Genomic DNA, 55,963 nt, shown 5'->3' with positions numbered 1-55,963 from the left:
GTACCTGCTGCCACCCGGGGTCGCGATCCTCATAGTCGTGCTCGGCTTCACGCTCACCGGGCGGGCCGTCGAGCACCTGCTCGACCCCAGAAGGGCCGCCCATGCTTGAGGTGCGCGATCTGAACGTCAGCTACGGACCCGCCCAGGCCGTCAGAGGGGTGAGCTTCGAGCTGGACCGCGGACAGACACTCGGCGTCGCGGGCGAGTCGGGGTGCGGCAAGTCGACGATGGCGCTCAGCCTGCTGCGGCTGCTGCCCGACACCGCCCACGTCACGGGGCGGGTGCTGTTCGAGGGGGAGGACCTGCTCACCGCGCGGTGGGCGAGGCTGCGCGCCGTCCGGTGGAACGCCGCCTCGGTGGTGTTCCAGGGCGCGATGAGCGCGCTCAACCCGGTCCGCACGGTCGGCGACCAGATCTGCGAGCCGATCCTGCTGCACGAAAGGGTGAGCGTGAAGGCCGCGCGCAGGCGGGCCGCCGAGCTGCTCGACGCGGTCGGCGTGCCCGCGCGAAGGGCGCGCGACTACCCGCACGAGTTCTCAGGCGGCCAGCGGCAGCGCATAATGATCGCGATGGCGCTCGCCTGCCGGCCCGACCTGATCGTCGCCGACGAGCCGACGACCGCGCTCGACGTGATGGTGCAGGCCCAGATCCTGCGGCTACTCGGCGACCTGGTCCGCGAGTCGGGCATCGGCGTCATCATGATCAGCCACGATCTCGCGGTGCTGGCCCAGATGTGCGAGCGGCTCGCGGTCATGTACGCAGGGCGGATCGTCGAGACGGGCCCGGCGCGGGAGCTGATCGCCGACCCCCGTCATCCCTACACCAGGGCGCTGGCCAGGGCCTTTCCCACCATCGGCGACCCCGCGTCCAGGCTGGCTCCCGAAGGGCTGCCCGGTGACCCCCCGAGGATCGCCGACCTGGGCGGCGGCTGCGCCTTCGCGCCCAGGTGCGCGTCGGCCGACGCCGCGTGCCGTACCCGATCGGTGGAGCTGTGGCCGAGCGGCCGGGACCGCGCGGCCGCCTGCCTGCGCGTGCTGGAAGGAGAGGCGTCATGACGCCGGTGCTGGAGGCGCGCGGGCTGGAGATCGCCTACGGAAACGCGCGCGCGGTCGACGGAGTCGATCTCGAGGTACGGCAGGGCGAGATCGTCGCGCTCGTCGGCGAGTCGGGCTGCGGCAAGTCCAGCCTGGCCAGAGCGCTCGTCGGCCTGGTCAGGCCCACCCGAGGCGAGATCCGCCACCTGGGCACACCGCTGGACTACCGGCGGCTGAAGGAGTACCGCCGCCACGTCCAGCTCATCCTGCAGGACCCCGGCGGGGCGCTGAATCCCCGCCAGACCGTGCACGCCGCCGTCGCCGAGGGGCCGCGCCTGCACGGGCTGAAGGGTGACAGGGTGACCTCCGCGCTGGCCAGAGCGGGGCTGCGGCCACCCGAGGACTACCTCAGGCGCTACCCGCACGAACTGTCGGGCGGGCAGCAACAGCGCGTCGTCATCGCGGGGGCGCTCGCCCTCGAACCGTCGGTGATCGTCGCCGACGAGCCCGTCGCCTCGCTCGACGCCTCGGTCAGAGGCGAGATACTCAAGCTCATCCTCGGGCTGAGGGACGAGCTCGGGATGTCGGCCCTGGTCGTCAGCCATGATCTGGGTCTGGCCTGGAACATCGCCGACAGGGTCGCGGTGATGTACCTCGGCAGGATCGTCGAGACGGGAACCGTGGAGGAGGTGCTCATCAGGCCGCGCCACCCCTACACCAGGGCCATGCTCGCCGCCGCGTCGGGCACGGCGACGCCCCTGCAGGGCGAGCCTCCCGACCCCGCCCGCATCCCGCCCGGCTGCAGGTTCCACCCCCGCTGTGCCAGCCGTACCGACGAGTGCGGTTCGATCGACCCGCCCGTGCGGGCGGGAGTCGCCTGTCATCTCGCGTCCCTGCATCTCACACCCTTGGAGGAGATTTCGTGATCCGTCCGCCTGCTCTGCGACCCGGCGACCGCGTGGCGGTGATCGCCGCGAGCGGCCCGCCCAACCAGGACAACCTCGACCGAGGGCTGCGCGCCATGGAAGCGGTCGGCCTCAAGCCCGAGGTCTTCAGCGCCGCGCGCATGGGCGGCACCGAGTACGACTACCTGGCCGGCGACGACGTCACCCGCGCCACCGAGCTGACCGGCGCCCTGGCCGACCCGTCCTTCGCCGCCGTCTTCTGCGCGTGCGGCGGGTACGGCATGCAGCGCACGCTCGAACTCGTCGACTGGTCGCGCGTCCCCGCCGACCGGCCGAAGGTCGTGGTGGGCTACTCCGACGTCACCGCGCTGCTGGAGGCGCTCGCCGTCAAGCTGGGCTGGGTGTCGCTGTTCGGCCCCATGGTCGCCTGCGACGGCTTCTACCAGGGTCCGGGACAGTACGACTTCGACCAGCTCATGAAGCTGCTGTTCACCCCCGAAGACGTGCGTGAACTGACTTTTCCGGACTTCAGGACCGTCGTGCCGGGCGTCGCCGAGGGGCACACGCTCGGCGGCACCGCGACCCTGCTGGCCGCCTCCCTCGGCACCGACACCAGCCTTCCCGCCCGCGACGCCATCCTCTTCCTCGAAGACGTCGACGAGGAGCTGTTCCGCCTCGACCGCTACATCACGCAGCTGCGCCGCGCCACCTACAGCGACGGCGTGGCGGGCATCCTGCTGGGCACCTTCACCGACTGCGGTGACCCGCGCGACGTGGAACGCATGCTGGTCGAGCGCCTCGGCGACCTCGGCGTCCCGGTCATGGCCGGCGCCGACATCGGACACGGCATCGCCATGCAGACCTACCCGATCGGCGTGCGGGCCCGCCTGGACACCGAGCGCGGCACCCTGACCTTCCTGGAGCCCGTGCTCGCCCCGCCCGCCGACCACGACGAGGCGGGCGGCGCCGCCCAGCCCTGAGAAACCCCGCCGAGACCCGCCCGGGACCCCCGCTCAAAGGCCCTGCCCGGGCCGCCGGCCGAGACCCACGCAGGGCGCCTCAGCCCCGAGGCGCCCTGCGGACCAGGGACGGCAGCAGCTCTCCCAGACCCTTGGCGGTCATCGGCTCGGCGGGCAGCAGCGCGAACCCGCTGGCGGCCGACAGGTCCTCCGCGAGCGCGGGGTCGGCCAGCACGCCGCCCGCGGGGGCCAGCGAGGTGAGCCTGCTGGCCAGGTTGACGGTCGTGCCGAACACGTCGCCCATCCGGCTGATCACCGGCCCCATGGCCAGGCCCACCCGCAGGTCGGGCATCGCCTTGTCGGGGGCGTGCACCTCGACCAGGCGCAGCGCGATCTCGGCCCCGACCCTGGCCAGGTCGGCGACGAACAGCACCGAGTCGCCGAGCGTCTTGACCACCCGGCCGCCCGAGGAGGTGACGACGTCGGCCGAGCGGCCCTCGAACCGCTCTACCAGCCCCGCCAGCTCCCTCTCCGCGATCTGGCGGCTGAGCCTGGTGAAGCCGACCATGTCGGCGAAGCCGACGGCCAGCCGTACCGTGCCGACCTCCTGGTCCACGATGCGGCCGGCGGCGGAGGCGAGCTGCCGCCGCCAGGTGTAGACCAGCAACTGCTCCAGCGAGGGGACCACCCGGTCGGCCCTGGCCCGCCACGCCGCCGGCCGCTGCGCCAGCGGCACGCCCGCCAGGTCGAGCGTCTCCGCTCCCAGTTCGGCCTGAGACTCGGCCAGGCTCGCCGTGGCCCTGCCCAGCGCCCTGGTCACCAGGAGCATGTGCTCCTCGTCGTAGGAGCCGTCGCCGACCAAGCTGACCAGCGTCTTCAGCGCGTCGACGTCGGCCTCCGTGAACACCACCGCGTCGTCGGCGACGTTCGCGAACCCCAGCGCGCGCCAGTAGCGCCGCGCGCGGTAGACCGGCACCCCGGCCATCGCGGCGACCTGATGGCTGGTGTACCGCCTGGGCTGGCGGAGGAAGGCCTCTGCCAGCAGGTCGATATGCGGATCCTCGACCGTCATGGGGACATTGCACCACACACCTGGCGTAGTTAGCGTTCAACACCATGAGGTCTTATGCCGTGCAGCTCTACACCCTCCGAGACCAGCTGGCCGCCGACCCCTCCGCCACCCTCACCAGACTCGCCTCCCTCGGCTACGAGGCGGTCGAGCCGTTCAACCTCATCCCCGTCGAAGGGTTCGAGATCCACTCCGCGCACGCCCCGCTGCTCGGCCCCGACAGGGAGGAGTACCTGAAGATCGCCGGCACGCTCATCGTGCCCATGGTCGACCCCGCGGAGTTCACCACGACGGAAGGCGTCCGGCGCACCGCGGACGCGCTGAACGCCGCGGCCGCGTGGGGCAAGGAGCACGGCGTGCGCGTGGGCTACCACAACCACCACTGGGAACTGGCCTCGCACGTCGGCGGGCGGCCCGCGCTCGAGGCCCTGGCCGACCTGCTCGACCCCGGCGTGCTGCTCGAAGTGGACGTCTACTGGGCCGCGGTCGGCGGAGCCGACGTGCCCGCGTTGCTCGGCAGACTGGGGGAGCGGGTGAGGTTCCTGCACGTCAAGGACGGCCCCGCCAACCTGACCGACCCGATGACCGCCGTGGGCTCGGGCACGCTGCCCATCCCCGACATCCTCGCCGCCGCGCCGCAGGCCATGCGCGTGGTCGAGCTCGACAGGTGCGCCACCGACATCTTCGACGCGCTCGCCGACTCCCTCGCCTACCTGCGCGAGGTGGACCGGTGACCGGAGTCGCGATCGTCGGTTGCGGCAACATCAGCCAGCAGTACCTCACCAACCTCACCGCCATGCCCGACCTGCGCGTGGTCGCCTGCGCGGACCTCGACGTGGACAGGGCCAGAGCCGTCGCCAAGGAGTACGGCGTGCCCGTCGCGGGCGACGTCTCCCACGTCGTCAACCACCCCGACGTCGAGATCGTCGTCAACCTGACGGTGCCCGTCGCGCACGCCTCCGTCGCGATGGAGGCGATCGGCGCCGGGCGGCACGTCTACAACGAGAAGCCGCTGACGCTGGACCCCGCCTCGGGCCGGGAGCTGCTGGCCGCCGCAGGGCGAGCCGGTGTCAGGGTGGGCTGCGCGCCCGACACCTTCCTCGGCGCGGGCCTGCAGACCGTCGCCCGCGCGCTCGCCGCGGGCGAGATCGGCCGGCCGCTGTCGGCGATCACGCTCCTGCAGGGCCCTGGACCCGAGCGATGGCACCCCAGCCCCGAGTTCTTCTTCAAGCCGGGCGCTGGGCCGCTGTTCGACATGGGCCCCTACTACCTGACGGCGCTCGCCGTCCTGTTCGGGCCCGTCACGAGGGTGGCGGCCAACGGCAGCAGGGCGCACGCCAGGCGGACGATCGGCGCGGGCCCGCTGGCCGGCACCGTCTTCGACGTCGAGGTGCTCACTCACGTCAGCGCGCTGCTGGAGTTCGCGGGAGGACAGCGGGCGACGAGCGTGTTCTCCTTCGACTCGCCACTGGCGCGCGGCGACTTCCTCGAGCTCACCGGCACCGAGGCCACCCTGGCCGCGCCCAACCCGAACAACTTCACAGGACCCGTGCGGCTGCGCCGTACGGGGGCTCCCGACTGGACGGACCTGCCGGTGACGGGCACCACCGCGGGGCGCGGCATCGGCGTGCTGGAGATGGCCCGCGCCATCGCGGCGGGGCGGCCGCACCGCGCGTCGGGCGAGCTGGCGCTGCACGTGGTGGAGGTGATGACGGCGATACTCCAGTCGGCCGACGAGGCGCGCTTCGTCGACGTCACCTCGACGTTCGCCCCTCCCGAGGTGTGGGAGGACCATCCGGCCGACTGAGCGCCGGCCTGCGGGACACCGGCGATCCCGGCCCGTCCCGCAGGCCGGACCATCCCCGCGATCCGCCCCGGCACACCGGTCGCCAGGCGCTTCTGTCGGTGGCGGGTGGCATCATCCCTTCGTGACCACCTCGCCGCTCGTCTCCGACCCGGCCGCCTTCTGGGATCGTGCCGCCGCCTCCTTCGACGAGGAGCCCGATCACGGCCTGCGCGAGCCGTCCGTGCGCGAGGCGTGGCGGGCCCGGCTGATGTCCTGGCTGCCCGACCCGCCCGCCCGCGTGCTCGACGTCGGCTGCGGCACGGGATCCCTGGCGCTGCTGCTGGCCGAGGAGGGCCACACGGTCACCGGCGTCGACCTGTCACCCCGCATGGCCGAGCTGGCCAGAAGGAAGCTGGCGGGCCGGTCCGCCGAGGTGATCGTCGGCGACGCGGCCGACCCGCCCGTGGGCGAGAGCCGGTTCGACGTGCTGCTCTGCCGCCACGTGGTGTGGAACCTGGCCGATCCGCACGCCGCGCTGCGCCGCTGGCGCGACCTGGTACGGCCAGGCGGCAGGCTCGTGCTGGTCGAGGGCCGCTGGGGGACGGGCACCGCCGAGGGGATCCCGTGGGCGGGCGGCGTCAGGGCGCTCACGCTGTCGCAGGCGGTGCGCGACCTGGTCACCGAGCTGCGCGTGGAGCCATTGACCGATCCGCTGCTGTGGGGCAAGGAGATCGACGACGAGCGCTACGCCCTGATCGCGACCGTGTGAGCCGCTGAACGACGCAATGGCGTGGTTGCGGCGCGGTGGGACGGGTGAGGTCGGCTCACGGCGGGCCCTGGTAGCCGGGCGGTGGCTGGTCACCGGTGTAGTCCCGCAGCGGGCGGTCGGCGAGGAAGGCGCGGACGGCCGCCAGGTAGGCCGCCGGCTGGTCACGGTAGGCGTCGTGTCCCGCCCCTGGGAGGTAGACGAGCCTGGCGCGGGCCAGGGCGTGCAGGTAGCCGGTCGCCGACGACCAGCTCTGGTGGTCGCACGCGCCCTTGATGACCAGGACGGGGACGGCCTTGCCGGTGATGCCCTGCCGTACCCACGCGGGGGTGGGCCGGTCGGCGAGGGTGGCGTAGGCGCCGACGGAGGCATCCCTGGCGGCCGTTCGCCCGGCGGAGGCGCAGCGCCGGGGCGGGGCCAAGAGGCGGGGGTAGCCGGCGAAGCGGGTGTCGAGCTCGCGGTCGCCGACGACGGCGTGGGCGGTGGCCGGGTTCACCCGGGCGAGCGTGTACGCGGCCAGGACACGAGGGTGCAGCAGGGTCAGGGCCAGGTCGCGGTCGCGCGCGAGGTCCAGGCGGGCGAGCGTCACACCGGCGGGGGCGGGCGCGAGGTCGGCGGGCGAGGACAGCACGAGCTTGGCGACGCGCTCGGGGTGGCGGGCCAGGTAGCCGGCGGCCAGGCGCGCCCCGGAGGAGTGGCCTACCAGGACGAGCCGCTCGGCCTTCAGGTGTGCGCGGATCGCCTCCAGATCCTCGACATCCCTGTTCAGGCCGTATCCGCGGGGATCGGGCAGCCGTGCGGAGCGGCCCGCGCCGAGCTGGTCGTAGACGTAGACGGCATGCCCTTCGGCGGCCAGCGCGCCGAAGAACCGGGCGTCGCCGCCCAGGTCGGACAGGCCCGGGCCGCCGTGGAGGAACACCACCGGAGGTACGGCGCGCGGCCGCTTCGGGACCGCGGCCACGTAGGCGAGCGTGGAGCCGGTCGGAAGGGTCCAGGTCCGCTGACCCGCGACCGGCGCGGGCGCGGCGGCGGGGTCGAGTGGATGCAGGGTGGCGGTGGCGACCTGCCAGACGACCACGCTCTCGACGCCGAGGATCGCCAGCGCGCGCGACCACCGGGGGAGTCTGGCGGCTGGACGGGGGAGCAGCAGGAGCAGGCCGAGGAACAGGATCGCGGCGAAGGCGGCCAGCGCGGCGCCGAGCAGGACGGTGGGAGAGGCGGCCACGGTGGACAGGCCCGCCAGCGTGGCCAGGGCGAGCACGGGGGCGAGCACGATGACGCCGGCACCGGCCAGCGCGCGGCCCAGCACGCGCAGGCCGCGCCTGACGGGACGACGCCACCCGGGCAACGGCACAGGCCCGAAGCTACTGGAAGATCGTCGAAGGTGGCCAGGCCTCTCGCCTCACCCCCGTGCGGGCGGCGGTGTCAGAGAAGGGTGCCGCCGACGACGTCGAACGAGGCCAGCGCGCGCTCCAGCCGCGCCAGCGTGTCCGGGTGGAGCGTGATGTCGGCGGCCTCCAGGTTCTCGGTGATGTGCGCGGGCGTCCTGCTGCCGGGGATGGGGACGACATGCGCGTCCTGGTGCAGCAGCCACGCCAGCGCGAGCTGGGCGGGGGTGATGCCGAGCTCGGTGGCCAGCAGCCTGATCGGCGCGTACCTGTCGTTGTTCTTCGCGAGGTTCTCGGCGTCGAACCGTGGCGCGTTGTGCCGGAAGTCGCCCTCCTCCAGCTTCGAGACGTCACCGGTGAGGAAGCCGGAGCCCAGCGGGCTCCACGCCACCACGCCGACGCCGAGCTCCCGTGCCGTCGCCAGCAGATCGGGCTCGATCGGGCGCCACATCGACCACTCCACCTGCACCGCCGCGATCGGCAGCACGCCGTGTGCCCCGCGCAACTGCTCGGCCGTCACGTTGGACAGGCCCGCGTGCCGTACCAGACCGGCCTCCACCAGGTCGGCGACCGCGCCCATGGTGTCCTCGACGGGCACCCCTGGGTCCGGGTAGTGCAGGTAGTACAGGTCGATCACGTCGGTGTCCAGGTTGCGCAGGCTGCGCTCGGCGTAGCCGCGCACCAGGGAGGGGTCGGCGTTGCCGCGCAGCTCGCCGAACGCGTAGCCGACGGGGATGGCGCGGGAGCCCACCCCCGAGGGCACGGCCAGACCGAACTTGGTCGCCACCACGACCTCCTCCCGCCCCTTGATCGCCCTGCCGACGAGGCGCTCGTTGTGCCCGTCGGGCCCGTAGGCGTCGCTGGTGTCGATGTGGGTGCCCCCGTGGTCGAGCACGTGGCGCAGCGCGTCCAGCGCCCGGTCGTCGTCGACGGAACCGTAGATGCCGGGTGAGAGGACCATCGCCCCGAAGCCGATCGGGGGGACGGCGAGCTTGCCAAGAGTTCTCATGCCCCGAGCATCGTCCCCCGGGGCCGCCGAGGTCCAAGACATGCCGGTATAACCCATGGTTATGGACGTCCATCTGCGCGAGCTGCAGTATTTCGTCGCCGCCGCCGAGGAACTGCACGTGACGCGGGCGGCCGAGCGGCTCTTCGTGTCCCAGCCCGCGCTGTCCAAGCAGCTCAGGGCGCTCGAACGGCAGGTCGGCTGCCGGCTGTTCGACCGCGTGCCGAGCGGCTTGGCGCTCACCCGGCAGGGCGAGGCGCTCCTGCCGGTCGCCCGTGACCTGCTCGCCCGCTGGGACGAAGGCCTCGACCTGGTACGGCAGGCGGCCCCCGCCGGCACGCTGGTCGTCGGACTGCAGACCGCCGTGGGGCGGGGGATCCAGGCCGAGGCGCTACGCCTCTTCAGACAGCGGATGCCCGGCTGGGCGGTGTCCTTGCGGGTGGTCGGATGGGACGACCCGAGCGTGGGCCTGGCCGACGGCACCTCGGACGTGGCGTTCCTGTGGCTTCCCGCGCCCGAGGGGCTCGCGACGTTCGTGCTGTCGACCGAGCGGCGTTTCGTCTGCATGCCCGAGAGCCATCCGCTGGCGGGGCGGCAGGAGATCGGCTTCGACGAGCTCGGGGACCAGCCCTTCGTGGCGCTGCCCGTGGCGGCGGGACCGTTGAGGGAGTTCTGGCTCGGCAGGCCCGACGCGATCGTCGGCGCCGAGGCGAGCTCGGCCGACGAGGTGTTCGAGGCGGTGCTGGCCGGTCTCGGGCTCGTGTTGCTGGCGGAGGGCAACGCCGAGCTGTACAAACGTCCAGGGCTGGTCAGTCGTCCCGTCACGGGCCTGTCACCCGCCTGCCTGGCCATCGCCTGGCGGGCCGCCGACCGCCGCCCCGCCGTGGTCTCCTTCCTGAAGTCGCTGGTCCCCGGCGACCTCGAAGATCACCTGGGCGGCGGCGGGGCCTGACGCTCTGGCACAATCCAGTCTGTGAAACGTGCGGTCCAGCAGACGACCCGTGACCTGCGTCGCCACAATCGCTCCACCCTCCTGTCGCGGCTCTACCTGCAGGGGGCCGCCAGCAGGCAGGACCTCACCAGGGCGTCTGGGCTGAGTTCGGCGACGGTCAGCAACGTGGTCGGCGACCTGCTCGCAGACGGCGTGGTCGCCGAGGGCGGGCTGGTCGAGTCCGACGGCGGGCGGCCGAGCGTCCTCATCGAGGTACGCGGTGCGTTCGGGCACGTCGTCGGTGTCGACATCGGCGAGACACACGTCCAGATCGGGCTGTTCGACTTCACGCTGCGCACGATCGCGACCGCGACCTGCCCGGTGGCGGGCACGAGCGTGGACCCCGAGGCGGTGGCCGAACTCGTCATCGCGGGAGTGGACGAGGTGAGCGCCAAGGTGGGCCTGGACCCGCGCGACCTGCTGGGAGTCGGCGTGGGCGTGCCGGGCGCCGTCGTCGCGGACGGGCGCGAGCTGGTCTACGCCCCCACGCTCGGCTGGACGGCGGTGCCGCTGGCGGACATGCTGCGCAGGGGGATCGAGGCCCCGCTGTTCATCGACAACTGCGCACGCACGCTCGGCAAGGCCGAGATGTGGCGGGGAGGGGGGCGCGGCGCGAAGCGGGCGGTCGTCGCGCTGCTCGGCGTCGGAGTGGGCGCGGCGGTCACCACGGCGGCCGGGTCCTTCGCGGACGCGACCAGCACGACCAGCGAGTGGGGCCACACCGTCATCGAGGTGGGCGGCAGGCCGTGCAGGTGCGGGTCGAGGGGCTGCCTGGAGGCCTACGTCGGCGCCGAGGCGATCCTGGAGGAGTACCTGGCCCTGCCCGAGTCCACGCCGTTCGAGGCGGGCGACACCGAGTCGCGCCTGGCCGAGCTGGTGGCCCGCGCGGACCAGCCCACCGCCGCCGAGGTGCTCGGCAGAAGCGCCGAGTACCTCGGCATCGGCATCACCAACCTGGTCAACATGCTCGCCCCCGACCTGGTGGTGCTGTCGGGCTGGGCGGGCGCGATCCTGGGGCCCGCCGTCCTGCCGAGGGTCCGTGACACCGTCAGGCGCCACGCGCTGGCCTACCTCTACGGGCACGCGCGCATCGAGCTCGGCAGGCTCGGCCCCGAGGCGGTCGCCATGGGCGCGGCGACGCTCCCGGTCGTCCAGGTGCTCGCGAACGGGGGTTCCGGCCGGGCTCATGATTGACCGCCAGGCCGCTTGGACTTAACTTAAGTCGTGTACTAAGTCGCCGATCCGATCGGAGTGGGAATGAGCTTGCTCTACATCGACGGGACGTGGCGCGCGCCGGCCTCCGGCAGGACCGGCATGGTGCGGGAGAAGGCGACGGGCGCGCCGCTCGGCCGCTACGCCATGGGCGACGCCGGCGACGTCGACGCCGCGGTACACGCCGCCCGCGCCGCACAGCCCGGCTGGGCGGCGCTCGCCGCGCCCGAGCGGGCCGCCTACCTACGGCGGATGGCCGACCACCTTCAAGGCCGCTTCGAGGAACTCGTCACGCTGAGCATGCGCGAGACGGGCGGCGTGCGCGCCAAAGGAGAGGACGAGGTCGGCACCGGCATCCGCCAGCTGCACATCTCGGCCGTGCAGGCGACGGAGAACGCGGGGGACATCCTGCCGCCCTACAAGGCGGGCAAGCTGTCGCTGTCGCGGGCCGTGCCGCTGGGCGTGCTGGGCGTCATCACCCCCTGGAACTACCCCCTGAACCTGGCCATGCGCGTCGTGGCGCCAGGGCTCGCCTTCGGCAACACGATCGTGCTCAAGCCCGCCGAGCTGACGCCCGTCATCGGCGGCCAGGTCCTGGCGGAGGCGGCCGAGCACGTGGGGCTGCCGCCGGGGGTTCTCAACGTGGTCACCGGCGAAGGGGTCGACGCCGGCCGGCCGCTGGCCGCCCACCCCGGCGTCGACCTGGTCGACTTCACCGGATCGCGCCAGGTGGGCCTGGAGATCGCCGCCGCGGCCGCCGCAGGCCTTCGGCCCGTCAGGCTCGAACTCGGCGGCGACAACGCCTTCCTCGTCCTGGACGACGCCGACGTCGAGCTGGCCGCCTCGTGCGCGATGATCGCCTCCCTGGAGTTCCAGGGCCAGACGTGCATCAGCTCCAGCAGGCACATCGTCACCCGCGCGGTGGCCAGGCCGTACATCGCGGCGATCACGCGCAGGGCCGAGGCGCTCCGCGTGGGCGATCCGCTGAGCGGCGAGGCCGATCTCGGGCCGCTGATCAGCGAGGCGCAGCGCGACAGGGTGCACAGGACGATCGTCGAGCCGTCCGTCGCGATGGGCGCGAGGATCGCCACAGGCGGCACCTTCGACGGGCTGTTCTACCGGCCGACCGTGCTCACCGAGGTCACGCCGGACATGCCGGCCTTCACCGAGGAGATCTTCGGCCCTGTCCTGCCGGTGACCGTCGTGGAGAGCGAGGAGGAGGCGATCGCCCTGACCAACGGGTACCCGATGCTCATGAACTCCGTCTTCACCCAGGACCTCATGCGCGGCATGCGGGTCGCCGAACGGCTGCAGGCCGGCGAAGTGCACGTCAACGACGCGCACGCCAGGCACGGCGCGGAGGACCAGATGGCGGGCTTCACCAAACGCCAGTGGATCGGCCTCCAGCGCACGCCGCTGACGCTTCCGGCATGGGCCGCCGCCCCCTCGGACGCCCGGTGAGCGGCCCCGAACGCCGGGGGATGAGCGGCCCCGAACGCCGGGGGATGAGGGGCCCCGAGCGCCGGGGGATGAGCGGCTCCGAGCGGTGGGGGATGAGGGGCTCCGAGCGGCGGACGACGGGCGGCTCCGCGCGTCGGACGATGAGCGGCACCGCGCGTCGGGCGTTGGTCGTGCGCGGAGGATGGGAGGGCCACGCGCCCGTGGAGGCGACCGACCTGTTCCTGCCCGACCTGAAGGAAGCAGGATTCGACGTCACCGTCGCCGCCGACCTCGACGTCTACGCCGACGAGGAGCTGCTGGCGGGCACCGACCTGATCGTGCAGTGCTGGTCGATGGGGCGGCTCACCGCCGAGCAGTGCTCGGGGCTGGTGTCCGCCGTCCACGCTGGCACCGGGTTCGCCGGCCGGCACGGGGGCGTGGTGGCCACGTTCACCGACAGCCCGGACTACCTGCGCATGGTCGGCGGCCTGTTCCTCTTCCACCCCGCGGACTTCCTCGACTACCGGGTCGTCATCAGGCCCGAGCACGCCGAGCACCCGATCATGGCGGGCCTGGCCGACTTCGACGTGCACAGCGAGCAGTACTGGATGCTGTCCGACGGCCTGAACACCGTGCTGGCGAGCACCACCGTCGACCCGGCGGACGGCGGGCAGGGCGGCGGGCAGGGCGGCGGGCAGGGCGGCGGGCCCCTCGACATGCCCGTGGTGTGGACCAGGCGGTGGGGCGAGGGCAAGATCTTCTTCTCCGCGATCGGCCACCGGACGGCCGACCTGCGCGCTCCCACGGTGCGCACGCTCACCTCGCGCGGACTCGTCTGGGCCGCCCGGTGAGCGCCGCAGGTCAGGAGGTCGTCACGGCGATGGCGCCGGGACTGCCCGAGCGGCTCTTCCGAGGGGAGCGCGCCGACCGGCTGCGGGCGCTGGCGGGGGACGCCTGGCGCACGCCGCTCACCCACCTCACCGGCGAGATCGCCGGTGAACGGCTGGCGTCCGCGCGCGTGCTCCTGACCGGCTGGGGCGCCCCCGTGATCGACGAGGCGGCGCTCGCGCTCGCTCCGCGGCTGGTGGCCGTCGTCCACGCGGCGGGGTCGGTGAAGGGCCACGTGGCGCGGGCCGTCTTCGACAGGGGGGTCGCGGTCAGTTCGGCGGCCGACGCCAACGCGGTCCCGGTGGCCGAGTACACGCTCGCGGCGATCCTGCTGGCCAACAAGGGTGTGCCGGCCATGGCCGCGGAGTACCGCCGACGCAGGGCCTATGTGGACGTGCTCGGCGACTACCGGGACGTCGGCAACTACGGCAGGACCGTGGGTCTGGTCGGCGCGTCGCGGACCGGCCGCAGGGTGGCCGAGCTGCTGCGGCCGTTCGACGTGGAGGTGCTGATCAGCGACCCGTATCTCGACGAGGCGGGAGCCGGCGCGCTGGGCGCGAGGAAGGTCGCCCTGGACGAGCTGTTCCCCTCCAGCGACGTCGTCTCGCTGCACGCCCCCGCGACGGCCGAGACCAGGCATCTGGTGACCGCCGCCCGGCTGGCGGCGATGCCGGAGGGCGCCACCCTGATCAACACCGCGCGGGGATCGCTGGTCGACCACGACGCCCTGGTGGCCGAGCTGAGCACGGGCCGCCTCTCGGCCGTCCTGGACGTCACCGAACCCGAGATCCCGCCCCGCGACTCGCCGCTGTGGGAGCTGCCGAACGTGGTACTGACTCCACACGTCGCCGGATCCCTCGGCACCGAGCTCGAACGGCTTGGCGCGCACGCGCTGGCCGAGGTGTTCAGGGCCCTCGACGGCGGCCCGCTGCGGCACCCCGTGGACCCGGCCCTCCTCGGCGTCACAGCCTGACCCCGGAGCGGCGTCACGGCCTGGCCCAAAGTCGTGGCACGGCCTGGCCCCGAAGTGGTGGCACAGCCTTACCCCGGAGCGGTGGCACGTGGCGGTCCCGCTTTCTGGAGCCTGAACGAGACCGGCGATGACCGGCAGGCACGGCGTTACCGCCGGCCGCGCCCATCTGTTGCGGTTTCCGCCCCTCTTGGGGCGTGAGCCTGCGGGCCTTGTCCGGTTGCGTCACCTGAGGTGCGGGGTCAAGATCCGGGGCTGTGTACGCGGGGTCAAGGTGCGGGGCGTGTCATGGGGGCGGGTCAAGGAGGGCGGGGCGTCTGGAGGCGGATGTCAAGGAGTGGGTGGATAGCGCTTTCACCGCTCGATGAGATGAAATGTGAGGACCCGATCGCTGACGTTGGGAGACCCCTGTGCCCCTGTTCGACCTTCCCCTCGACCGGCTGCGTGAATACCGCCCCGACCGTGACGAGCCCGCCGACTTCGACGCGTTCTGGAGCGAAACCCTCGCCGAGGCCGCCGAGCACGACCTGGCTCCCTCGTTCACACCCTACGATCTGCCGTTGACCGCCGTGGACGTCTACGACACCTCCTTCGCCGGCTGGGCAGGCCACCGGATCAACGCCTGGCTGATCGTGCCGCGCGGCGCCGAGGGGCCCGTGCCGTGCGTGATGCAGTACATCGGCTACTCGGGCGGAAGGGGGTTCGCCCACGATCACCTCACCTGGCCGGCCGCGGGCCTCGCGGTGCTGGTCGTCGACACCCGCGGCCAGGGCGCGCACAACCTGACCAGCCCCGGCGCCACCGCCGACCCGCACGGCGGGCTGTCGCCGCAGGCTCCCGGCATGATGACCAGGGGCATCCTCGACCCGGCCGACTACTACTACCGCCGCGTGTTCACCGACGCCGTCAGGGCCGTGGAGGTGGCCGAGAGCCACCCCGCCGTCGACGCCGACAGGATCGTGGTGTCGGGCGGCAGCCAGGGCGGCGGCATCGCCCAGGCGGTCGCCGCTTTGCGGCCCTCGGTGAAGGGGGCCTTGGTCGACGTCCCGTTCCTCACCCACTTCCGCAGGGCGGTGGAGATCACCGGTCGCGACCCCTACCAGGAGATCGTCCGCTTCCTGGCCACCCAGCGGGCCAGCGCCGACACCGTGTTCCGCACCCTGTCCTACTTCGACGGCCTGAACTTCGCCGCGCGCGGCCGGGTTCCCGCGCTCTACTCGGTGGCGATGATGGACGACGTGTGCCCGCCCTCGACGGTGTTCGCCGCCTACAACCATTGGCAGGGTGACAAGGAGATCACCGTCTGGCCGTGGAACAACCACGAGGGCGGCGGCGGCTTCCAGCGCGAGGAACAGCTCAGGTATGTGGCCAAGCTGCTGGCCTGAGCGTCAACGCAACGACTCGAGCAGCGCACGGACGCGGGGGGTGACCTCCTCCGGCTCGCCCCGGGTGAGCTCGCCGCCCATGCCGACGGCCACTGCCCCTGCGGCGACCCACTCGGGCGCGGTGGCGGCGCTCACCCCGCCCGTGGGCACGATCGGGGCCTGCGGGAGCGCCTGCAGGAGGTCGCGCAGCGCCTTCGGCGAGGTCTGCGAGGCGGGGAAGAGCTTGACGAGATCGGCGCCCGCCTCCAGCGCGGCGACGATCTCCGTCGGCGTCGACGCGCCCGCGACCACCGGCACGCCGTGGCGGTGGCCGGCGCGGATCACCCCGTCACTGAGCGCGGGGCAGACCAGGAAGCGGGCGCCCGCCTCGATCGCCATCACCGCCTGGGCGGCGTCGAGCACGGTGCCCGCGCCGACGAACGCGCCGGTCGCCAGCGTGCGGACGGCGTTCAGGGCGCCTGGAGTGGACAGCGAGACCTCGATGGCGGCCAGGCCGGCGAAGGCGAGGCGCCTGCCGTACGCGATGGCGGTCTCCTCGGACGGTGCCCGGATGATGCCGATCACCCGGTCGGCCACCACGCGCTCGGTCAGCCGCCACCTGAAGTCCCGCACGGGCGCTCCTACCGGAGTGATGGGATGATTCTCCGCATTGTAGAAGCAAGCCGCGAGCGAGGGAGATGTGGTGACTCGTCCTGACGTGGTCGGGGTCGGAGAGGCGATGGTGCTGCTCCAGCCCGCTGAGGGGGAGAACCTGGCGACCGCCGAGCGGATGGACGTGCACGTCGGCGGGGCCGAGTTGAACGTGTGCGCGGCCGTCGCGAGGCTCGGCGGCTCGGCGTGGTTCGCCTCGCGGGTCGGCGCGGATCCGTTCGGCGAGCGCGTCAAGGCCGCCGCCCGCTCCCTCGGCGTCGGCACCACCCTGGTCGGCCGCGACGACACCAGGCCGACAGGGGTCTTCTTCAAGGACGTGCTGCCGGACGGCGCCAGGCGCGTCCACTACTACCGGGCGGGCTCCGCGGCCGCGGGCATGGACGAGGGCGACGCCGCCGCGATCCTCGACGCCAAGCCGAGGACGATCGTCGTCAGCGGGATCACGATCGCGCTGGGAGAGGGCCCGGAGCGGCTCGTCAGGGCCCTGGCCGAGGGCGCGCGTTCGGCAGGGGCGCAACTGGTCGTCGACCCGAACCTCCGCCCCACGCTCGGCAGGCAGGACCGGGTGCTCGCCACCGTCCTCGACCTCCTGCCGCGCACCGACCTGCTGGTGCTCGGCCAGGACGAGGCAGGGCCGCTGTTCGGCGTCACGGAGCCCGCCGACGTCTTCTCCGCGGCAGGCTCCGGCCGCTCCGACGGGATCGAGGTGGTGCTGAAGGCGGGTGCGGACGGCGTGTTCTTCCACGGCGAGGACGACGAGCCCCGCCACCTGCCGAGCGCCGCGCGCGCGGTGCGCGACCCCGTCGGCGCGGGTGACGCGCTGCTCGGCGGCTACCTGGCCGCCCGGCTCGCCGGCGCCACGCGCGAGCGCGCGGCCCGTGTGGGCAGCGCACTCGCCGGCCGCATCGTGGAGGTGCACGGCGACGTCGAGGGCCTCCCCTCGGCCGCCGAGGCCGCCGCGCTCCTCGCGGGATGATCGGATGTGACCGGGAGCCCCCCGAGAGGCCTCCGGTCAACCGGTGACGTGGAAGGCGACCCCGCCCTCCCCGTCGGTGTCGGCGTCCAGCGACTTGTCGTCGAGGACGCTGGCCGCCACGGGGTCGAGATAGACCCTGGCTCCTTCGGCCTCCACCACCTCATCGGTGGGTTCGGGCGCGGTGGCCATGCTGAGCACCAGGGAACCCTGGCCGTCCCCCTGTGACGAGATGCGGATACCGCTGGCCTCCGCGTCCTGCTGGGCGGTCAGATCCTTGATGACCTGGGCTGCGTTGGGTGTGAGAGTGAGCACTACGGCTCCTCCTCGTTTCTCGGTTGCAGGGATCCGGGGTCCTTGCCCCATCTGCTTCGCCCTACACACCCGCCGAGCCGCCACGTTCCCGAAGTTCAGGAGAACGCGGGCATGACACGGTCATGAATCAGTCTGAGCTGCTCCTCCACCGAGGCGACATCAGGGAGATCGCGGCCCATGAACTGCTTGACCAGCGTCGCGTCCGTCACCGCGAGGATCATGTGGTTGACCCCCGAAGGCTCGATCTCGCGCCTGATCTTCTCCACGCACTCCTCGGGGGTGCCCGCGATCGACAGCCTGTCGCCCAGCTCGGGGCTGGTCAGCTCGATGGCCCTGGCCAGGTCGCCCGCTCCCAGCGCGTCGACGATGGGCTTCATGGCGTTCGGGTCCACCCCGTTGCGCTCCAGCTGCTCGGCGGGCATCGACGAGGCGTACAGGCCGACCATGCTGCGTGCGGCCTCCTTGGCCACGGCGGAGTCGTGGCCGGTGGCGAAGACGACCCATGCGCCGATGTCCATCGACGACCAGTCCTTGCCCGCCTTCTCGGCGCCCGTCCTGAACTCCGAGACCAGGAAGTCGTAGGCCTCGCGGGTGTAGCTGAGCGCGTGGTGCACGCCGTCCGACAGCTCGCCGGCCGCGCGGAAGGATCGCGGCCCGCGCATCGCGCCGAGCTTCACCGGCACGTGCTCCTGCACGGGCCTGGCGAAGGTGAACAGTCCGTTGTAGCGGAAGAACTCGCCCTCGAACGTGATCGCGCCGTCGTCCAGGAGCGTGCGGACGACGTGCGCGGCCTCCTTCACGCGCGACAGCGGCCTGGAGACGGTCCAGTCGATGCCGTACTGCGCCAGCAGCCCGAAGTTGCCGCTGGACAGCACCACCTCGGCGCGGCCGCCGCTGAGCTCGTCGAGCGTGGCGGCGGCCTGGGCGATGAGCGAGGGCTCGCGCAGCACCACGGAGGAGACGCTCGGGCCGAACCTGATCCTCTCGGTCTGCTGCGAGGCCGCGGCGAACAGCAGCCACAGGTCCTTGTGCCAGGTCTCGTCCGCCGCGTAGCAGGCGTGGAAGCCCAGCTCGTCGGCCAGTCTGATGGCCGCCAGCGACTCCTGGAGCGGGTAGTCGGGCAGCATCACATAACTGAACTTCATCGCTCCTCCTGGGGAATGGCGTCGCCCGCCGGGGCCACGCCGAGTTCCTGCGGTCTGGCCACGACCAGGTACAGCGCGCCCAGACCCACGACGACCAGGCCGGAGAGCGCCACGAGCCAGTTGTCGTACCAGGCGGCGTCAGGCGTTCTCGGCCAGATCATGTTCACGATCGCCAGCACGCCGTACACCAGCGCGCCGACGTTGACCGCCAGGCCTGCCGCGCCCAGCGTGAACGGACCCGAAGGGCGCCACCCGAGCAGCCGCGCCCTCAGCGCCGCCAGCACCACCATCTGGAAGCCCAGGTAGATGCCGAGCGTCGCGAATGAGATGATCTTGACGAGGGCGTCCTCCGAGATGATCGAACCGGCCACCACGAGCGCGGGCACGACCGCGGCGACCAGCAGCGCGTACGGCGGGACGTGCCGCGCGGCCGAGAACCTGCGGAACAGCCCGCTCCCGACGATCATGCCGTCGCGCGCGTAGGAGTACAGCAGCCTGCTCGCCGCCGCCTGCAGGCTCAGCGCGCACGACAGGAACGACACCAGCACGATCCCGAGCACCACCCGCAGCCCCACGGGGCCGAACGCCGTGGTCAGCACGTCCGAGACGGGGTCGGGGCTCGCGCCCGAGATCACCGCCGCGAAGTCCGGTACGGCCAGCAGCAACGCCAGGCAGACGAAGATCGCCGCCGCCCCTCCCACGTAGATCGTCATGCGCATGGCCTTAGGGATGCGCCGCGTCGGGTCGGGGACCTCCTCGGCCACGTCGCCGCACGCCTCGAACCCGTAGTACTGGAAGATGCCGATCAGCCCTGCGGCCAGGAAGGCGGCGAGATAGCCGGTCTCCGATCCCGCGCCGAACGAGTCGAACAGCACGCCGAGCCCGTGATGCCGCTGCGTCAGCAGCAGCCAGCCGCCCACCGCCAGCGCCCCCACCAGCTCGGCCGAGAAGCCGATGATCGCCGCGAGGGCCAGGGCCCTGGTCCCCGCCAGGTTGATCGTCACCGCGACCGCCAGGATGAGCAGCGCGCACATGATCGTGTTCGTCGTGCTCACGCCGATGCCGAGGAACGCCGACAGGTAGGGGCCCGCGCCGTAGGCGACGCTGGCGATGGTGACCAGCAGCGCGATCAGGTAGACCCAGCCGGTCATCCACGCCCACGTGCGCCCCCACAGGCGCCGCGCCCACGGATAGATGCCGCCCGTCAGCGGGTACTGCGAGACGATCTCGCCGAACACCAGGGCCACCAGGAACTGCCCCACGCCGACGATCACCAGGCTCCAGATCATCGGCGGCCCGCCGGTGGCCAGCGAGACCGCGAACAGCGTGTAGATCCCGACGACGGGAGACAGGTAGGTGAAGCCGAGCGAGAAGTTGGCCCAGAGGCTCATCTCCCTGCGGAACTCGGAGGTGTAGCCGAGGTCGGCCAGCCTGCCGTCATCGGTCGAGGTCATCGAGCAGCTCCTCGCCCGAGATCACCTTGTGCGCGAAGTGCCTGTGCATCCAGGCCAGGTGGTCGGCGCGGGAGCGGGCCAGGCGGAGCGTGTCCCAGTTGGGGAAGGTCTGCTGGGTCACGTGCTCGGTCATGAGGGCCGGATCCACCTCGTAGACGTGCTCGAACCTGGTGACCGCCACCTCCGAGGCGCGTTCGGGCGGGGGCGGGGTCATCTCGTCGTGGTAGCGGTAGCTCACGGCTCCTCCTCACCCGGCGTTCCGGCGTAGGCGCGGTCGAGCAGGTACTTGCCCGGATTCATGATGTTGTGCGGGTCGATGGCACGTTTGATGGCGAGCATCACGTCGAAGCCGCCGCCGAGCTCCTCGGGCACGAGGTCCACCTCGCCCTCGCGGCACGAGCCGTGGCAGGCGCTGATCGAGCCGCCGTTGCTCAACGCCACCGCCGCCAGGTCGCGCTTGGCGGCCACCCACGCGGCCCACGCCGCGTCGTCGAGGCGCTGCTCCCAGATGCCGATGTCGATCTCGGTCAGGTAGTCGGCGCCCGTGGAGCCGTTGGTGTAGGCGAACATGCCCCAGTCGTCGAACACGTCCGACTCCCGCCGCAGCCGGTCGGCGATCTCGTGCCACGCCAGCCGTACGGCGGGCAGCCTGGTGTAGTTGATCGAGGCGTCCTCGCAGTGCCAGCTCATCGGCACCACCTGCCCAGAGCGGGTCCGCCCGTGCAGGGGGGTGGCGTAGCGGTCGTGGCGGGCGGCCCAGTCCCCTTCGGAGATCTCGTCGCCCAGGTAGCGCGCGCCCATCGAGCGGGCGATCCGCAGCAACCGACTGCCGCCGGCGCGTACCTCGTCCTCGTAGCCGTACAGGGCGGCGCAGACCAGCGCCTTCACCGAGGACGGCTGCGGGATGTAGGCCTCGTCGTCGCGTCGCAGGTAGGCGACCTTCCACTCGTCGAACAGCACCGCGCCCGCGAACGTGGCCACGCCCGCCCTCGCCAACCGGCCGACCACCGCGTAGGCGGTGTCGTAGTCCTCGAACGCCCAGAACGGTGAGAACTCGGCCTCCGGCTTGGGAAACAGCTTCAGCGTGGCCTCGGTGGCGATGCCCAGCGTGCCCTGGTGGCCCATGAACAGGTGTTTCAGCTGGTAGCCGCTCGACGATTTGGTGATCTTCCTGCCGATGCCGTCGCCGACGTGGATGACCTGCCCCGTCGGCAGCACGTGGTCGAAGCTGAGCACTAGGTCGCGGCTGTGGCCGTACCGCGAGCCGATGAGCGACCAGCCGCTGGTGCCGATCCTGCCACCGACCAGCGAGCAGGGATAGGAGGCGGGGTCGTCCGGGTAGATCAGGTCGTGTCGTGAAAGCACCTCGTTGAGCTTCAGCGCGTTGATACCTGTGCCGACCGTGCACGTCCTGTTCTCGAGGTCGATCTCCTTGATCTGGTTGATCCGCTTCACATCGACCACGATGCCGCCCCGCAGCGGCACCGCGCCGTCGGTCAGCCCGGTGCCGCCGTCGCGCGGCACCACGGGGATCCGATGGGTGTGCGCGAGCCTCAGCACCTCGGCCACCTCTTCGGTGGAGCCCGGCATGACCACCAGGTCGGGCATCCGCTCCGCCCACCTGTGCACGGGGAAGGGCGCGGGCACGCGCGTCCTGTTGAGCCGGTCGGCCCTGCCCGTCAGCACGTGCTCGCGGCCGAGGACCCGCCGCAGTTCCTCCAGGACCGGGTCGTCCATGGTGATGGTCATCAGGCCACCCCCAGCGACTCGGCGAGCAGCTCGTGCAGGTCCACCACGCCGATGGCGCGCGCGGCGCCCGCCTCCGTCAGGGGCCTCTCGGCCCACGGGCAGGCGGTGACGAGGGTGTCGACGCCCAGCTCGGCCGCCTTGCCCATGCGTGTCTCGCTGATCCTGGCCGTCAGTTCGGGTTTCTCGACGGCCAGGCCGCCGCCCGCGCCCGAGCAGTAGGACCACTGGGTGACCCTGTCCACGTCGTGGAAGGTCAGACCAGGGATCGCCCGCAGGATCTCGCGCGGCTCCTGCCAGATCCCCTTGCGCTTGTTGAGCCTGCACGGGTCGTGGTAGGTCACCGTCCGTTCCACGGGCACGTGCGGGACCAGCCGCCCCTCCCTCAGCAGTGCGGCGAGCAGCTCGATGACCAGCACCACCTCGATGTCGAACGCCTCCCCGAAGTACTTCGGATAGTCCTCGGTGAAGGTGATGTAGTCGTGCGGGTCGAGGACCAGGACGCGGCGCACGCCCCCGGCCCTCCAGTCCTCCAGGTTGTGCCGGGCGAAGCGGAGGGCCTGCTCCTCGTAGCCCATCTCGGCCGCGGGCCCGCCACAGCACCACTGCTCGTTCATCAGGCCGAACTTGTAGCCCGCCAGGTTGAGCAGCCGGGCCACCGCCCTCGGAGCCGTGGTCCGGTGGAAGGCGGCCTCGCAGTCCACGAACAGGATCGTCTCCCCGCCCACCGGCAGGTCGAGCCCCTGTGCCCAGTCGCGTACCCGAGCCTGTGACACCCCTGAGGTCACAGGCTCGTGCGTCTTCTCGTCGGTGAGCAGGTTCCATCGCTGCCAGCCCGGCTGGTGCACCCCCTCCCGTACGGCGAGCGCGCGCACGGCCTTGACCAGGTCGACGGTTCTGGTGCGGAAGCGGTAGAAGTCGCCGGTGAACAGCGAGTTGGGGCAGCGCAGCTCGCACGCGCCGCACCCGGTGCAGTTGACGTAGTCGGCCGCGACGTCGGCGACCTCGAGCGAGCCCTGCTCCATCGCCACCACGTTGGCGTGGAAGGCGGTGGGGCTCCACGACTCGTTGCGCGTGACCTGCATGACGGGGCAGACCTCGCGGCAGAACTTGTGGCCTGAGGAGAAACAGTTGTAGGCGGCGTTCCGCCACTCCTCGGCGAACCTCTTCTCGGGATCAGGCAACGGACGCCTCCCTCAGATCGGGTTGCGATTAAAACTATGAGTTCATATTTCAAAAGGCAATATGCTGTCTGCTGTGCATCAGCTCCCCGGCGCCGCTGTCTTCGCCCCCGTCGACGACGGCTCGGGCAGGGTCGAGGTCGTGGTCAGGCGCCTGGCCGAGGCGATCGCGCTCGGCCTCATCGCCGACGGCGACCAGCTCCCGGCCGAGCTGGAGCTGGCAGCCTCGCTCAACGTCTCCACCGTCACCCTGCGCGCCGCCCTCGCGGCCCTGCGCGAACGCGGCCTCGTCGAGACCAGGCGCGGCAGGGGCGGCGGCACGTTCGTGCGCGGACCCGCCGATCCCTCCACCACCAGGCTCAGGAACAGGCTGCGCGAGCTCAGCAGCTCCGAGCTGCGCGAGATCGGCGACTACCGCGCCGCCATCGCGGGCGCCGCCGCCCGCCTCGCGGCCACGCGCGCCTCGGCCGACCAGGTCGCCAGACTCCACCACGTCGTCGACCGCCTCGAAGCGGCCACCACCGTCGGCGAGCGCCGCCGCGCCGACGGACGCTTCCACATCGAGGTCGCCGCCGCGGCCCAGTCCGTCAGGCTCACCCGAGCGGAGATCGACATCCAGTCCGAGGTCGGTGAGCTCCTCTGGCTCCCGTACGGCGAAGCCGTCGACCCGCAGGAGGTCGTGCGCAGCCACCGCCAGGTCATCGACGCCATCACCGCACGGCAGGCCGACCGCGCCCGAACGTTGACCGAGGAGCACCTCGACAGGGGGACCGAGCGTCTGATGGAGTTCCATTGGCGACTTGTCACCCAGGACCAACGGGAGTGGCGATGAGCGATCCACACGTGGCTCTCGTGGCCGAGCGGGTCCACGCGATCGTCGAGGACGTCTTCCGCGCGCTGGAGGACATCAGGGCGGGCATGGAGGCCTGCTACCGATCCCATCCCACCTTCACCTCCGCCGATCTGGCCGGCGTGCGCCCCCAGATCTTCGGGTGCCTGCGCCGCCTGCACGGCATCGCCGCGGGCAGCGGCGTGATCGTCGCCCCCGGCGTGCTGGCCGACCGGCCGCGCTGGCTCGACTGGTGGCAGGCCCCGCCCGACGACGACCCCATCTTCCTCGACGTCGACCTCAACCCCGAGAGTCTCGACTTCTACGACTACACCGCCGCCGAATGGTTCGCCGTCCCGCGGCGCACGGGCTGCCGCCACGTCGTCGGCCCCTACGTCGACTACGGCGGCACCGACACCTACATGCTCACCTTCACCACGCCCGCCCGGGTCGACGGCCGCTTCCTCGGCGTGGTCGGCGCCGACGTGCGGGCCGCCAGGTTCGAGGCGCTCCTGCTCGGCGTGCTGGCCGCCTGCCCGACCCAGGTGACGCTGGTCAACGCCGAGGGCAGGGTCGTGGCGGCCAACTCGCCCAGACTCCCCGCCGGCTCGCTGCTCCTGCGCGAGGGAGCCGAGACCGAACGCCTTCCCGATCCGCCGTGGAGCGTCGTTTCCGACGCGAGAGAGAGGGCGGTTAAGCTGGCCTGACGATCTTGCATGGAGGGCTGGCTTTGATACCGCGGCACGAGTTCACCTTCGACCCCACCTACGGCTACGACCTCGACGCGCTGCTGGCCGTACCGGCGCCTGCCGCGCCCGTCGACTTCGAGGAGTTCTGGCGCGGCCGGCACGAGCAGGCGATGGCGGTCAGCGTCGCGCCCAAGCTCGGCCCCGTGGAGTGGGAGGCCGACGGCCTGCGCTTCCACGGCGTGACCTACACCTCCACCGGCGGGTTCAGGGTCGGCGGCTGGCTCAGCGTCCCCGCCGACGGCCGCGTCACCAGGGCGCGCGTCGTCGCCCACGGCTACGGCGGCAGGGACCAGCCCGAGGTCAGGGTCAACATCCCGGGCACGGCGACCATCTGGCCGTGCGCCCGCGGCCTGCCCACCCGCAGCCTCCACCCCGACCTGCCCTCCGACGCGCAGGAGCACGTGCTGCACGGCATCGGCTCCCGTGAGACCTACATCCACGGCGGCTGCGTCGCCGACATGTGGTGCGCCGCCACCGCGCTGGCCGAGCTGCTGCCCGAGACGGCCGCCGTACGGCTCGACTACATCGGCTCCAGCTTCGGCGGCGGCATCGGCCCCTTCGTCCTCGCCTTCGACGACAGGTTCGCCGGCGGCGCGCTGGTCATCCCGAGTTTCGGCAACCACCCGCTGCGGGTGACGCTGCCCTGCACGGGAAGCGGCGCGGCCGTACGCGCCTACCACGCCGAACATCCCGAGGTCCTCGACGTGCTCGCCTACTTCGACTCCGCCACCGCCGCCACCTTCGTGCGCACGCCCGTGCACGTGGGCGCGGCCCTGTTCGACCCCGCGGTCCCCCCTCCGGGGCAGTACGCCATCTACAACGCTCTCGCCGGCCCCAAGGAGCTGTTCGTCCTGGAAACCGGACACTTCGACCACCCGGAAGAAGCAGCGCAGGAAGAGGCGTTGACGCAGTCGCAATATCGGTTCATGACCGCTTGATAACCTCCCCGCGGTGCGATGGATCGGCCATCGCGGGTACGTCGTCAGGTTGAGAGTGCGAGGAGGAGACGTGGACATCAGTCGAAGCGCCGAATGGGCGGCGCTGAAGGCCAACCACGAGGCCGTGGCGGGTAAGCACCTGCGGGAGCTGTTCGCCGAGGACCCCGGCAGGGCCGAGCGGATGAGCCTGACGGCGGGTGAGCTCTACCTCGACTACTCCAAGCACCGCGCCACCGCCGAGACGATGGAGCTGCTGCTGGCGCTGGCCGAGAAGGCGGGTCTGCGCGAACGGATCGACGCCATGTTCGCCGGCGAGCACATCAACGTGAGCGAGGACAGGGCCGTCCTGCACACGGCGCTGCGCATGCCCGTCGACGCCAAGCTCGTCGTCGACGGGCAGGACGTGGTCGGCGACGTGCACGCCGTCCTCGACAAGATGAGCGACTTCAGCGCCAGGGTCCGCTCAGGGGAGTGGAAGGGCCAGACGGGCCAGGCCATCAAGACCGTGGTGAACATCGGCATCGGCGGCTCCGACCTCGGGCCCGCCATGGCCTACGAGGCGCTGCGCGACTACGCCGACGCGGGCATCACCGGCAGGTTCGTCTCCAACATCGACCCCGCCGACATCCACGGCGCGCTCAAGGACCTCGACCCCGCCACCACGCTGGTCATCGTCAGCTCCAAGACCTTCACCACGCTCGAGACGCTGACCAACGCCAAGGTGGCCCGCGCCTGGCTGGTCGGCGCCCTCGGCGAGGACGCCGTCGCCAAGCACTTCGTCGCCGTCTCCACCAACGCCGAGAAGGTCGCCGAGTTCGGCATCGACACCGCCAACATGTTCGGCTTCTGGGACTGGGTCGGCGGGCGCTACTCCTTCGACGGCGCCATCGGCCTGTCACTGATGATCGCCATCGGGCCCGAGCGCTTCCGCGAGATGCTCGACGGCTTCCACTCCATCGACGAGCACTTCCGTAACGCGCCGTTCGAGGCCAACATGCCGGTCCTCATGGGCCTGCTCAACGTCTGGTACACCGACTTCTTCGACGCCGAGACGCACGCGGTCCTGCCGTACAGCCAGCGGCTGCACCGCTTCCCGGCCTACCTGCAGCAGCTGACCATGGAGTCGAACGGCAAGTCGGTCCAGGCCGACGGCACGCCGGTGACCGTACCGACCGGAGAGATCTTCTGGGGCGAGCCGGGCACCAACGGCCAGCACGCCTTCTACCAGCTCCTGCACCAGGGCACGCGGCTGGTGCCCGCCGACTTCATCGGCTTCGGCCGGCCCAACGTGGACGCCGAAGGCATGCACGACCTGCTGACGGCCAACCTGTTCGCGCAGACCTCGGCGCTGGCGTTCGGCAAGACCGCCGAGGAGATCGCCGCCGAGGGCACGTCCGCCACGATCGTGCCGCACAAGGTGATGCCGGGCAACCGGCCCACCTCCACCATCCTCGCCCCCCGGCTGACGCCCTCCACTCTCGGCCAGCTCGTCGCCCTCTACGAGCACATCGTGTTCGTCGAAGGCACGATCTGGGGCATCGACTCCTTCGACCAGTGGGGCGTCGAGCTGGGCAAGAAGATGGCGATGGACCTGGCTCCCGCGCTCACCTCGGAGGAGCCCCCCGCGCAGGCACCCGACGCCTCCACCGCCGCACTGGTGCGCAAGTACAGGGAGATGCGGGGAAGAAGGGCCTGAACCATGGCGCTGGTCCTGTTCGGTGTAACGGGCGACCTGGCGAAGAAGATGCTGCTGCCGGCGCTCGACAAGCTCGCGGACACGGGCCGGCTGGACGTGCCGGTCGTCGGGGTGGCCAGGACCGACTTCGACCTCGACGGCCTGCGCGCCTTCGCGCGCGAGGCGGTGGGCAAGGACCTGTCACCCCGTCTTGACCTGCGCCTGGTCGCCGGCGACTTCGCCGACCATGGCACCTTCGAACGGCTGCGTGAGGCGGTCGAGGGGCTCGGGTTCCTCACCCACTACCTCGCCGTGCCGCCCTCGCTGTTCGCCACCGTCGCCAGGGGCCTGGCCGCCGTCGGCCTCAACGCCGACGCGCGGCTGGTCGTGGAGAAACCCTTCGGCCACGACCTGGAATCGGCCAGGCGGCTGAACGCCGAGCTCCTGACCTGCTTCGACGAGGACCACCTCTTCCGCGTCGACCACTTCCTCGGCATGGAACCCGTCGAGGACCTGATCGTCTTCCGCTTCGCCAACACGACGCTGGAGCCCATCTGGAACCGCACCTACGTGCGCAACGTCCAGATCACCCTGGCCGAGGACTTCGGCGTCGCCGACCGGGGATCGTTCTACGACGAGGTCGGCGCGCTGCGCGACGTCCTGCAGAACCACCTGCTCCAGCTGCTGGCTTACACCGCCATGGACGCCCCGCCGTCCGACGACGTCCGCGCCGTCCTCGACGAGAAGTGGCGGGTGCTGCGCTCGGTCCGCGCCGTCCAGGAATCCGACGTGCTGCGCGGGCAGTACGAGGGGTACAGGGACACCGACGGCGTGGCCCCCGGCTCGCGCACCGAGACGTTCGTCGCGCTGCGCGCCACGATCGACAACTGGCGGTGGGCAGGCGTGCCGTTCTTCATCCGCACCGGCAAGTGCCTGCCCGTCCACACCCTGGAGATCGTCGCCGAACTGCGCGAACCGCCCGTCTCCTTCTTCAGGTCGGCTCCCGCGCCGAACCTCATCAGGTTCACGCTGCACCCCGACCCCGGCGTGACCTTCGACCTGCTGGCCAAGGAACCCGACGTGCAGGACAGGACGCGCCCCGTGCCGGTCTCGGTCGACTTCACCAAGGTGCTCGGGCCCATGGAACAGGCCTACGAGCAGGTCCTGAAGGACGCGCTCGCGGGGGACCCCCGTCACTTCGTGCGGTTCGACCTGGTGGAGGAGTCCTGGCGGATCGTCCAGGACGTCCTGACGTTCGACAGCACGCCCGAGCCCTACGCCAGAGGCACCTGGCCTGAGGGCGAGGACCGCCTCGTGCCCGGCGGCTGGCACCCGGTCGGCTGACCTCGCCCTGACCGCCGGCGGCACACCGGTGACACCCCGACGCGAGCCGTTCCCGGTTCCGCGCGGCGACCACCGTGAGGGTGCCGGTCGGTCACGGGCAGGCCGCGGCGTAGAGGATGTCGCGTAGGCCTGGCAGGGCTTCCCGGCCCTCTCGCCACACCAGTCTGAGGCTGAGGTCGGGAACCGGAAGGTCCAGCCGGACCAGGCTTCCGGCGTCCAGGCTGTCGGCCACGGCGAACCGGGGCAGCAGGGAGATGCCGAGTCCGTGCTCGGCCCACGCGCGCATGACCGGAACCCCGCCCGCCTTGATCCGTTTGGGCGCGGGGCCCAGCGTCTTGTACCCCGCCATCCAGAACGAGCACTCCGGCACGTTGACCAGCAGGCGCTCGTGTTCGAGGTCCGGCGGCGTCAGGCCGGGCCGGGCGGCGAGGGGGTGGGTGGGGGCGGCCACCAGGACAAGTGGCACGGGATCGAGGTCGACGAATGCCAGCGGTTCCGCGGGAGCGGGGAACCCGAGGCCTCCCAGATCGTCGTCGGAGTCCAGCAGGAGAGCGGCGTCGAGGCGACCGTCGATCACGTCGGCGAGCAGCCCGTCGCGAGCGCGTTCGGAACTGATCTCGACCTCCAGGTCGGGCCGGCGTTCGGCGAAGCGCGCGAGGACCTGTGGCACGTACGAGCCGGCGAGCGTCTCCAGCGCACCCAGGCGCAGCACCTGCCGCTCGCCGCGCACGTCGCGACGGGCCTGCTCGGCCTGATGGAGCAGCCGCCGTGCCCATCCCATGAGGCGTTCGCCGGCAGGGGTGAGCTCCATCCCCCTGGGGCCGCGGTGGAAGAGCGTCACCTCGAGCGAGGACTCCAACGTCCGGATCTGTTGGGAGACCGACGAGGGTGCGAGTTCGAGCGCGATGGCGGCGTCGGTCACCGTGCGGTGACGGACGACCGCCTCGAAGGTCCTCAGTTGGCGCAGTTCCACGCTCAGGCAACCGTGCCGGGCGTTCGGACATTCCGAATGCGGTATGCGGCCGGGCCGGTGGAGCCGCGGGTTCGTCGCCATGCACAGTGATCGCGCCGAATCCCTCTCCTCCTGGGAGCTGTCTCGATCATGACTCTTCCCCAGTCGCCCACCGTGCCCGCGACGAGTACCCCGCGCGGCCGGGCGCCCGCCCTCGCGGGCATCTCACTGGGCTATTTCATGGTGCTGCTGGACATGACCGTCCTGTCGGTCGCCGAACCGGACCTGGCGTCCTCCCTGCGCACCTCGATCGGGGGCCTCCAGTGGGCCACCACCAGCTACACCGTGGCGTTCGCCGCGCTCCTGCTCTCCGCTGGGGCGCTGGCCGATCGCCGGGGAGCCGAGCGTGTCTTCAGAGCCGGGATCGCGGCCTTCGGCCTCGCCTCCCTGCTCAGCGCGTTCGCCCCGAGCCTGTGGATCCTCATCGTGTTGAGGGCGCTGCTCGGCGTGGCCGCGGCCGCCTGCGTTCCGGCGTCCATGGCGATGATCGGCCGGCTCTATCCCGAACCGGCCGCGCGTGCCCGCGCCATCGCTACGTGGGCGGCCGTCAGCGGTGCGGCCGTCGCGGCGGGCCCGATCGCGGGTGGAGCTCTGGTCGGCTGGGCAGGATGGCGTTCGGTCTTCCTGATCAACGTACCCATCGGCCTGATCGTGCTGCTGCTGACGATGGGCCCTGCCGTACGCTGCCCGCGCGGTGAGCGTCGCATCGACTGGCTCGCCCAGCTCGCCGCCGCCCTGGTGCTGGCCCTGCTCACCGACGGCGTGATCGCCGCAGGCTCCGGCGCGTGGTCCCACGCCCTCTGGTCGTCGACCGCCTGTGCGGTGGCGACGGCGGGTTTCCTGACGCTCGAACGACGGAGCCCGGCACCGGTCCTGAACCGGAACCTGTTGCGCGACGGGCGAGTCAGGGCCGGGCTGCTGGCCGGCGCGGCGGTGACCTTCGCGCTCACCGGAGCCCTGTTCGTGCTGCCGCTCCTGCTTCAACAGCAGTGGCACCTGAGCGCCCTGGCGACCGGGCTGGCGTTCCTGCCGCTGACGGTGCCGTTCGCGGTCAATCCGCCTGTCACCGGCAGGATCGTGGCCCGCGTCGGACCTCGCCTGCCGATCCTGGCGGGCCTGACGCTTCTGTCGACCGGCGGAGCGGTGCTGGCCGCCACGATCTTCACCTCCGGCGGATACCCGGTGCTCGCTCTGGGCCTGCTCATCAGCGGCTTCGGCGTCTCGTGTGCGCTTCCCGCGCTGGTCACCGCCATCGTCAACGCCGCCCCTGCGGGAACGGCAGGATCCGTCGGCGGTCTGCTCAACGCCGTGCGCCAGGTCGGGGCCACCCTCGGGGTCGCGGTGATGGGAGCCGTCCTCAGCGCGGGCACCGGATGGGCTCTGCTGACCTCGGCCGCGGTCTGCGCCGTCGCCCTTGCCGTGTTCGCCTTCACCGGCGAGCCGAATGCCGCCTCCTGATCATCGATCCTGCGCGCGGGCGTCCACGCGACGTCATGGAGACGCCGGCGCTCGAACGCGATGTCCGCAAGCTCAAGGACCGGGTCTGACCGAAAGCCTCGAGACCGGCTACCGGCTCTCGCCGCGCGGCGAGGCGGTGACACGGATGCTCGCGCGTCACCTGTGATGACGGTTTAATGCCCGTGCGATTCCAGGGTTCACAGGGGCGTAACACTCCGCGGTGAGACTGGCCGGCATGAGCGATGCACCGAAGGCGATTCATCCGCGTTCCGGGCACGACCGCCGGCACCACGCGCGCTCCTGGTGGCGAGAGATCCTGGAGGTGGCCGTCCTTTTCGTGGCGGTGGGCGTGGCCCACCTGCTCGCCACCCTCCTCGGGCACACCGATCCCGGACCGGTGGTGCTGGTGGGGCTCGGCGCCGCCCTGATCGTCGGCTCGGCCGTCCACAAGCGCCTGAAGACCGTACGGCCGGCGACCGCGCGACGGCGGCCCGGGCGCGCACCCTCGCCGCCTACCGGCGGAGAAAGGAGCGGCGCCATGACGCTGTGGCGGATCCGGATGCGCGTGGTCGAACGCCCGGGCCGCCTGGCCGAGGTGGCGGGCGCGTTCGGTCGGCTGGGCTGCAACATACTGGCACTGCACATCGCCCCCACCGGCAGCAGCGCCATCACGCCGGCAGGCTGCGACGCGCTGGACGAGTTCGTCGTGGAGGCGCCTACCCACCTCACTCCCCGCGTCCTGCACGACGCGCTGTCCGAGGCGGGCGGCCTCGACGTGCTGGTCGTGCCCGCGCAGGTCAAGGACCTGATCGACCCCGGCATCCAGGGACTGCTGCTGGCGCAGCGGGTGCACGGCGATCCCGAGCAGCTCCCGCAGGCGATGGCGGAACTGCTCCGGGTCTCGCAGGTCGAATGGCGCAGGCCGGGCGAGACCGTCGACGAGAACGCCGCGTTCAACAGCACGATGGTGATCTCCGTGCACCCCGAGCGGGCCCTGCTGCTCAGGCGGCCCGGCCTGCCCTTCACCCCGGCCGAGGCCGCCAGAGCCGCCGCGCTGGCCTCCGCCGCCAGGGGCGCCCGCTACAGCGGTACCTCCTGAGATCAGGGGCGGCGCTTCGCGTCAGACCGCCTGACATCCCCCACCGGGGGACGCCGTCACCGTCACAGGCGGCCACAGAACCTTTCCCCGGCACGCCTTTCCGGGGTCGCGCGTGCGTGGGAGCAGGCGCGGCCGGGACGGTGCCGTCTCCTGGAACCGGCACACGAGGGCGGTCGCGGACCGAAAGTGATCTACTTTGTAAAGGCGTCGGCCGGCGACAGGGCGCGGCTTACGGGACAGGCTCGGCCGTCAGCCGCAGCAGGAGCAGGGCGACGTCGTCGTTGCGGCGGCGGGCGCCCTGCGCGCTTCTGATCAGGTTCTCCGCCAGCTCGTCCAGGTGCTGGTCACCGTCGCGTACGAGCCTGGCGCCGAGAGCCGTCAGGCCGTCATCGATGTCGGTCCCCGGCACCTCGATCAGGCCGTCGGTATACAGCACCAGGAGGCTGCCGACCTCCAGCGCGACCTCCGTGCACGGGTAGTCCGTCTCGCGTTCGATCCCGAGCAGGAGGCCCCCGGCCACGTGTATCACCTCGACGCGCCCGTCGGGATGCCAGACGAGAGGTGAGGGGTGGCCGGCCCTGGCTAGGCGCGCCACGCGGCGCCGGAGGTCGAGGTGGACGTAGACGCAACTGGCGAACAGGCCGGGATCGAGGTCGGTGAGCATCTGGTTCGTCCGGAAGAGGACCTCGCCGGGACCGGCGCCGGACGCGGCGAAGGCGCGCACCGCGGTGCGAAGCTGACCCATGAGGGCGGCGGCGGTGACGTTGTGCCCCTGGACGTCGCCGATGATGGCCGCGGCCGTGCCGTCGGGCAGGCGGATCAGGTCGTAGAAGTCGCCCCCGATGTCCATGCCCTCGGTGCCGGGCAGGTAGCGGGCAGCCGCGGCGAGTCCCGGTATGCGGGGAAGGGCGTGGGGGAGCAGACCCTCCTGCAGGCCGCGAGCGAGTTCGACCTTGGCGTCGTACAGCCGGGCGCGTTCCATCGCCTGGGCGATCAGACCGCCCAGCGAGGTGAGCACGGCTCGTTCCTCGACCGTGAAGCGGTGAGGCTCGCGGAAGGCGAGCACACACGTGCCGACGGGGCGGCCGGAGGCGATCAGGGGCAGAAGGGCCCAGGCGGCCATGCCGTCGTCCGGCGCGACGGCCGACGGGTAGATCTTGTACAGCTCTTCCTGCGATTCGAAGAAGTTGGGCACTCCGGTGACCATCGCGCGGATGCTGGGCGTGGGTGAGGTGAGGGAGAGCCGGCCGTACTGCTGGATGATGTGGGGCGGGAAGCCCCGATGGCCGGCGACGCGCAGCCTTCCCTCCTCGGCCGCCAGCAGGGCCACGGCCTGGGCGCCGAACGCGGGCATGATCTGGTCGGCGACGAGATCCACCACATCCTGGACGCCGGCGGCCTGCGTCAGCGTGCTCGCCAGATGGAGGATGTGGTAGATGGCCCCTGTGCGGGTGGGGAGCGCCACGTCGATCGGAACGGTGGCGGCCGTCAGGGCCTGTGACTCCATGGGGGCCGGGTTGATGCGGACGGTGATGCCGGAGATCGAGGGGTACAGGTCGAAGGCCAGCCACTGGTCGGGTGGGCACAGCGCGACGAACGAGGTCGGCCGCTGGCTGATCATCGCTCTTCGGTAGTGGTCCTCGTACACGGGATCGTCCAGCCATGGCAGCACGGTCCAGGGCTGGGCGCCGACCAGTCGCAGGGGTGACTCGCCGAGCAGGGCGGCCCCCTTGGGGCTGATGTAGGTGAGGCGGCCGTTGACGTCCATCGTGCACAGGCCTTCGGGCAGGCGCGCCACCATCGCCCCGAGCACGTCCGCGGGATCGGTGAGCGGCGCCGGGGCGCGCGAGCCGGTGTCCTTCCGCCCTGATGGGGTGCTCTGGGCGAAGTCCTGCAGCTTGTGTGCCAGTACGGCCGCGGCGGCGGTGAGGTGGTCGCGAGTGTGGGCGGGCGGCGGGGGATAGGCGCCCGACCAGACGATGAACATCGCTCCGTGGTCGCCCGCCGCGGTATACAGCGGGAGCGCGGCCAGGGAGTAGTCGTACGGCAGGGCGACGGCGAGCGCCGGGTAGCGACGCACCATGTCCTCTTCGTCGCTCACCCACACCAGTCGCTTGTCCCGCAGCGCGTCGGCCACAGGAATCGGCGCGGTCACGCTCACCCGCTCCCACGGCTGGACGAACTCCCGCGGCAGCCCCTCCATCACCACCAGTTCCAGCACCTGGCCGTCGGGTGACAGGCGGTAGACCCCGCCCGTATGGGCGCCGATCTCCTCCAGCATCTCCGTCAGGCCCTTGGCCAGCGCGTCTCTGTCGTCTCCCCCGCCCGCGGCATCGACCGCATCATCAGGTGGGAACTGCCGCCCCAAAGCCACCACCTCATTCCAGGGTCTTACATATGGGACGTTACCCCGACTGACCTGGACCTTTGGTCATGAGTCCTGACAGGCCCATCTGAACCGGCACCGGCTGAGAGCCTGACGTGGTGAGCGAAAGGTGGCCGGCGAGGGAGTCGCGTCGCCGGCGGCCCGCCGTATTGGCCGGCTGTACGGGGTTGTCCGCAGGCCACTTACCATACGCGCATGACCTCGCACGGATTCACGCTCACGGCCGAGGGCCCGTTCGACTTCGGCGCCTCGTTGCGCTTCGTCGAGGACTGGCCGGCCACCAGCGGGCTGCCCTCCGACGGGCGGGCGCTGCGCTTCGCCTACTGCGCGGAGTCCGACTGGCTGCCGATCGGCGTGACCGTGACGGCCGCGCCTGACGGGGTCGCCGTCGCCACGACGAGGGCCGCGGGACCGGGGATCAGGGGCGAGGTGGCGCGCATCCTGTCCCTCGACGTGGACGGCGCCGGGTTCGCCAAGCTCGGCGAGGCCGACCCGGTGCTCGGTGACCTGCAGCGCAGCCGCCCCGGCCTGCGCCCGGTGTGCTTCTGGAGCCCGTGGGAGGCGGCGTGCTGGGCGGTGATCGTGCAGCGCTCGTCCATGCTCGTCGCCTCCAGGATCAAGCAGCGCATCGCCGAGCGGTACGGCGCGAAGGTCACCGTGGACGGTCGCCCGTACGCGGCCTTCCCTCCGCCCATGACGCTGCTGGAGGCCGGCGGTCTCGGCCTGCCCGCGCAGAAGGAGGAGTGGGTGCGCGGGCTGGCCCGCGCGGCGCTCGACGGGGTGCTCACCGCCGAGCACCTGCGCTCGCTCGGTCCTGAGGAGGCCCTGGCCGAGCTGCGCGCCCTGCCCGGCGTGGGGCCGTTCTCGGCGGGTCTGATCCTGATCCGCGGCGCAGGCGCGCCGGACGCGTTCCCCGGTGACGAGCCGCGCCTGTTCGCGATTCTGCGCGAGATGTACGGCCTGCCGGGAGACGCGCCGGCGGCGGCCTACCGGAGGCTGGCCGAGGGGTGGCGGCCCTACCGCTCCTGGGCCTCCTTCCTGTTCAGGGCGTCCGCCTACGGCGTCATGGACGATCGGGATCAGGGATCGGCGCGAGCGCGGTGAACGCCTGCCGCAAGGGCGATGGGGAGGGCGCTCGCCGGGTGAAGGCCTAGAGCGCGAAATCGAGGGCAGTTCGAGGGTTTTCACGACTCTCGGGAGAATCCATGAGCGAGGCTGAGGTGGTGGCACGCCGGGCGGCGGATAGTCCGGCCATAAACAAGCTGGCGCGGGTGGGGCTGGTTTGTCGTGGTGTGCTGTACGGGTTGATCGGGGTGCTGGCGCTGCAGATCGCCTTCGGCGGCGGGGAAGCGGAAGCCGACAAGGGTGGGGCGATGGCCACGGTCGCGGCGCTGCCGTTCGGGGCGGTGATCTTGTGGATCATGGTCGTGGGGTTCGCCGCGCTGACCGTGTGGCAGGCGTGTGAAGCGATCTTCGGCACGCACGAGCCCAAGGACAGGATCGAGGCGGCAGGCAGGGCCGTGGTCTACGCGTTCATCTGCACCGCGTTGCTGACCATGCTGCTGGCGGGTAAGGGCTCGTCCGACGACCAGAAGTCCCAGGACCTGACGGGCAAGCTGCTCGCGCTCCCGGCCGGGCAGATCATCGTCGGCGCGATCGGGCTCGGCATCGTCGCGCTCGGCGTCTACTGGGTGTGGTGCGGAATCAAGAAGAAGTTCCGCGAAGAGCTCAGGCCCATGCCGCCGCGGGCCCGCACGGTGATGGATCGGCTCGGGCTCGCCGGGTACATCGCGCGCGGGGTCATCGCCGTCGCGGCCGGGATCTTCGTGATCCAGGCGGCCGTCACCTTCGACCCGGACAAGACCAGGGGCATCGACGCGACGCTCAGGTCGTTCGCCGACACCCCTGTGGGGCCCTGGCTGCTGGTGCTGGTGGCGCTCGGACTGCTGCTGTTCGCCGGATACTGCTTCGGAGAGGCCCGCTGGCGGCGGACATGAGGCTCGACGACTGGTTCCTCACCCGCGAGGAGCGCGGCAACGACGCGACCAGGCTGGCGGCCTGGTCCGAGGGGAACCTGGTGCGCCCGCTCGTGCACGGCGCGACCTACTTCGCCGAGCTCCACGCGGGCCTGGCCGGCCTCGGCAAGGACGACCTGCTGCTGTTCACCGACTGGCGCGGCGACCCCGACGAGCGGCTCACGCGGGACGGCCCCACGGTGGCGGCGGCCATGGCAGCGGCGGCCCGCAGGGGGGCGCTGGTCAGAGGGCTGATCTGGCGCTCGCACCTGGACTTCCTCCGCTTCAGTTCGGCCGAGAACCGGCACCTCGGCCAGGACATCGAGGCGGCCGGCGGGCAGGCGCTGCTCGACACCCGGGTACGGCACGGCGGTTCGCACCACCAGAAGTTCGTCGTCCTGCGCCATGACCGCGACCCGGGCGAGGACGTGGCCTTCGTCGGCGGCATCGACCTGTGCCACAGCCGCCGTGACGGCCGCGAGCACCTGGGCGACCCGCAGGCGGCGCCGATGCCGCGCGCGTACGGCCCGCGCCCGCCGTGGCACGACGCTCAGGTGGCGATCAACGGCCCGGCCGTGGCCGAGGTGGAGAAGGTCTTCCGCGAGCGCTGGGGAGACCCGGCGCCCGAGACCCGCCAGCCGGTCAGGCGCCTGCGCGACCGCCTGACCGGGATGGCCGATGTGCCGCCGCTGCCCGAGCCGGGGCCCGCGCCGCCGCGGGTCGGGACGCATGCCGTACAGCTGCTGCGGACCTATCCGCACCTGCGCCGCGCCTACCCGTTCGCGCCGGAGGGGGAGCGCAGCGTGGCCAGGGCCTACCACAAGGTGCTCGGCCGGGCGAGCTCCCTGGTCTACCTGGAGGACCAGTACCTCTGGTCCACGGAGGTGATCGAGCCGTTCGCCGAGGCGCTGGAGCGGGAGCCGGGGCTACGCATGATCATCGTGGTGCCGCGCCATCCCGACCAGGACGGATGGCTGGCGGGTCCGGCCAGCCTGATCGGCAGGGCGGAGGCGCTGACCAGGCTCCAGCGTGCCGGCGAGAGCCGGATCGCGATCTATGATCTGGAGAACCACCTGGACACGCCCGTGTACGTGCACGCGAAGGTGTGCGTGGTCGACGACGTGTGGGCGAGTGTCGGCTCCGACAACGTGAACCTGCGCTCATGGACGTTCGACTCCGAACTGAGCTGCGCCGTGATCGACGAGGAGCCCGACCCGCGCCCGCCCGCCGGGGCGCGCAGGTTCGCCAGGGACCTGCGGCTGACGCTCGCCGCCGAGCATCTGGACCGTGACCCCGGCGACCTGGCCGATCTGTGTGACCCGAAGGAGGCGTTCGAGGCGTTCGCCGAATCGGCCGCGAGGCTCGACGCCTGGCATCGGGGCGGTCGACGGGGCCCCCGCCCGCCCGGCAGGCTGCGCAGGCACCCGCGGCCTGGCCTCGGCCGCCTCCGCAGGACGATGGCCATGCCGCTGTACCGGATGGTCGTGGACCCGGACGGGCGGCCGCCGCGGCTACGTCGGTCGAGCACGTTCTGAGGCCTGCCGCTGCCGTTGTCGCTCGCGCCGGTACAGGACGGCGCGGGCGGCCATCACGACGCAGCCGGCGCCGAGCAGCAGGCCCCAGACGACGTCGGTGAGAAAGTGCATGCCGCGGTACAGGCGGGAGAAGGCGACGGCGAGCGGGGCGGCGACCGCGAGCACCCAGATCGCCACCTGGAGCGCCCGGTTGCGGACGCGCGTGGTCAGGATGAGCGCGACCCCGCAGTAGAACGCGACGGCCGCGCTGACATGTCCCGACGGGAAGCTGGAGGTGGGCGGGGCCGGGTCGAGGTGCTGTACCGGCGGCCTGTGCCGTCCGACGGGCGCGGTGGTGGCCAGGAAGATGAGCGACTGGCTCCAGACAGCCGCGACAAGGAAGACGGATTCGCGCCAGCGCCGGTACACGAGCCGGCAGATGATCGCGACCGCCGCGGTGGCCGCCACGATGTAGGGGGTGTCCGACAGGCTGCTGCCGAAGTCGGTGAGCATGTTCCACAGTGAGGTGCGGTCGGCGGCCAGTGCCCGGCTCATGCCCGCCTCACCGGTAGGCCAGGCAAGGATCAGCTCGCCCACGCCGTAGGTCACTCCGGCCATCAGGAGCATGGGCAATAAGATCGTCGACGCGTAGTACTTCACGTGCTCACTTCCGGTCATGGGTCACCTTCACCGACTCGGGCTCCACTCCCTCGGTCAGCGGCGAGGCGGGCCTGCGGCCCCGCTCGCGCCGCCACGTCTCGAATCCCGCCGTGGTGGCGGCCAGGACGGCCGCTCCCAGCACGATGCCCGCGAGCACGTCGCTGACCCAGTGCACGCCGAGCGCGATCCTGGTGTAGCCGATCGACAACACCAGGAAGCAGGCGACGGCCCAGGCCACGCGCCGCCCCTTCCGGGACAGCATGGGCAGCAGAAGGAGGACGATCACACCCGCGCCGAGCGTCACGTTGACGGTGTGGCCCGACGGGAAGGAGTCGCCCGGCGCGAGCGCGACGGGGTCCGGCAGATGCGGCCTGGCCCGGGCGATGACGATCTTGAGTACCAGGGCGAGCAGCCCGCCCACGGTCACGGTGGTGACCGCCCAGAGGGCCAGCCGTGGCGCGCCCTTGTACAGCAGCCACACGGCGAACGCGATGACGGCGATACGCCACGACCACGGCCCGAACAGGTCCGTCCACACGATGAGCAGCCTGGTCATGGCGGGGTGGTCGAGTGCGTAGTCGTGCAGCTCATGCGCCACCTGCGCGTCCAACCCGTTGACGGGCATCTTGGCCACGAGGAGCAGCAGGGTGAACGGGATCGCGACGAGTGCCACCGCGAGGCTGGCGATCGTCAGCCGCAGCCCCAGTCCGTGGTCACGGTCGACGCGAGCCCTGAGCCATGGGCTCCTCACAGCTGCGGCCCTTCCTCGATGCGCATCTGCGTCGGCTACCCCGGCAGGGGGCGTTGATTCCTGCCTGAAAGCCGGCGCCGGGGGTAGTCGGAGGGCATGTCCCCCACCGTGGCGGTTGTCGCGCACCGCAAGAAGACTCTCGGCGCAGGCCTGGACAGGCTGCGCGTGCTCATCACCGAACAGGACGTCGGCGACCTTCTCTGGTTCGAGGTGCCCAAGAGCAGGAAGGCGCCCAAGAAGGTCCGCCAGGCGCTCGAACAGGGCGCCGACCTGGTGTTCGTCTGGGGCGGCGACGGCATGGTGCAGCGCTGCGCCGACGCGATGGCCGGCTCCGGCGTGCCGATGGCCATCCTGCCCGCGGGGACCGCGAACCTGTTCGCCGCCAACCTCGGCATCCCCGCCGACCTCGAGGAGGCGGTGCGGATCGGCTTCCACGGGCGGCGGGAGAAGCTGGACCTGGGAGCGCTGAACGGCGAGCACTTCGCGGTGATGGCGGGAGCGGGGTTCGAAGCCGAGATGATCGCCGACACCGACGGGAAGGCCAAGAAGAGGCTCGGCAAGCTGAGCTACGTCAGGGCGGCCGTCAGGCACGTCGGCGGTCCGCTGGTGCCGATGAAGGTCAAGGTAGACGGGACGACCTGGTTCGAGGGGCAGGCCAGCTGCCTGCTGCTGGGCAACGTGAGCACGATCGCCGGCGGCATCGAGGCGTTCGACGACGCCCGGCCGGACGACGGCTGGCTGGAGGTCGGCGTCTCCACCGCCCAGGGGCCCGTCCAGTGGGCACGGGTGATCGGCAGGATGACCGCGGGCCGCTCCGACGACTCTCCGTTCGTTCGGATCACCCGCGCGAAGAAGGTGTCGGCCCGGTTCGGCGCCCCGCTGACGTACGAGCTGGACGGCGGGGAACGCGAGTCCACCACCCGGCTCAAGGCCAGGGCCGTCCCCGGCGCGCTCACGGTCTGCCTCCCGCCCTGACCACCCGGCGGCCGCTGCACCACGCCCACTGCCCCGTCGCCGTCGTCCCGGCCGCCTGACGTTCGGGACCTTGGGCCTGACCAGGCGGGACGTTCGCCGGTGCCGTCACGGACAGCGGGCGAGCACGCTGGGAAACGAACCCGAGGAGGCGGCAATGTCCATCCAAGTCAAGGACGTCATGGGTGCGGTGGCCATCGCGGTGGTGGAGAACGCGTCGTTCGCCGACATCGTGACCGCGATGAGGCGCTACGCGGTGGGAGCGGTCACCGTCATCGACGCCGACCGCCGGCCGGTCGGCGTGATCTCGGAGGACGACCTGATCCTCAAGGAGATCGACACCGTACGGCACACCGTCACCATCTTCGAGAGCGGCAGGACCCGTGCCGAGCACAAGAAGGCCGCTGCGACGCTGGCCGCCGAGCTGATGACCTCGCCCGCCATCACCGTCACCCCTGACACGCCGCTCAAGGACGCCGCCAGGACGATGCACGACAGCCGGATCAAGCAGCTGCCCGTGATCGACCTGCTCACCGGGCGCATGATCGGCACGCTCCACGAGGCGGACGTCTTGCGGGTCTTCACCCGCCCCGCCGAGGAACTGGAGGCCGACATCAGGCAACTGGCCGGCGACGGCTTCTCGATCACCGTCGACAGGGGCATCGTCACGATCGGCGGCCGGGTCGAACGCGCGTCGCAGGCCATCGCGCTCGTGGAGAGGATCAGGCGGCTGGAGGGCGTCGTGGACGTGGTCTCCGAGCTGGCCTGCCCAGGGGACGACCTGGCCGAGGCGGGACGTCCCGATCCGCGCTCGGCGCCGACGCGACGGTCGAGTTCCGTGATCCGCGGGAGGTGAGCGATCCGATCCGGGAGGCGGGCAGACGCACCCGGCTGCCCAGGAGCCGGGTCGGGTCGGCGGCGCGGATGAGCGCGGTGAGACCGCAGGCGTCCGTGAAGGGAACGTGCCGGAGGCTGCCCTGGTGCTGTCAGCTGCCCGCGACTCCAGGGAGTGTCGTGTACATCCCCTTGGCGGGGTAGCGGGCCAGCGGCCGGGACTGCCCGGTGTTGACGTCGACCGCGTAGGTGCCCGCGAATTCCCTGGTCAGGTAGACGATCGTGACCTCGGACTGGCTGTGCCAGAGGCTGGTGTTCGAGACGCCGCCGTCCTTCGGCAGGCCGCGGACGGCGACCTTCCGCAGGGTCCGCCCGGTCGTGGCGTCGAGAAGGCTGAGCCGTGGCTTCTTGATGTCCTGGAACTCGAAGGCGGCCACCGTGCGTCCGTCCGGGGCGAGTTCGCTGAAGAAGATGAACGCGCCGTCGAAGCGGACCGGCCTGCCCCCGCCGGTGACGGGCATCAGCCACAGGTCGGTCTTGACGTAGCGGACGAGCGCGGCGACGCCGTCCTTGACGCTGACCGTCTCGTACGTGCCCTGCACCGGCACCGTCCTGCCGGTCCGCATGTCGATCAGCATCCCGGGCTCCTTGCTGCCCTCCCTCGGGTCGAAGACCACGTGGCGGCCGTCGTCGGAGACCACGAGCATCGAGCCGGGGCCGATCCGCTCCTCCTTCACCGTGACGGAGGAGGTCTGCTCGGTGCCGGTCATCAGGTCGCGGACCACGTGCGCCTGGGCCTGACGGCTGTAGTAGGCGAGCAGGCGCCCGTCCCTGCTGATCGCGACGGGTACGTGCGACTCCCTGGTGGTCCTGACGAGCGCCTGGGGTACCCGGTAGGTCGTGCCGGTGCGGGTGACCACCCGCCACTCGACGGCACTGCAGTCGGCTCGCCGCCGTTTCGTGTCGATCACGCAGGGCGTGCGGTAGGCGTGGCTGAGCGGCCCGACCTTGCCGTCGGGCAGGTCGGGTACGGTGGCCACGTCCTGCGGCGTGGCCGTGTCATCGCCGCGCGGACCCGGCGGCTCCCGCAGCGCCACGGCCGCCGTCGTCACACCCAGCACCGCGACCGCCGCGATCGCGGCCAGCGCCAGGGTGGTCCGCCGCCTGCGCCGGTGGCCGGCGATCGCCAGGTCGGCCAGACTCACCAGGGGAGCCTCGTCGGCGATGTCGTTCAGCGCCTCACGCAGCCGCGTCATCGGGCCACCTCTCTGAGCTCGGAATCGGACAGCAGGTACGCGAGCTCGGGCGCGAGCGCGCGCAGGCGGGCCAGCGCGTGGTGGGCCTGGCTCTTGACGGTGCCCACCGAGCAGCCGAGCGCCTCGGCCGTCTGCGCCTCGGTGAGGTCCTCCCAGAAGCGCAGCACGATCACGGCACGCTGCTTGGGCGTCAGCTTGGCCAGCGCCTGGCGCAGCACGATCCGGTCGAGTGCGGCCTCGTCGTAGGAGGCGCCGCGGTCCGGAGGGTCGGCGCTCGGTAACTCGGGGCGCGGCCTGCGCCACCAGGAGATGTACTGGTTGACCAGCGCCTTGCGCGTGTACGCCTCCGGATTGCCGCCTCTGGACAGCCTGGGCCAGTGCCCCACGACCTTGATCAGGACGCTCTGCAGCAGGTCCTCGGCGAGGTGGGCGTCTCCCGTGAGCAGGTACGCGGTCCGCATCAGCGCCTGCTGGCGGGCGAGCACGAACTCGCGGAAGCCGTCGTGACGATTCAATGTGATCTCCTCTCGCCTGTTCCCAACGCGACTCGTCGGGAGAAAGGTTGCAGACGTTTTCCTCGTGACGGCGATCGGTGTCCCCGCCGAGGTCCGGCACGGCGCGGTTTCGGGGGAAGGGCGAGAACGGCCGGTGGAGTCGCGGCGCGCCTGACAGCCGCGCACGCCACGCAGGCCGGAGAGTGCTCCGGCTCGCTCATCGAGCACATCCCGATCAGCACCTACGGCCACCTGGACGTTTACTACGACTCCGGGACCAAGCGCAACTGCGCGCGAATGGTCTCGTCCGGTTCCACCTGGGGCGTGTCGAAGTACATGAGGGTCATCCTGGTCGTGTGCGAGCAGACCAGCCCGGCCGATCCTGCAGGCAGCGCGCCATGGACTACGACGAAGGCCAGTACAAGTACTACGCGGGACCTCGCTCGCTGCCCGCCGGGGGCCGATGCATCCTCGCGATGGGCAAGATCTACTCGACTGAGGTGCGCACGTCGCCCATGGCCTCTCACTGCGGGTAGCCGCCGGAGGTCTTCCGTCACCACGGCCGCCCGGGCTCGCGCCGCCATGGTGACCGTGCGTCCGGGAGGCGGGCGCCGCTCTGCCGGGTCCGTCGCGCGAACCGGCCGACATCTCCCGGATGAGCTACACCATCGCCTCGTTCCGGGTGGAGACTGCTGGTATGACCCACAGCCACGATGAGGACCCGGCGTGCGAGGTCGCTCACAGCGATCCGCCCAAGACGGAGACGGGCAGGACGCTGGTGGCCGTCTTCGCCTCGCCGATGGCCGGACACCTGCTGCGGTTCGGTGCGGAGCTGGGGTTCAGGCCGGTCCTGCTGGAGCCTGACCCGGGCCGAGCGCTCGACGGCTTCCCCGCGGTGTCCGAACCCGGCGACTTCCTGGACGGCACCGCCGACGTCGTGCTCACCGACCACCACCGCGAGGAGATCGGACCAGTGCTCCGCGACCTCCTCAAGAGTCCGGCCCGATGGATCGGTATCATGGGCAGCCCGCGCCATACGGGGCCTCACGTGCAGGCGCTGACCGAGCTCGGGGTCCCGCCGGAGGAGATCGCCCGCGTGCACCGCCCTGTCGGGCTCAACATCGGCTCCCGTACGCCCGCGGAGATCGCCCTCGCCACCCTGGCGGGCCTGATCGCCGACAGGAACGGCCGGCCAGGCGGCTTCCACTTCTGAGCCTTGCCGGCCCGGCCGGCCACGGGGTCTACCGGCGCGTGAGCAGGTCGCGCAGGTTCGCGATGCCGCTCGCGGCGGCGGCCGCGAGCGCGAGGACATCCAGTGCGAGACGCACCTGGGTGACCACCAGCCAGGTCAGCAGGCCGGCGCTGGCGGTGATCGCCACCACGAGCAGGAACCAGGTGCTCCTGCTCGGCCACCCGCGTGGTCGCGCTGTCGTCGCCCCACCTGTCGGAGGTCACCGTGGACGGCAGCACGTCGATACCGCTGATCGCCTGCCGAAGCTGCCGCTGACCGGCACCGATCTTCGCGTCGAGGTCGCCGATGAGCGTGTCGAGCTCGGCGACACGGGCCGCGTCCGCGGCGGCCCGCGCCGCACGGTTCGGCGGGACCTTGTCCAGGCCCGCCCATCCGACGGGACCATCCGCGCATCACCTGCCCAGCAGGCCGACGGCCGCCAGGCGCGACACCCCGGTGAACGTCGGCCGATCCGGCCTCTTTCGCCATGCGCGCACCTCGTGGCGCTGAAGGGCCTTCGGCGCGTACCTCAGGAAGAGGCCGGCGTTCGGATGCTCCAGCGCCGCCGCCAGCAGGAGGGCGTCGAGTCGCCCGTGATCGAGCACCTTCACGGCGGTGTCGCCGTCCTGGGGAGAGGCCCACAGCGACGCCCGCGCCACGTAGTCCTCGACGGGCATGGGGAAGAACATCTCCCCGGCCGTGAACCGCAGCACCGGCTCATGCCTGCGCACGAGCCTCAGGACGTCAAGGCCCGCGGGCAGGTCGCGCACGTCCGCCACGTCTCCCCCCGATTTCCCGCTTCACCCCCGGCCTCGCCCCTCCTCGTGGCCGGTGGCGGTGAACCTGTCCCCGTCCTGTTGGGGAGCCCGGCGCCGTGACGACCACGACGGCCTCTCCTCACGTGCACGTCAGGCGCGGTTCGGGGTCGTAGACGGTGTGGAAGCGCTGCTTCCTGACGACCTTGCCGTCCTTTTCGAAGGTCCGCCAGACGTCGATGGCGAATCCCTCGACGCCGGTCATCGGGATGCAGTCGGGCCCGCTGTCCGTGGTCGTGGGAAAGCTCTTCACGTTGTAGCGGGGGGAGCTTTCCGCGTCGATGTCGAACCGCTTGGCGCTCCAGAACTCGACGGTGATCGAGGTGCCGGTGTAGGAGGTCGTGATCAGCACGCCGTACGGAGAGTCGTTGCGCCAGCGGAAGTCGGGCTCGGGGTAGGAGACCGTCGACTCCCTGCCGGCGGGATAACGGGAGATGTAGAACTGGTGCGGCGTGTGCTGGACGTCCTCGAACCCGCCGAAGAAGACGGCGTTGAACATCGTGGTCGCGAACTGGGAGACGCCCCCGCCGACGTCGTCGACGAATCGGCCGTTGAGGATCATCGGCGCCTCGACGAAGCCGCGGGCCCTGTCGCGCCTGCCCACCACGCCGTTCAGCGAGAACGTCTCTCCGGGCTCGACCAGATGGCCGTCGACGATGTCGGCGATGCGGTGGATGTTGGTCACGCGGGGCGCGCAGCAGGGGTGGCGGGTGGTGAACGAGCCGACCCTCTCCCTGACCCCCAGCGTCCCGGCCGCCTGCGTGGTCAGCCGCGGCTGCGTCCGCGTGACGGGGACCTCCGCCGTACGGCTGCCGCCGGCGAGGGCGGCGGAGACCGCCTCGCCGAGCGCGCCCGGGTCGATGCCCGCGCCCGGCCGCCCGGCGATCACCTGCGGCCTGCCTTTCACGATGGCGAACGACGCGTCCTTCGGCCGCCGTCCCGCCGCGATGAGCTGGTTCTGCAGGTCGGCGGCCAGGTCCGCGGAGTCGAAGACGGGCCGCAGGCCGCCCTTGCCGTCGGGGAGCCACCGAAGGTGCGCGGCGAGCCGCGATCGGGACAGGACGGCCCGCTTCGGCCCGGCCGTCAAGGTCAGCGGCGCGGCGACCGCCGTACGCGCCACGGTGGCGGCGGTCCTGCGGACCTGGTCGGCGGACACCGCCGGTGCGACCGGCCTGAGCGGGACCACGATCGGCTCGCTCCCGGACAGGTAGGCCGCGCGGATCGCCCGGGCCGCGCCGGCCCGATCGAGGGCGCGCCCCGGTCTCGGCACCACCGTCTGCGGTTCCGTCCCGCGGTAGAGGACGCTGCCCTGGCGCGGCTTGGTGTCGACCCTTCTGGCCAGTCCGCTGAGCCTGCCCGCCATGCGCGTGCCGTCCACCGCGACGTGAGGGGCGAGGGCGCGCGTCCCGAAGAGCGAGCGGGCCACCCCCGCGGGAGTGGTGGCCCCGTCCATGGCGAGGGCGACCGTCGCCCGCGCGTCGAAGGCGAGACCGAGTTCCGCGGGGGTCATGGTGATCGTGGTGTCGTCTGCCCTGATCGCGAGCGGTCGGGAGGCGCGCTGTTCGAACGCCTTCTCCAGGCGCGCCCGAGCGCCTGCCGGTGACAGCCCGCCGAGGTGCACACCGCCGACGCTGGTGCCCGGCGGCACCTGTCCGGAGAGCGTGAGGGCCGCCACGCCGTAGACGAGCGCTGGGACACCCGCGAGAGCGGCGAGGATCACGGCGACGCGGGAGCGCGTGCTCGTCGGCGCGGCCCACATCAGCCGGTCGCCGGCCGGAAGAGCGCGGAGAAGGTCCGCCCGCCGTTCCTCGGTTCCAGGACCGTGTCGTGTTCGGTGACGGCCGGAAGTCGCCGTGCGTCGGCTGCACGGAGCGGGGGACGCTTTCCACCCATGGGACGACCTCGCTGGAGATTCGAGCTTCTCCAACAGTCTACTATGAGCCTTCGTAGAAGATCTCGGCTGGTGAGGAGCCTGTGGCCGCCCCGCCCAGGTGCGAGGGCGGCCCGGACAGGGTGTCAGACCGTGACGGCCTCCTGGTCGGCGTCGCGCTCCTGGGTGGCCAGTTTCCCGTGCAGACTCTCGCCTTCGATGTCGAGGTTCGGCAGGATCCGGTCGACGGGGCGGGGCAGCCACCAGGCCGCGCGGCCGAGGAAGGACATCACGGCCGGCACCAGCGTCAGGCGGACGACGAACGCGTCGACGAGCACTCCGACGGCCAGCGCGAAGCCCATGGATTTGATGATCGGATCGTGCATGAAGACGAATCCGCCGAAGACGGCGGTCATGATCAGCGCGGCGGCGGTGACGACGCGGGCGTTGTGGCCCAGGCCGTTGACGGTGGCCTGCTGAGGGCTGTCGCCGTGGACGAAGTCCTCGCGCATGCGGGAGACGAGAAACACCTCGTAGTCCATGGCCAGCCCGAACAGGATGCCGATGAGCAGGATCGGCAGGAAGCTCACCAGCGGTCCAGGAACCTCGACGCCGAACAGGTCGGCCAGGTGCCCCTGCTGGAAGATGGCCACGGTGATGCCGAACGTGGCGCCCACGGTGAGCAGGAAGCCCAGCGCCGCCTTGAGGGGCACCAGCAGGGAGCGGAAGACCAGCATGAGCAGCAGGATCGACAGCCCCGCGACGAGCAGCAGGTAGACGGGCATCGCCTCGGCGAGTTTCGCCGACACGTCGATGCCGATGGCGGTGACGCCGGACAGGGCGATGTCGGCGCCCTCGATGCCGGCCACGCGCTCCCGGATGGTGCGCACGAACTGCTCCGTGGCCGCGTCGGTGGGGCCGGTCTTGGGGATGATGGTCATCAGCACGGTGGTGCCCCGCGGATTGGCCTGCGGAGGGGAGACCGCGAGCGCGCCCGCGTCGTAGATCAGCTTCGCGGCCTTCTGGGCGGCCTCGCCGGTGGCCTGGGCCTCGTCGCCGGAGACGATGGCGATCAGCCGGCCGTTGAAGCCGGGCCCGAATCCCTCGCCGATCAGGTCGTAGGCCTCGCGGGCCGCGGTGCCGGAGGCGGCGGTGCCTGCGTCGGGCAGTGCCAGGCGCATGTCCTGGGCGGGCAGGGCCAGCGCGCCCAGCCCCACGACACCCGCCAGCAGGATCGGAACGCGCAGCCGGACGGCGATCCTGCCCCAGCGGAAACCGAATCCCTCACGCCCGGGATGGGACGCCTGCCCGTCGAACCGCCCGCGCCGCCCGCGCGGCAGGACGCGGAGACCGGCGAAGCCGAGCATGGCGGGCAGCAGGGTCAGGGCGACCAGGACGGCCAGCGCGATCGTACCCGCCGCGGCCAGACCCATGATGCTCAGGAAGGGAATGCCGACCACGGAGAGGCCGGCCAGTGCGATGACGACGGTGGCGCCTGCGAAGACCACGGCCGAACCCGCCGTGCCTGTCGCGCGCCCGGCGGCCTCCTCCTCCGCCACGCCTTCGGCGAGGTACTGGCGGTAGCGGGAGGTGATGAACAGCGAGTAGTCGATCCCGACCGCCAGCCCCAGCATCAACGCCAAAATGGGCGCGGTGCTGGTCAGCTCCAGCACGCCGCTGAGGGCGAACAGCCCTGCCATCCCCGCCCCCACGCCGATCAGCGCGTTCAGCAGCGTCATGCCTGCGGCGACCAGGGAGCCGAAGGTGACGACGAGGACCACGGCGGCGACCAGCACGCCGAGCGCCTCGGTGGAACCCACCTCCACCTCGGCCTTCATGACCTCACCGCCGTGCTCCACCCGGAGCCCGCGCGCGGAGGCGCCGACCCGCTCGTACGCGGCGCGCTGAGCGTCGGTGACCTCGTCGAGAGGGGTGTCGAACTGGACCTGGACCAGCGCGTAGCGGCCGTCTGGAGTGACCGAGCCGACCTTGAACGGGTCGATGGCGGCGATCACGCCGGGAACCCCGCCTGCCTCCCGCACGACGGCCCCGACCGCGACAGGGTCGAGTTTCCGCCCTTCGGGCGCCGCGATGACGATGGTGCCGGTCACGCCACCGGCCTGCGGGAACTGCTCGCGCAGGGAGTCGAGAGCCCGCTGGGACTCCGTGCCGGGGATCGAAAAATTGTCAGTGGTGGGGCCCATGAAGGCGGCGGCCGCCCCACCCAGCACAGCAAGCAGGACCAGCCAGACGGCGAGCACACGCCCTCGGCGGCGGAAGGAGAACCGGCCGAGCCGGTACAGCACAGAAGCCATGAAAGTGTTGTCTCTCTCGAAGGTCAGCGGGGGTCGCGGCCGAGCGTGCGCAGGGCGCCGCTGATCAGCTCGGTACGCAGGTCCTGATCCGGGACCGGCACGTCGCCGGCGCAGGTGACGGAGACCGCGCCGATGACCATGTAGGCGGTGACCAGGCTCCTGGAGTCGGTCGAGCCGTCCACCATCGCGGCCATCAGCCGCGCCACGATGGCGGGCACAGCACCCAGCGCCGGATGGCCGGCCAGCACGGGAATGTCCTGGAACAGGACCTTGACCTCGCGCCGGAACCGCATGGCCAGGTCGACGAAACCAGTGATGGCCGCTTCCATGGCCTGGCCTCCTTCCAAACCGGAGAGCCGGGCGTCCAGCTCGCCCAGCCCTTCGCCGGCAGGGGTCAGCAACTCGGCGAGGATCGCCTCTTTGCTGACGAAGTAGTAGAGCAAGGACGCCTTCGAACAGCCGACCACCTGAGCGATGTCGTGCAGCGAGGTGCCCTTGTAGCCGCGCGTGGCGAAGAGATCCAACGCCGAGTGCAGGATGTGGCCGCGCAGAGCGGAAGGGGGACGTGCCATATCCCCACAATAGCTGTCCGATCGGTCAGATCTGACCGATCGGACAGGGAATGCGTTGTGGCCTTCCTCACTGTCGGATCAGATGCACAAGAGGTATTGCACAATGATCCTTGTGTATCTAGAGTGGCCGCCATGTCCGAGACCAGCCCTTCGATCACCGACTCCCGGGTGCTCGCCGCCATGGCGCATCCCGTCCGCCGGCGCCTGCTCGACCTGCTGAAACTGAACGGCCCCGCCACCGCGAGCACGCTCGCCGAGCACACAGGAGAGGCGGTCGGCAACATCAGCCACCACCTGCGTGCCCTGGCCGGCGCGGGACTGATAGAGGAGGCCCCCGAGCTGGCTCGCGACCGGCGCGAACGCTGGTGGCGGCGGACCTCACAGAACCTGTGCTGGTCCTCTGCCGACTTCGCCGAGGACGCCGCGGGAGAGGCGATCGCGCGCGCCCTGGAGTCGCTCAACCTGGAACGGCAGGTCGGCCACGTACGGCGCTGGGCCGATCAGCCGCAGTCCGAGCAGGAACGCTGGCAGCGCGGTCCGTTCTCCACCGAGATCTGGCTGACCGTGACCGACGACGAACTCGCGCAGTTCGCCGCCGAGATCATCGGCGTGATGAACCGGTGGGCCGAGCGCGAGATACCCGACGACGGTCAGGAACGCGCCACCGTCTTCACCTTCGCCCGCGGCGTTCCCGGGCAGCCATGACCACGACCCAGGCCCTTCGTCCGCCCCGTTTCGGGCTCCTGCGCCGGCGCGACTTCCGGCTGCTGTGGCTGGGCGAGAGCGCCAGCAGCCTGGGCAGCGCCGTCACCGGCGTCGCGCTGCCCCTGGTGGCGGTGACCGTGCTGCATTCCTCGGCGTTCGCGGTCAGCGTGCTGGCCGCCGCCGTCTGGCTGCCGTGGCTGCTGGTGGGCCTGCCCGCGGGCGCCTGGGTGGACCGGCTCTCGCGGCGCAGGGTGATGCTGGTCGCCGACTGGGTGTCGATGGCGGCCTTCCTCAGCGTGCCGATCGCGGCCATGTCAGGCGTCCTGACGATCGGCCAGCTCATCGCCGTGGCCTTCGCCGCGGGCACGGCGAAGGTGTTCTTCGCCACCGCGTACCGGGCCTACCTGCCGTCGCTGGTCGACGGGCCCGACCTGCTCGAGGCCAACGCCAAGCTGCAGGGCAGCGAGCAGGTCGCGAACCTGGTCGGACCCGGCCTCGCGGGGCTGCTCGCCCAGTTCGTCTCCGCGCTGGGCGGCCTGGTCGTGGACGCGGTGAGCTTCGCCGTGTCGGCTCTGTGCCTGATGGGTGTCAAGCGCACCGAGGTCGTGGAGCCGCGCCCGCGGCGACGGCTGCGCAGCGAGATCAGGTACGGCCTGCGGACCGTCGTCCGTGACCCGCTGCTGCGCGGCAACATGCTCTACGGATGCGTGGCCAACCTGGCGCTGACCGGCTATCAGTCGCTGCTGGTGATCTTCCTGATCGGCGACGTCGGGCTGTCCGCCGGAGTGACGGGTGCGCTGATCGCGGCCACCAGCGTGGGCGGAGTCGTCGGCGCCTTCGCCGCCCGGCCGATGGCGGCGCGGCTGGGCAGCGCGCGGGCCGTCCTGCTGGGCAAGGCAGGACTGGCGCCGCTGGGCCTGCTGATCGCCCTGGCGGACCGGGGTGCGGGCCTGGTGGCGTTCGTCGTCGCCAGCATCGCGATCATCGGCGGCATCGTCGCCGGCAATGTGATCTTCGCGGGCTTCATGCAGAGCTACGTGCCGACCGAGGTGATGGGCCGGGTGACCACCAGCGCCCAGGTGGTCAACTTCGGCGCCATCCCACTCGGCGCCATGCTGGCAGGCACCCTCGCCACGGCGCTCTCCGTGCGGGCGGCCCTGGTCGTGATGCTGGGCATCTTCGCGCTGAGCGGACTGATCCTGCTGGCGAGCCCGCTGCGCCGCCTCCGGGACCTGCCCGCCACCCGGATGGACACGTAGCTCACGTCGCCTCCCGGCGACCTCACCGGCGTCAGGTCGCCCGGACGGGCGCCGCCGGGCGCCGGAAGAGCGCGGCCACGAGGAACGGGACGCCGAAGACAGGTGCGTCAGACGGCTGCTCCTCCATGCGCCGCACCTCGATCTCGGTGAAGTCGGAGAAGATCCAGCGCAGCGCGTCGGGTGTGTAGGCCAGGCCGCCGTCCAGCCGACCCTGGCGGTAGAACTCCTCGTCGGGAAGCTCGGACCCCATGGCGCCCGCGGCGAAGCAGGTGAGGGCGAGGTGGCCGCCGGGGGCGAGCACCCGGTCCAGCAGGTCCAGGTAGCTCACCCGGCGGTGCGGCGGCAGGTGGTGAAGGCAGCCGGAGTCATAGACCAGGTCGTACGGTCCGGCGACCCGCTCGGTGGTGAAGGCGTCGCCGCAGTGGAAGCGGACATCGGCGCCCGCCTCGCGGGCCCGCTCCTCGCCCCATGCCACGGCGGCGGGGGAGAGGTCGACGGCGTCCACCTCGAAGCCGAGCGAGGCCAGGTGGATGGCGTTGCGGCCGGGTCCGCAGCCGAGGTCCAGGGCGCGCCCCGGAGCGAGCAGTCCCCGCTCGAAGTAGGACACCAGGCTCTCGTCCGGCTTGGTCACGAAGAAGGGGACCGGTTTCGAGCGGTCGGAGTAGAAACGGTCCCACCACGCCGAGGCGTCCTTCGTCCACCGGTCGGCTTCCGACGCGAACAGCCGGTCCAGCAGACCCAGAACATCATCCATGGTGCGGATAGTCCGGTTCACTCAGAACCTCCCCGAACGGTGGCCGCCGCGCGCGGCCGACCCTCTGATCGTAGTGGCCGCCCGGCGTGTTTCCCCTGGTCGAAGGACCTTTGCCCGGGCTCGCGGGGCGCCGCGGAAGGCCGTACAAGCGCTCTCCCAGCGCCTTCCCGGACGGCCGCGCACCACCACCCCGGGCGCACCCTCCCGGCCCGGCGGCCCTCTCGTGAGGGGCGGCCACGGGCATCTCAGCCGCGCCGCAGGACCTGCTCAGGGAGGGGTGATGAGTGGTCTTGGTCACATCCCATGGATCGTGCCGGCGGCGCGGCTCGCGTCGGCGGTCCGGCCATCGAACCGGCGAGCGTGACCCGTCGGCGGTCCGGCCATGAACCGCCGAGCGCGACCCGTCGGCAGCCCGGCCATCGAACCGGTCGGCGTGGCCGGGGCGGCCGCCGGGCCAGGGAACCGGCCGAAAGTACCGGGGGGAGCGGCGCGACCCTGCTTTCGCCCGATGCCGGCATCGGGCCGGCGCGCGCAGGATGAGGCCCCATGCCACGTGAAGACTTTCCCGCCGACGCCGCGAGCCGACGGCCTGACCGGGCGTTCCGGCAGCCGCCCTGCTCTGACCGGCCGCCGTACGAACCTCCCGCGGAGCCGGGTCACGAGTCCTGGCCCGCGGGCGACCAGCGCCTCCACCGCCCGCGCCACGACGGCGGCGACGAAGCCTCCGCGAGGACCTCCCCGGGCCGCCCGCGGATCGCCGCGCTCGACGTGGTACGCGGGTTCGCGCTGGGCGGGATCCTGCTGGCCAACATCCAGCCGATCGCGAGCGTCGGCGGGGTCGTCCTTCCCCCGAGCTCACAGCCGAGCCCCACGGACGCGTGGATGGGACTGCTCGTCGGGCAGCGCTTCTTCCCGATCTTCTCCCTGCTGTTCGGCATCGGCTTCTCGCTGCTGCTGGACTCCGCCAGGGGCCGCACCGCCCGCCCGAGGGTGCTCCTGCTCCGCCGGTTGCTGGTACTGCTCACGCTCGGCCTGGCACACCATGTGCTGCTGTGGGAGGGTGACATCCTGGCCGTCTACGCCATCGTCGGCCTGCTCGTGCTGCTGCCCTCGACCTGGCTGCCGCGATGGGCCGTGGCGGGTCTGGCCCCCGTGCTCCTGGCGGTCTCGCTGATCCTCGGAGGCGGGCCCTTCGCGCTGGTTCCCGGGCTGTTCCTGCTGGGCTCGGCCCTGACGCGGTACGGGGTGGTCGACCGGATCGAGCGTTCCATCCGGGTGCCGGCCGTGCTGGGCCTGGCGCTGGCGGCGGGGGCCGCACCCGTGGTGTGGTGGCAGGCGGGCTCGCGGTCCGACGGCCCGGCGTTCGGTCTCGCGATGGCGGTGGCCGGGCTGCTGCTCGCGGGGGCCTACATCTGCGTCCTGCTGGTCCTGCTCAGGACGCCGCTCCGGCCGGCGCTGCGGGCCGTCTTCGCGCCGCTGGGCCGGATGGCGCTGACCAACTACCTGACCGCCACGATCCTGGTTCTGGCGGTCGGTCGCGTGCTCGGCGGCCGGCCGGACGGCTGGTCCTCGACGACGGTGCTCCTGATCGCCGCCGCCGTCCTCACCGTCCAGTGGCTGTGGTCCACCCTGTGGCTGCGCCGGTACAGCCAGGGCCCTGTCGAGTGGCTCTGGCGCTGGGCCACCTGGGCCCGTCGCCCGCCTCTGCGCCACACCTCCTGACGATCGCGCGTCCACCCGGGCCTTCGCGGGCGGGCCGGGCCAGCCCCCGCTCGCATCGAGCCGGGGCCTTCGTGCGCCGGGCCAGCCCCCGCCCGCGTCGAGCCGGGGCCTTCGTGCGCCGGGACCGCCCCCGCCCGCGTCGAGCTGGGCCTTCGTGGGCGGGGCCGGGAATGCCCCCGCTCGCATTGACCCTGGGCCTTCGCGGGCGGAGGGCGGTCCCGGCCCGTGAAGGTTGTGATCCCTGGGGCGTCTCAGCGGGGGAGCGGGACGTTCTCCCAGGGGACGAGCTTGAAGTTGGTGTTCTCCCTGTCGCCGTCTGCGGGGGTGTTCCGGCCGTCGTGGACGACGAGGAGGCCGTGCGCGTAGCGGCCGAGCGGCCGGTCGACCACCATCGCGCCGTCGCTGTGCTCGGTGCCGTCGATGCCCTTGCCCGGGCCCACCCTGAACGAGCCGAGGAAGCGGTTGCTGCCTTCACGGGTGTAGACGGCGAAGGTGCTGTCGCCCTGGCTGGAGGCCAGGAGGTAGCCGCCGCCCTTGCCGTACCAGATGGTCAGGCCCTCGGCGTCGGCCGCGAGGTGCTCGCCGCCGTGGCCGCGCTCCTCGCCGGGGACGCACTCGTCGGTCTTGGGGTCGTAGGTGTCCTGCCGGCCGTACTCCTTGACCTTGTCCATGAGCACGGGCCTGCCCGTCAGGTCGGCGGGCAGGCGCCAGATGCCGACGTCCTCCTGCGCGGCGTACAGGACGTCGCGGCCGCCGTCCACCACCATGCCTTCGATCTGGGGGCGCTCGCCTGGCTCGCCGCACGGCCGCCAGGTGCCGCCGTCCGGGAGCTCGAAGCGGGCGGGCAGGTCGAGGGTGCGGGTCAGGCGGTAGGCGACCCTGCCGTTCCTGGCGGTGAGCCTGGCCAGGCCGAGGCGGGTCTGGTGGCGGCGGCTGACCAGGGCGTAGGCGCGGCCCCCGTCCTGCCAGGTGGCCAGACCGTAGGCGGTCTCCTCCTCGTTGACCTGCCGCTGGGTGCGGTTGAAGACGTACGGCACCGCAGGGTCGGTCACGTCTGTCAGCGTGAGCCCGGCCGGGTCGATGGCGTAGAAGCGCAGCTGGTCGCGGCCTCGGTCGGAGACGACCGCCAGGTCGACGCGGCGGTCGCCGAGGCGGAAGCCGTACACCAGGTCGACGTTGTTGAAGCGGCCGGGCTCGTCGTCCTTGCCTGGCGCGGCCGGGGCGGCGATGTGCTGGAGCCGCTTGCCGCCGAGGTCGTGGACGTACAGGCCGCCTTCCTTGGCGGTGGCGATGATCAGGCTTCGGCCCGACTTCCGCGGGTTGACCCAGATCGCGGGGTCGTCGCCGTTGGCGTTGCCGCCCGCGCCGTCGTCGAAGAGGGCGGGCGTCTCGGCGGCAGGAGCCGCGGAGGGCAGCTCGTCCGCAGATAAGGCGGGCGCGCCGGCGTTCGCGGCGGAGACAGCGGGGAAC

General features: G+C 71.7%; 54 protein-coding genes (2 of these 54 running past the window's edge). 31 read left to right on the top strand and 23 right to left on the bottom strand.

The window, feature by feature from the left end; translation table 11 throughout:
• The 4 genes in view from AC3EO4_RS09285 to AC3EO4_RS09270 are tightly spaced (each overlapping or abutting the next) and all read left to right on the top strand, a layout consistent with a single transcriptional unit that may run on beyond the window.
• Positions 1-109, top strand: the final stretch of a protein-coding gene (locus AC3EO4_RS09285; RefSeq protein ID WP_379575137.1) for an ABC transporter permease. 710 nt of this gene lie to the left of the window's left edge; 109 of the gene's 819 nt are visible here — the last part of the coding sequence; the start codon falls outside the window, past its left edge; it ends in the stop codon at positions 107-109.
• Positions 102-1,055 carry an ABC transporter ATP-binding protein gene (locus AC3EO4_RS09280; RefSeq protein WP_379575138.1) on the top strand — a complete coding sequence of 318 codons (954 nt, stop codon included), beginning with the start codon at positions 102-104 and terminating at the stop codon, positions 1,053-1,055. Before AC3EO4_RS09285 ends, AC3EO4_RS09280 begins: the two co-directional genes overlap by 8 nt.
• Positions 1,052-1,960, top strand: a complete 909-nt coding sequence (locus AC3EO4_RS09275; protein WP_379575139.1) for an ABC transporter ATP-binding protein — start codon at positions 1,052-1,054, stop codon at positions 1,958-1,960. The genes AC3EO4_RS09280 and AC3EO4_RS09275 overlap by 4 nt, the downstream gene beginning before the upstream one ends.
• Positions 1,957-2,919 carry a S66 peptidase family protein gene (locus tag AC3EO4_RS09270; RefSeq protein ID WP_431894872.1) on the top strand — a complete coding sequence of 321 codons (963 nt, stop codon included), beginning with the start codon at positions 1,957-1,959 and terminating at the stop codon, positions 2,917-2,919. The genes AC3EO4_RS09275 and AC3EO4_RS09270 overlap by 4 nt, the downstream gene beginning before the upstream one ends.
• 79 nt (positions 2,920-2,998) lie before the next feature.
• Here AC3EO4_RS09270 and AC3EO4_RS09265 read toward each other — a convergent pair whose 3' ends face one another.
• Positions 2,999-3,970 (bottom strand): adenylate/guanylate cyclase domain-containing protein, encoded by a 972-nt coding sequence (locus AC3EO4_RS09265; RefSeq protein ID WP_379575141.1) that lies wholly within the window; start codon positions 3,968-3,970, stop codon positions 2,999-3,001.
• A 44-nt stretch (positions 3,971-4,014) separates the two neighbouring features.
• Between AC3EO4_RS09265 and AC3EO4_RS09260 the strand changes: the two genes are divergently transcribed.
• The 3 genes from AC3EO4_RS09260 (at position 4,015) to AC3EO4_RS09250 (ending at position 6,522) form a co-directional block, all read left to right on the top strand.
• A complete protein-coding gene (locus tag AC3EO4_RS09260; protein WP_431894870.1) occupies positions 4,015-4,701 on the top strand; it encodes a sugar phosphate isomerase/epimerase family protein in 687 nt (228 codons plus the stop codon).
• Complete coding sequence (locus tag AC3EO4_RS09255) at positions 4,698-5,774, top strand: Gfo/Idh/MocA family protein (RefSeq protein ID WP_431894869.1); 1,077 nt, start codon at positions 4,698-4,700, stop codon at positions 5,772-5,774. Before AC3EO4_RS09260 ends, AC3EO4_RS09255 begins: the two co-directional genes overlap by 4 nt.
• A 121-nt stretch (positions 5,775-5,895) precedes the next feature.
• Positions 5,896-6,522: a class I SAM-dependent methyltransferase gene (locus AC3EO4_RS09250; RefSeq protein WP_431894867.1), complete on the top strand. Its 627-nt coding sequence runs from the start codon at positions 5,896-5,898 to the stop codon at positions 6,520-6,522.
• A 55-nt stretch (positions 6,523-6,577) separates the two neighbouring features.
• Here AC3EO4_RS09250 and AC3EO4_RS09245 read toward each other — a convergent pair whose 3' ends face one another.
• Positions 6,578-7,873, bottom strand: coding sequence for an alpha/beta hydrolase (locus AC3EO4_RS09245; protein WP_431894865.1), 1,296 nt, complete (start codon positions 7,871-7,873; stop codon positions 6,578-6,580).
• 71 nt (positions 7,874-7,944) lie between these two features.
• Positions 7,945-8,916: an aldo/keto reductase gene (locus tag AC3EO4_RS09240; protein WP_431894863.1), complete on the bottom strand. Its 972-nt coding sequence runs from the start codon at positions 8,914-8,916 to the stop codon at positions 7,945-7,947.
• 61 nt (positions 8,917-8,977) lie between these two features.
• Here AC3EO4_RS09240 and AC3EO4_RS09235 point away from each other — a divergent pair, with 61 nt between their 5' ends.
• The 6 genes from AC3EO4_RS09235 (at position 8,978) to AC3EO4_RS09210 (ending at position 15,799) form a co-directional block, all read left to right on the top strand.
• Positions 8,978-9,865: a LysR family transcriptional regulator gene (locus AC3EO4_RS09235; RefSeq protein WP_431894861.1), complete on the top strand. Its 888-nt coding sequence runs from the start codon at positions 8,978-8,980 to the stop codon at positions 9,863-9,865.
• Positions 9,866-9,886: 21 nt separating this feature from the next.
• Entirely contained in the window at positions 9,887-11,098 is a 1,212-nt protein-coding gene (locus tag AC3EO4_RS09230; protein ID WP_431894859.1) for an ROK family transcriptional regulator, read from the top strand.
• 63 nt (positions 11,099-11,161) lie between these two features.
• Positions 11,162-12,577 carry an aldehyde dehydrogenase family protein gene (locus tag AC3EO4_RS09225; protein WP_431894857.1) on the top strand — a complete coding sequence of 472 codons (1,416 nt, stop codon included), beginning with the start codon at positions 11,162-11,164 and terminating at the stop codon, positions 12,575-12,577.
• A gap of 170 nt (positions 12,578-12,747) precedes the next feature.
• Complete coding sequence (locus AC3EO4_RS09220) at positions 12,748-13,407, top strand: ThuA domain-containing protein (protein ID WP_431894855.1); 660 nt, start codon at positions 12,748-12,750, stop codon at positions 13,405-13,407.
• On the top strand, positions 13,404-14,417 hold the full coding sequence (locus tag AC3EO4_RS09215) for a hydroxyacid dehydrogenase (protein ID WP_431894853.1): 1,014 nt from the start codon (positions 13,404-13,406) through the stop codon (positions 14,415-14,417). Before AC3EO4_RS09220 ends, AC3EO4_RS09215 begins: the two co-directional genes overlap by 4 nt.
• Before the next feature lie 407 nt (positions 14,418-14,824).
• Positions 14,825-15,799, top strand: coding sequence for an acetylxylan esterase (locus AC3EO4_RS09210; RefSeq protein WP_379575152.1), 975 nt, complete (start codon positions 14,825-14,827; stop codon positions 15,797-15,799).
• Positions 15,800-15,802: 3 nt separating this feature from the next.
• Here the strand turns inward: AC3EO4_RS09210 and AC3EO4_RS09205 are convergent, their stop codons facing one another.
• Positions 15,803-16,411, bottom strand: a complete 609-nt coding sequence (locus tag AC3EO4_RS09205; RefSeq protein ID WP_379575153.1) for a bifunctional 4-hydroxy-2-oxoglutarate aldolase/2-dehydro-3-deoxy-phosphogluconate aldolase — start codon at positions 16,409-16,411, stop codon at positions 15,803-15,805.
• Positions 16,412-16,481: 70 nt separating this feature from the next.
• Here AC3EO4_RS09205 and AC3EO4_RS09200 point away from each other — a divergent pair, with 70 nt between their 5' ends.
• Positions 16,482-17,426: a sugar kinase gene (locus AC3EO4_RS09200; protein ID WP_431894850.1), complete on the top strand. Its 945-nt coding sequence runs from the start codon at positions 16,482-16,484 to the stop codon at positions 17,424-17,426.
• A 36-nt stretch (positions 17,427-17,462) separates the two neighbouring features.
• Here the strand turns inward: AC3EO4_RS09200 and AC3EO4_RS09195 are convergent, their stop codons facing one another.
• The 6 genes from AC3EO4_RS09195 to AC3EO4_RS09170 form a co-directional block, all read right to left on the bottom strand.
• A complete protein-coding gene (locus AC3EO4_RS09195) occupies positions 17,463-17,738 on the bottom strand; it encodes a HesB/IscA family protein (protein ID WP_379575155.1) in 276 nt (91 codons plus the stop codon).
• Positions 17,739-17,833: 95 nt separating this feature from the next.
• Positions 17,834-18,883 carry an LLM class flavin-dependent oxidoreductase gene (locus tag AC3EO4_RS09190; RefSeq protein WP_431894848.1) on the bottom strand — a complete coding sequence of 350 codons (1,050 nt, stop codon included), beginning with the start codon at positions 18,881-18,883 and terminating at the stop codon, positions 17,834-17,836.
• On the bottom strand, positions 18,880-20,337 hold the full coding sequence (locus tag AC3EO4_RS09185; RefSeq protein ID WP_431894846.1) for an APC family permease: 1,458 nt from the start codon (positions 20,335-20,337) through the stop codon (positions 18,880-18,882). The genes AC3EO4_RS09190 and AC3EO4_RS09185 overlap by 4 nt, the downstream gene beginning before the upstream one ends.
• Positions 20,321-20,575, bottom strand: a complete 255-nt coding sequence (locus AC3EO4_RS09180; protein WP_379575158.1) for a hypothetical protein — start codon at positions 20,573-20,575, stop codon at positions 20,321-20,323. The genes AC3EO4_RS09185 and AC3EO4_RS09180 overlap by 17 nt, the downstream gene beginning before the upstream one ends.
• Complete coding sequence (locus AC3EO4_RS09175; protein WP_379575159.1) at positions 20,572-22,086, bottom strand: FAD-binding oxidoreductase; 1,515 nt, start codon at positions 22,084-22,086, stop codon at positions 20,572-20,574. Before AC3EO4_RS09175 ends, AC3EO4_RS09180 begins: the two co-directional genes overlap by 4 nt.
• The gene (locus AC3EO4_RS09170) at positions 22,086-23,267 is read right to left on the bottom strand and encodes a (Fe-S)-binding protein (protein WP_431894843.1); all 1,182 of its coding nucleotides are present in this window, start codon (positions 23,265-23,267) and stop codon (positions 22,086-22,088) included. Before AC3EO4_RS09170 ends, AC3EO4_RS09175 begins: the two co-directional genes overlap by 1 nt.
• Before the next feature lie 73 nt (positions 23,268-23,340).
• Between AC3EO4_RS09170 and AC3EO4_RS09165 the strand changes: the two genes are divergently transcribed.
• The 5 genes from AC3EO4_RS09165 (at position 23,341) to zwf (ending at position 28,799) form a co-directional block, all read left to right on the top strand.
• Complete coding sequence (locus AC3EO4_RS09165) at positions 23,341-24,096, top strand: FadR/GntR family transcriptional regulator (RefSeq protein WP_379575161.1); 756 nt, start codon at positions 23,341-23,343, stop codon at positions 24,094-24,096.
• Positions 24,093-24,800: a PDC sensor domain-containing protein gene (locus tag AC3EO4_RS09160; RefSeq protein ID WP_379575162.1), complete on the top strand. Its 708-nt coding sequence runs from the start codon at positions 24,093-24,095 to the stop codon at positions 24,798-24,800. The genes AC3EO4_RS09165 and AC3EO4_RS09160 overlap by 4 nt, the downstream gene beginning before the upstream one ends.
• A gap of 23 nt (positions 24,801-24,823) precedes the next feature.
• Positions 24,824-25,780 carry an acetylxylan esterase gene (locus AC3EO4_RS09155; RefSeq protein ID WP_379575163.1) on the top strand — a complete coding sequence of 319 codons (957 nt, stop codon included), beginning with the start codon at positions 24,824-24,826 and terminating at the stop codon, positions 25,778-25,780.
• A gap of 70 nt (positions 25,781-25,850) precedes the next feature.
• On the top strand, positions 25,851-27,476 hold the full coding sequence (gene pgi, locus AC3EO4_RS09150) for a glucose-6-phosphate isomerase (protein ID WP_379575164.1): 1,626 nt from the start codon (positions 25,851-25,853) through the stop codon (positions 27,474-27,476).
• 3 nt (positions 27,477-27,479) lie between these two features.
• Entirely contained in the window at positions 27,480-28,799 is a 1,320-nt protein-coding gene (zwf, locus tag AC3EO4_RS09145; RefSeq protein WP_379575165.1) for a glucose-6-phosphate dehydrogenase, read from the top strand.
• 91 nt (positions 28,800-28,890) lie between these two features.
• Here the strand turns inward: zwf and AC3EO4_RS09140 are convergent, their stop codons facing one another.
• On the bottom strand, positions 28,891-29,772 hold the full coding sequence (locus tag AC3EO4_RS09140; RefSeq protein WP_431894841.1) for a LysR family transcriptional regulator: 882 nt from the start codon (positions 29,770-29,772) through the stop codon (positions 28,891-28,893).
• 129 nt (positions 29,773-29,901) lie between these two features.
• Here AC3EO4_RS09140 and AC3EO4_RS09135 point away from each other — a divergent pair, with 129 nt between their 5' ends.
• Both AC3EO4_RS09135 and AC3EO4_RS09130 read left to right on the top strand, forming a co-directional pair.
• Positions 29,902-31,269, top strand: coding sequence for an MFS transporter (locus tag AC3EO4_RS09135; protein WP_431894839.1), 1,368 nt, complete (start codon positions 29,902-29,904; stop codon positions 31,267-31,269).
• Between the two features lie 235 nt (positions 31,270-31,504).
• On the top strand, positions 31,505-32,368 hold the full coding sequence (locus AC3EO4_RS09130) for an ACT domain-containing protein (protein ID WP_431894837.1): 864 nt from the start codon (positions 31,505-31,507) through the stop codon (positions 32,366-32,368).
• A gap of 229 nt (positions 32,369-32,597) precedes the next feature.
• On the opposite strand, the gene AC3EO4_RS09125 is transcribed toward AC3EO4_RS09130, so the two are convergent.
• Positions 32,598-34,736 carry a GAF domain-containing SpoIIE family protein phosphatase gene (locus tag AC3EO4_RS09125; protein ID WP_431894835.1) on the bottom strand — a complete coding sequence of 713 codons (2,139 nt, stop codon included), beginning with the start codon at positions 34,734-34,736 and terminating at the stop codon, positions 32,598-32,600.
• Positions 34,737-34,949: 213 nt separating this feature from the next.
• On the opposite strand from AC3EO4_RS09125, the gene AC3EO4_RS09120 reads away from it, so the two are divergent.
• The 3 genes from AC3EO4_RS09120 (at position 34,950) to AC3EO4_RS09110 (ending at position 38,304) form a co-directional block, all read left to right on the top strand.
• Positions 34,950-35,858, top strand: a complete 909-nt coding sequence (locus AC3EO4_RS09120; protein ID WP_379575170.1) for a DNA-3-methyladenine glycosylase family protein — start codon at positions 34,950-34,952, stop codon at positions 35,856-35,858.
• Positions 35,859-35,959: 101 nt separating this feature from the next.
• A complete protein-coding gene (locus AC3EO4_RS09115) occupies positions 35,960-36,751 on the top strand; it encodes a DUF1206 domain-containing protein (RefSeq protein ID WP_431894833.1) in 792 nt (263 codons plus the stop codon).
• Positions 36,748-38,304, top strand: coding sequence for a phospholipase D-like domain-containing protein (locus AC3EO4_RS09110; RefSeq protein WP_431894831.1), 1,557 nt, complete (start codon positions 36,748-36,750; stop codon positions 38,302-38,304). The genes AC3EO4_RS09115 and AC3EO4_RS09110 overlap by 4 nt, the downstream gene beginning before the upstream one ends.
• Here AC3EO4_RS09110 and AC3EO4_RS09105 read toward each other — a convergent pair.
• Entirely contained in the window at positions 38,281-38,961 is a 681-nt protein-coding gene (locus AC3EO4_RS09105; RefSeq protein ID WP_431894829.1) for a phosphatase PAP2 family protein, read from the bottom strand. The genes AC3EO4_RS09110 and AC3EO4_RS09105 overlap by 24 nt on opposite strands.
• A complete protein-coding gene (locus AC3EO4_RS09100; RefSeq protein WP_379575175.1) occupies positions 38,948-39,694 on the bottom strand; it encodes a phosphatase PAP2 family protein in 747 nt (248 codons plus the stop codon). Before AC3EO4_RS09100 ends, AC3EO4_RS09105 begins: the two co-directional genes overlap by 14 nt.
• A gap of 96 nt (positions 39,695-39,790) precedes the next feature.
• Between AC3EO4_RS09100 and AC3EO4_RS09095 the strand changes: the two genes are divergently transcribed.
• Both AC3EO4_RS09095 and AC3EO4_RS09090 read left to right on the top strand, forming a co-directional pair.
• Positions 39,791-40,669 (top strand): diacylglycerol/lipid kinase family protein, encoded by an 879-nt coding sequence (locus AC3EO4_RS09095; RefSeq protein WP_431894827.1) that lies wholly within the window; start codon positions 39,791-39,793, stop codon positions 40,667-40,669.
• A gap of 154 nt (positions 40,670-40,823) precedes the next feature.
• A complete protein-coding gene (locus AC3EO4_RS09090) occupies positions 40,824-41,522 on the top strand; it encodes a CBS domain-containing protein (RefSeq protein ID WP_379575177.1) in 699 nt (232 codons plus the stop codon).
• A 130-nt stretch (positions 41,523-41,652) separates the two neighbouring features.
• Here AC3EO4_RS09090 and AC3EO4_RS09085 read toward each other — a convergent pair whose 3' ends face one another.
• Together AC3EO4_RS09085 and AC3EO4_RS09080 are read right to left on the bottom strand one after the other, a co-directional pair.
• Positions 41,653-42,756, bottom strand: coding sequence for a hypothetical protein (locus AC3EO4_RS09085; protein WP_431894824.1), 1,104 nt, complete (start codon positions 42,754-42,756; stop codon positions 41,653-41,655).
• The gene (locus AC3EO4_RS09080) at positions 42,753-43,271 is read right to left on the bottom strand and encodes a SigE family RNA polymerase sigma factor (protein ID WP_431894822.1); all 519 of its coding nucleotides are present in this window, start codon (positions 43,269-43,271) and stop codon (positions 42,753-42,755) included. The genes AC3EO4_RS09085 and AC3EO4_RS09080 overlap by 4 nt, the downstream gene beginning before the upstream one ends.
• 335 nt (positions 43,272-43,606) lie before the next feature.
• On the opposite strand from AC3EO4_RS09080, the gene AC3EO4_RS09075 reads away from it, so the two are divergent.
• Both AC3EO4_RS09075 and AC3EO4_RS09070 read left to right on the top strand, forming a co-directional pair.
• A complete protein-coding gene (locus AC3EO4_RS09075) occupies positions 43,607-43,786 on the top strand; it encodes a hypothetical protein (RefSeq protein ID WP_431894820.1) in 180 nt (59 codons plus the stop codon).
• 161 nt (positions 43,787-43,947) lie between these two features.
• Entirely contained in the window at positions 43,948-44,463 is a 516-nt protein-coding gene (locus AC3EO4_RS09070) for an XdhC family protein (RefSeq protein ID WP_379575181.1), read from the top strand.
• 28 nt (positions 44,464-44,491) lie between these two features.
• Here the strand turns inward: AC3EO4_RS09070 and AC3EO4_RS09065 are convergent, their stop codons facing one another.
• The 5 genes from AC3EO4_RS09065 to AC3EO4_RS09045 all read right to left on the bottom strand — a co-directional run bounded on the left by AC3EO4_RS09065 (position 44,492) and on the right by AC3EO4_RS09045 (position 50,053).
• Positions 44,492-44,632, bottom strand: coding sequence for a hypothetical protein (locus tag AC3EO4_RS09065; protein ID WP_431894818.1), 141 nt, complete (start codon positions 44,630-44,632; stop codon positions 44,492-44,494).
• Positions 44,633-44,894: 262 nt separating this feature from the next.
• Positions 44,895-45,260, bottom strand: coding sequence for a hypothetical protein (locus tag AC3EO4_RS09060; protein WP_431894816.1), 366 nt, complete (start codon positions 45,258-45,260; stop codon positions 44,895-44,897).
• Between the two features lie 118 nt (positions 45,261-45,378).
• Positions 45,379-47,016, bottom strand: a complete 1,638-nt coding sequence (locus AC3EO4_RS09055; RefSeq protein ID WP_431894815.1) for a VanW family protein — start codon at positions 47,014-47,016, stop codon at positions 45,379-45,381.
• A 296-nt stretch (positions 47,017-47,312) separates the two neighbouring features.
• Positions 47,313-49,481: an MMPL family transporter gene (locus AC3EO4_RS09050; protein WP_431894813.1), complete on the bottom strand. Its 2,169-nt coding sequence runs from the start codon at positions 49,479-49,481 to the stop codon at positions 47,313-47,315.
• Between the two features lie 23 nt (positions 49,482-49,504).
• Positions 49,505-50,053, bottom strand: a complete 549-nt coding sequence (locus AC3EO4_RS09045; RefSeq protein WP_379575184.1) for a TetR/AcrR family transcriptional regulator — start codon at positions 50,051-50,053, stop codon at positions 49,505-49,507.
• 132 nt (positions 50,054-50,185) lie between these two features.
• On the opposite strand from AC3EO4_RS09045, the gene AC3EO4_RS09040 reads away from it, so the two are divergent.
• Both AC3EO4_RS09040 and AC3EO4_RS09035 read left to right on the top strand, forming a co-directional pair.
• Positions 50,186-50,758, top strand: a complete 573-nt coding sequence (locus tag AC3EO4_RS09040) for an ArsR/SmtB family transcription factor (RefSeq protein ID WP_379575185.1) — start codon at positions 50,186-50,188, stop codon at positions 50,756-50,758.
• Entirely contained in the window at positions 50,755-52,017 is a 1,263-nt protein-coding gene (locus tag AC3EO4_RS09035; RefSeq protein WP_379575186.1) for an MFS transporter, read from the top strand. The genes AC3EO4_RS09040 and AC3EO4_RS09035 overlap by 4 nt, the downstream gene beginning before the upstream one ends.
• Before the next feature lie 31 nt (positions 52,018-52,048).
• On the opposite strand, the gene AC3EO4_RS09030 is transcribed toward AC3EO4_RS09035, so the two are convergent.
• Positions 52,049-52,771: a class I SAM-dependent methyltransferase gene (locus AC3EO4_RS09030; RefSeq protein WP_431894810.1), complete on the bottom strand. Its 723-nt coding sequence runs from the start codon at positions 52,769-52,771 to the stop codon at positions 52,049-52,051.
• Positions 52,772-53,317: 546 nt separating this feature from the next.
• On the opposite strand from AC3EO4_RS09030, the gene AC3EO4_RS09025 reads away from it, so the two are divergent.
• The gene (locus AC3EO4_RS09025; protein ID WP_431894808.1) at positions 53,318-54,493 is read left to right on the top strand and encodes a DUF418 domain-containing protein; all 1,176 of its coding nucleotides are present in this window, start codon (positions 53,318-53,320) and stop codon (positions 54,491-54,493) included.
• 251 nt (positions 54,494-54,744) lie between these two features.
• Here the strand turns inward: AC3EO4_RS09025 and AC3EO4_RS09020 are convergent, their stop codons facing one another.
• Positions 54,745-55,963, bottom strand: partial view of a phytase gene (locus tag AC3EO4_RS09020; protein WP_431894806.1) — the 3' portion only. 101 nt of this gene lie beyond the right edge of the window; only the last 1,219 of its 1,320 coding nucleotides appear in the window; its start codon lies beyond the right edge, outside the window; its stop codon occupies positions 54,745-54,747.

This window comes from Nonomuraea sp. bgisy101, assembly GCF_057708945.1.
The sequence above is the reverse complement of the archived record's forward strand: the minus strand, read 5'-3'. Positions and strand labels throughout refer to the sequence as shown.

Coding starts and splice junctions, on each gene's coding strand:
- AC3EO4_RS09280 (WP_379575138.1), top strand. CDS start 102: ATGCTTGAGGTGCGCGATCTGAACGTCAGCTACGGACCCGCCCAGGCC.
- AC3EO4_RS09275 (WP_379575139.1), top strand. CDS start 1,052: ATGACGCCGGTGCTGGAGGCGCGCGGGCTGGAGATCGCCTACGGAAAC.
- AC3EO4_RS09265 (WP_379575141.1), bottom strand. CDS start 3,970: ATGACGGTCGAGGATCCGCATATCGACCTGCTGGCAGAGGCCTTCCTC.
- AC3EO4_RS09260 (WP_431894870.1), top strand. CDS start 4,015: ATGAGGTCTTATGCCGTGCAGCTCTACACCCTCCGAGACCAGCTGGCC.
- AC3EO4_RS09240 (WP_431894863.1), bottom strand. CDS start 8,916: ATGAGAACTCTTGGCAAGCTCGCCGTCCCCCCGATCGGCTTCGGGGCG.
- AC3EO4_RS09235 (WP_431894861.1), top strand. CDS start 8,978: ATGGACGTCCATCTGCGCGAGCTGCAGTATTTCGTCGCCGCCGCCGAG.
- AC3EO4_RS09225 (WP_431894857.1), top strand. CDS start 11,162: ATGAGCTTGCTCTACATCGACGGGACGTGGCGCGCGCCGGCCTCCGGC.
- AC3EO4_RS09190 (WP_431894848.1), bottom strand. CDS start 18,883: ATGAAGTTCAGTTATGTGATGCTGCCCGACTACCCGCTCCAGGAGTCG.
- AC3EO4_RS09185 (WP_431894846.1), bottom strand. CDS start 20,337: ATGACCTCGACCGATGACGGCAGGCTGGCCGACCTCGGCTACACCTCC.
- AC3EO4_RS09175 (WP_379575159.1), bottom strand. CDS start 22,086: ATGACCATCACCATGGACGACCCGGTCCTGGAGGAACTGCGGCGGGTC.
- AC3EO4_RS09160 (WP_379575162.1), top strand. CDS start 24,093: ATGAGCGATCCACACGTGGCTCTCGTGGCCGAGCGGGTCCACGCGATC.
- zwf (WP_379575165.1), top strand. CDS start 27,480: ATGGCGCTGGTCCTGTTCGGTGTAACGGGCGACCTGGCGAAGAAGATG.
- AC3EO4_RS09135 (WP_431894839.1), top strand. CDS start 29,902: ATGACTCTTCCCCAGTCGCCCACCGTGCCCGCGACGAGTACCCCGCGC.
- AC3EO4_RS09130 (WP_431894837.1), top strand. CDS start 31,505: ATGAGCGATGCACCGAAGGCGATTCATCCGCGTTCCGGGCACGACCGC.
- AC3EO4_RS09120 (WP_379575170.1), top strand. CDS start 34,950: ATGACCTCGCACGGATTCACGCTCACGGCCGAGGGCCCGTTCGACTTC.
- AC3EO4_RS09115 (WP_431894833.1), top strand. CDS start 35,960: ATGAGCGAGGCTGAGGTGGTGGCACGCCGGGCGGCGGATAGTCCGGCC.
- AC3EO4_RS09110 (WP_431894831.1), top strand. CDS start 36,748: ATGAGGCTCGACGACTGGTTCCTCACCCGCGAGGAGCGCGGCAACGAC.
- AC3EO4_RS09105 (WP_431894829.1), bottom strand. CDS start 38,961: ATGACCGGAAGTGAGCACGTGAAGTACTACGCGTCGACGATCTTATTG.
- AC3EO4_RS09095 (WP_431894827.1), top strand. CDS start 39,791: ATGTCCCCCACCGTGGCGGTTGTCGCGCACCGCAAGAAGACTCTCGGC.
- AC3EO4_RS09090 (WP_379575177.1), top strand. CDS start 40,824: ATGTCCATCCAAGTCAAGGACGTCATGGGTGCGGTGGCCATCGCGGTG.
- AC3EO4_RS09085 (WP_431894824.1), bottom strand. CDS start 42,756: ATGACGCGGCTGCGTGAGGCGCTGAACGACATCGCCGACGAGGCTCCC.
- AC3EO4_RS09070 (WP_379575181.1), top strand. CDS start 43,948: ATGACCCACAGCCACGATGAGGACCCGGCGTGCGAGGTCGCTCACAGC.
- AC3EO4_RS09050 (WP_431894813.1), bottom strand. CDS start 49,481: ATGGCTTCTGTGCTGTACCGGCTCGGCCGGTTCTCCTTCCGCCGCCGA.
- AC3EO4_RS09045 (WP_379575184.1), bottom strand. CDS start 50,053: ATGGCACGTCCCCCTTCCGCTCTGCGCGGCCACATCCTGCACTCGGCG.
- AC3EO4_RS09040 (WP_379575185.1), top strand. CDS start 50,186: ATGTCCGAGACCAGCCCTTCGATCACCGACTCCCGGGTGCTCGCCGCC.
- AC3EO4_RS09035 (WP_379575186.1), top strand. CDS start 50,755: ATGACCACGACCCAGGCCCTTCGTCCGCCCCGTTTCGGGCTCCTGCGC.
- AC3EO4_RS09030 (WP_431894810.1), bottom strand. CDS start 52,771: ATGGATGATGTTCTGGGTCTGCTGGACCGGCTGTTCGCGTCGGAAGCC.
- AC3EO4_RS09025 (WP_431894808.1), top strand. CDS start 53,318: ATGCCACGTGAAGACTTTCCCGCCGACGCCGCGAGCCGACGGCCTGAC.